Raw genomic sequence first — 57,671 nt, 5'->3', positions numbered from 1 at the left:
ACTATTGGCACGTACGGCAGAGGTGGCAGCGAAAGGAGGTTATGAACCTTTTAAAACAGATAATCTGTTTGATGCCACTGCTTCTAATCCAAAATGGTTGGGTTTACCTGCCGCCTAATTATATGAAATCTAACGATTCATTTAATCCATACGGTTTTGATATTGACAAATTCGTGAATACCTTGGCTACTCAACTCTCGACCAAAACCAGAGCGTTTGATACCGCCAAAAGGCAGACGAGGATCCGACTTAACTAAACCATTGATAAATACCGAACCAGCTTCTAAATCTTTAATTAGGCGATCGCGTTCTTCTGGTTGGTTAGTCCAGGCACTCGCTCCCAGTCCAAAGGGAATATGATTGGCAAGGGCGATCGCTTCATCGATGTTTTTAACCCGAAATAGCATTGCTACGGGACCAAAAAATTCTTCCTGAGCGACGGCTGAGTCTGGAGCGATATCGCTCAAGATGGTTGGTAAATAAAAGTTACCAGAACTATCTTTTAAAGCTTTACCGCCTATTAATACCTTCGCACCCCCATCGACCGCTCTTTGCACCTGATCTTCTAGATCGGACAAAATCGATTTAGTAGCTAGAGGACCGATATCGGTATCTTCCTGCATCGGATCGCCCACTTTAAGAGCTTTAAACCGTTCGATAAATAGCTTCTCAAATTTATCGGCGATCGCTTCTGCCACGATAAAACGTTTGGCAGCAATGCAAGATTGACCGTTGTTCAACATCCTTGCCCGAATGCCAGTGTTAACCGCAGCTTCAAGATCGGCAGATTCTAGGACTACAAAGGGATCGCTACCGCCCAACTCTAATACTACTTTCTTAATTTGTTTGCCTGCCACCGCTGCTAAAGCCGCTCCCGCAGGTTCGCTACCGGTAAGAGTCGCTGCCTTGACGCGAGCGTCTTGAATAATCCCTTCGACTTTGTCGGCACCGATTAGTAGAGTTTGAAATACTCCTTCCGGGAAACCTGCCTGCTGAAAAATCTCGGCGATCTCCAGGGCACACTGAGGCACGTTAGAGGCGTGTTTGAGAATGCCCACATTGCCTGCCATCAGGGAGGGAGCGGCAAAGCGGAATACCTGCCAAAAGGGGAAGTTCCAGGGCATCACCGCTAAAATTATACCCAATGGCTGATAGGAAATATAGCTCTCACTCGCATCAGTAGTAATTGGAACGTCGGCGAGAAACTCTGAGGCTTTCTCTGCATAGTAGCGACATACCTTAGCGCATTTTTCAGCCTCAGCGATCGCCGCTTGCAAGGGTTTGCCCATTTCCGTGGTCATAATACGGGCAAATTTCAGCTTGTCTTTTTCCAAAATATCTGCCGCGCGCTCCATCCACTGGCTTCTTTGCTCGAAGGTAGTTTGGCGATATTTTTCAAACGCTGCTGCAGCCAAATAGAGTTTGGTTTCAATTTCTTTTTCCGTTAAGGGGTCAAAAGTTTTTAAAGTTTCTCCTGTAGTTGGATTAATTGTTGCAATGCTCATGATGTCTGCCCCCCGATGATTGGCGATTGGCACTTAATATATATTTCTAGGCTAGTTGAAATAAACTGCAATTAATCTATTTTGTTGGGAAAGTATAAATCTCCCTAGATTTACTAGTGATTAGGGCGTGTTTTCACACTATAACCATAACAAAATAGAAGCAATCGTAATCATCGCGGCATAGTTGGCAGCCAAATTCTAATTACTTATTACCCATTACTCGAACAACGGAAAAAATAATTTTTCCACGGTAAATTTCGGGTCGTGCAGAGATTGCGGTCGCCAATCCACAACTCACCTGCTTTGACTGCCTCTAACACCTCTGGCAACAGGGAACGCTCTTGGGCGTGACCATCCTCACAAGGGAAAATATCAGTGGCTAGCCCCAGTGCCGGGTTAAGCACAACTAAGGATTTCCCAGGTAAAGAACCGGCTCGGATGTTGCGCAGCACTGACCAATGATGCTCTGTGGCTCCGAGACCATTACCCGATACGAATTTTGACTCGATATCCTGGCAATAGCTCTGGCTGTTCAACCCCTAACTGATGAATAATAGTAGCAAGCTCAATAGCCGTGGATTTAACTAAAGCTTTACTGACACTCGGTTCTAGACGATTGAGTTTGCCATAGACAGCCGATTTAGAAACGTCCAGGTCGTCGGCCATCGCTTTATAAACTGATCCAATACTCTGACGGACGCTACAAACTACCTAAATCATCATGTTGACCAAAGTAGAGAAAATCAACTGTCTAGTGTAGCCTGTTTGGGCGGTTTTTTCAAATAACTCATCCAGTTTTGATTCAGCCAGAACCACTTCCATGAGGGTTCTAACAATGACAGTGACTGGACTCTTTTCGACAAAGCGTGGTCATAATGGGACTGAGCCACATGGGGGGAAACTCCTGTTTGACTTGAGACCTTGATGAGAGCAGCTCTCAATAACCCTCTTAATAATCTGAGAAAAAGGGGCTCGGATTTTGGACTGTTTACCCGTGGTTGAAGCCGAAAAATGGCACTTTTTTCGTCTCGACTCTATCTTTTTGAGGTTTTGGTTAGAAACTCAGACAATTGTCCAACCCACTTTTTAATTCTTATTAGTCATTAAACCATACTGAGCATAACTTTCAGGTTTGATTAACTTAACCTTGACTGGGCTGGGGATTAATCCTCATACTTCGGCTCACTGGCTGCGTCATGCCCATGCCTGTCATAGTTTGAATAATGGTGCGGGAATCGATTTGTTGATGAAGTCTTTAGGGCATAGTTCCCTGGCGGTTACTTCGAGATACCTGCACGTGCAACCGAGTGAGTGTACCAGTAAGTTTATTGAGTTGGAATAGGGAGGGCGATCGCGACTTTTGAGGCACTCCCAGAAATTGACCGATGGTTAGAGTGATTCCGAATTGAGTAACTTGTCTGATTTTTCATAGTCTTAGTCTCCGTTTAATGTTGAGTAGTTAAATTAGTTTTAAATGTCGTTTCCTTGTTAGGGAGTGCCCCGCTAATCACGGGGTTTTATTCTTTAAAATAGCTAAAGATGAGCAATCTACTCGTAATCAAAAAAAATCAAAAATTGTGTCAAAGAAGCTACAGAAAAAAATTGGACTTTAACGAATAATCTTTAAAGAGAAGTCCGTGAGCCTTGAGTATTTAGTAACCAACCAATAGAATTAGTCGAATTACCTGCTTGACTCTACTTCAGGCAGGTTTCACTGTTTGAGAATTGACCAGTCAAAAGGAAGCTCCAGACAATTTAGAGCTTCCTCGATCTCTTTTACACTCGCTTGTAAAAATTATACTAACATCACAAAACGAGCCAAAAAGTTCAAAGATTAGAAATTCTCATCTTGTTTTACTGCCGATAATTTCTAAAAACTATCACTACCGCTATGACCTAAATTTATCAATGGTAGTGGCGGTTTTTTAGTCGCCTAAAGTTTTAATTATCTTATGGGTCTAGGCTAACTTCTTACTGCTTTTTTCATCACCAATTAGTTGCCTAAGCTCCCTCACTGCTTCATTCCTCTCAATCTCAACATCAACAATCAGCTCGGTCATGCGATCACCCTACTTCCCACCTCTAATATCCAGTGTCACCTCAGCAGTAATTGACCTTTCGTTCTGCCCCAATATCTTCACCCTTCTTAACTTTCCCGCGATATGGTGAATAAACACTGGTCAATTGCTCCAATTCCTCATCTACTTTATCTAACTGAGTTTGTAGTGAGTTAATCTGTTCCTGCTGCTTCTGCAATGAGGTTTGATAGTCGGATACTTTGAGCGAATGTTCGTACTGCTGCTTCTGGTAGTTAAGTTTAGCCTCATCCAGTGCTGCGATCGCTGATGATATCTCTGACATTAATTCTCTGTCCTTCCTCTACCTTCAAGTCTAACAGTGGGCTTAATACTAGGGTGATGGTGTGGCGATTGCGTTTATATGATGTTTGTTGTTCAGTGACTGTTGAGTTTGCCTGTAGGTCGGTATTTTGGCATTGAGGAAAGCATAAGCACCAATGCCTAGAAGTAACCTCAGTTCGGGTTAAGCAGATTGAGGTAAAAGCCAGTCTAGGTGAAGACTAGGTTTTTTAGGTTGATGGCAATAAGCAATCAATCCGCAGAGAAGATTTACGCAGAAGTTAACAGGCGCTCGATGGCCAGAGTGTTCAATCTGTGAGATATTTTTCAGTTGGTCATTAATAGTTTCAATAATCGATCGCTGACGAGATAACAGCTTGTCATGAAGCTTAGTACGGGACAAAAAATTGAAGGAGGGGTTGCAAAAAGAGATAGGAAAAGGGTTTTATAGAAAGTTACCACACTAACAATAAAACCCTATGAACGAGATTAGCTTACTTCGTAATACATTAAAACCCCTCTTGGGATGGCATGGAGCGCGACTAAGTTTTCTGGCTTTGTTTCTTATTGCTCTGCTGCGGGTAAAAACGATTAATTTAGCAGAAATAGCGACGGGATTTAGAAATCAAGCCAAAATAAACTCCAACTACAAGCGGTTGCAGAGATTCTTTAAAGATTACGACCTAGAATATGCGGTGATAGCAAGAGTGATTGTGACTTTGATGGACATCCCTGAGCCATGGATTCTCAGTTTAGACCGAACCGAGTGGTCGTTTGGACAAATTCGCTTTAACATCCTGATGCTAGCGGTGGTTCATCAAGGAGTGGCTTATCCTCTGATGTGGGAGTTCTTAGCCAAGAAAGGCAACTCAAACAGTGAAGAACGAATCGATTTATTGGGTAGATTCTCTCAAGAATTTCCCGATGTGGAAATTGCCAAAGTACTCCACCTTTCAGATTGCTGTGTAGTACTCAAACTAGGTAAAGTCCAATGTAATCGTTGTTTGGCAAATCTATACCAATGGTCAACACCAAAACGGCGAGCATATTGACGAAGTCAGAGGAGTTGCGGGAGCTTGCATCCCGCAAAGCTCTGACTCCAGATATCTTCTAACTCCAAAAATTGCTCTCCAACCCAAACTAACCACAAACAACGACGTTTTTTACCTGAAACTGATGCATTGAGCCTTTCTACTTTGATTAAGCTCAACTCGTCATCACTGGCAGTCCGAAAATGTAAACCATCCCACTGGCTAATTTTGAGCTTGCCTAATTTCGGGTCATCTATTTCTACTGTGGAATTTGCATCCCAGCAACTATTAGGGTCGTTAATCTTAAACTTTTTCTCGTGTTTTTTAGGTCTACCCATTCCTGAATAGAGGTGAAACAGAAAATTCTGCCAAACAACTGGCATTTCTCGTCGTCATTACACTATCGATTAATTCAAATGTTGCATCATGAGCTTTTCCTCGCATTGAATAGGTGTCTTGACGGAATGTTTTTAATCGGTCATATTTCATTTTAGGGAGAGTTTGAATTCTATTGCTCAAATTATTCTCTCCCTATTTGTCCTTCCTTTTTTCTCTGTTTTCTTCTCTCTTCTTTCAATTAGTCTAAACTACAGTTTAGAGAAACAAGCGTAAAATTTTAGTTAAGCTGAGTTTGACAGAGACTCAAAACCTTATTCTTTCGTAAGCTGAAACCTTATATTTACCTTGTAATTGTAAATTGCCAAATTCTTTACGTCTAATCTGCGCTCTATCCCCATGAATGACTCATTACCTTGGTCTTGTTTAACCAATTTGTTTGATACTCCTCTGACTAAAGAAATCGAGAATCTGATAATTGCTGAACCCGATCTAAATGAAGAGTTGAGTTGGCCAGAAGCTGAAGAAACCGAACCTATTCTTACTAACGGCAAGAATACTAGTTTTTCTGCTGAAGATTTATCCAGCACTCAGACAATGGTAACTTCTCCACTAAATGAGCGAAGAAATTTTCAGGAAAACCAGGAGATGCTACCGCCAGTCCAAACAGTTGACTTTGTCGATCTCGAGCGTTACGACGGCTTATGGTACGAGGTAGCCAAAACTAGAAATCTGTTTGCATTCGGCTGTAACTGTACGACAGCAACTTACGAATTGTTATCGGATACCAGTATTAGTGTCTTTAATGCCTGTAACAGATTTTTAGCTCGAGGACCACGAACGACCATAGAAGGAGTAGCTGAAGTAGTTGAGCCTGAAACCAATGCCAAGCTAGAAGTTAATTTCGAGGGGGTACCATTCCCTGGAGATTATTGGATTATCGATCTCGTCGAGGAAAACCCCCAAAGCGATTACAGTTATGCTGTAGTAAGCGATCCCAATCGGAGTAATGTTTTTATTCTCTCTAGAACACCCAACGCTGACCCAGACATCTTAGCAGAACTTTATGCTGGGTTGGAAGCTCAATTTTATGATACAGATGAGATTGTTAGAAGTCCACAGCCTCTTGGGTGCGAATGTCCCTGATTAGAAAGTAATGGTCATCTTTTGGCAATGTTTGTACTCTCTTTACTCAAACCTTAAAACTCTTGATTGAGAACAAAAGATTTCGAAGAATTAATAGTCGTGGGGTATTAGGTCAAAATTCACCTTCCCGACTCTTCTTTAAAACTGAATATCAAACTTGCCTAAGTACAGATACCGTCTTAAAGGTCAAGCAATCTGACAGTAATTAGGATCGAAAGGCTTGCCAGTTTGGCGTTGCATAATTAAAAGTCGAGTATGAATTAGCGAAAAATCATGCAATGTCGAGAATGTAAATCGGAACACATCAGAAAGAATGGAAAAAACAGACAAGGAAAACAAAATTATATTTGTGTCAATTGCGATCGCCAGTTCATTACTGATTACGAAACCAGTCGTGGCGATTCAGAAGAGACTAAGGGTGAATGCTTAAAAATGTATGTTAACGGCATGGGTTTTAGAGCCATAGAAAGAGTCAAAGGAGTCCACCATACCACCATCATTACTGGGGTCAGAGAAGTTGGAAGATTACTTGCAGATGCTTATGAGCCAGAAACAATTCCACAAGTAGGAGAATTAGATGAATTGGAAACCTTTGTTGGTCAGAAAAAAACCAGATTTGGCTCTGGACAGCAGTAGATCACTTCAGACCAGGAATTTTAGGGTGGGTTTTGGGCGATCGCAGTTCCGAAACTTTTGAACCACTCTGGGAGATTGTCCAAAAATGGCAGTGTTATTTCTATGTTACCGATGGCTGGAAAGTATATCCTGGTTTTATTCCCGACGGCGACCAAATAATTTGTAAAACTTATATGACCAGAGTTGAAGGAGAAAACACCAGGCTGAGACATTATTTAGCTCGATTACACCGCAAAACGCTTTGTTATTCAAACATCAGTTGAGATGCTCAAGCATTCAATCCGACAGCTAATTCACTATCTCAGATTTTTCGATGTTCTTGTTCCTTATTGATTCATGTCTTAATTCAGCAATGCCTTTTTGGCTTTTTCTAGAAGCTGGAATTTTCATCCTTCACTCCTCAATTCTAGATTCTTATGTACCCTTACCTGGCTTGATTTTGGCTTAGATTCTCTCGAGCCGGATCCGGACCAGCCTGTCACCAATGTCATAAACATCATTCCCAGAACCACGCTTTCAATCAGGCAAATAGCACCATTGAAGTTACGGTTTTAACTGTTAGGATACAGGAATAATATACAAAAATTCAGTAGAGCGTTTCCGATTCATGTCTCTATAAGCTCTTGCTTCAAGCCGATCGTTCATCTCCTAGTGTTTCTTCTCTCCATAACGGTTGCCCTCGCCCCCGTGGGTCGCTTTTAATGATTCGCTGCTCAGTGTAGACATTTTGCTTAAATGTCTTTATTTTCGCATTTTTTATCTCTCTGGTTTCATGCTATTAGGCGTTGAGCCGAGATACGTGTAAAATCGTGCCACATCTCCTTCTGACCCTTGCCAGTCAAAGCTTTCAAGCTTCACTGCCAAGCAATCTGCTCCACGTCTCTCTGTAAATCTTCACTCGTCCCGCGAACATAAACCATCGTCGTATCAAGAGAATCATGTCCCATGATTTGAGCCAAACGATGCAAAGGTACAGTTTCAGCCATTCGATAGCCAAAGCGATGGCGTAAATCGTGAGGACTAATATCTTCAAACCCAGCAATTCGAGCATATTTACTAACTAAATAGCCCAAGGCACGGGTAGTTATGGCAGATTTAGTTTTTCGAGAAACAAATAACCAACTACCTTTTACTGTGGGAAGATACTCTAGCAACATCTTTCTGACTGTGGCATTAAGAGGCACTTCTCGATACTTATTTCGTTTGCCATAAACCTGTAGATAGCCACTACGTTTTCTCAAATGAATATGCCCTTTCTTTAGCTGACAAACCTCTGCTGCTCTCAAGCCTGTATGAAGCATCAAAATGATTATCGTGCGATCGCGAGCAGAACCATAATTGGTAACAGCCGAAACTATCGCCGATTCCTCCCCATCGCTAATTTGACGTGGCGAAGATTTAATCAGAGGAATTAATTTAACTACTTTTGCGGGGTTACTAGTAATTTTCTGACCTTCCACAGCGAGCGCAAAATAGGATTTAAGAGTTACTAAATAGCGATTAATCGAAGCAGGAGCTAACTTTAGCTGAGATTGAAGATAGCTACGATAGCGAGTCAAAGTAGGAGTTGTAATTTTGGTTAAATTGAACCCGACTTTTGCCGAGTTAATACTTTTTGTTTCATACCAAGTAATAAAAGAACGTAAATCTGACAAATAATTACGAACCGTTACGGGACTAATATCTCTTTGTCCGCGCAGATAAAGTTCGTAGTCAGCTAATTCCTGACGACCTAATGGAGATAAAGATGTGGTAGCATCAGGCTTCATAACTACGAAATATGCAGGTGATTCATCGTCGGCGACGGGGGGTCACTCTTCAATGCTACCGAGGAAAAACCTTAGCAGACATTAAGAATTGAAGTTAATTACAGCATTAGCAGACATAAACGGTAAGATTATGGCAGTTTTATGTCTGCTAATATCAGTTATCAGACACGATGAAAACACTATCAGATGGAGGTGATGAGAAATTACATCAATCGAGCGTACTGCTTACCCTCGTTTTAAACCCAATCCCAGTAACAAAGAATTAATTGAGCTTTACACCCCAACATCCGCAGAAATTAAATTAGCTACATCTAAGACTCGAAGTTACGACGGACAGTTTAGCTTTCTAGTTATGCTCAAAACCTTTCAGCGTTTGGGCTATTTCTGTCAATTCGAGTTTATCCCCCTTCCCATTATCGACCATATCCGTAGCTGTTTGAATTTAGGTAAAAAGAAGAGCGCGATCGCTCCCGAACGTTCTTGCCGTCGCTACAGAGAAGCAATTCGGCAGTATTTGAAAATATCTACCTACAACAAACAAGGACAAAAAATCATAGCTAAAGCAGTGGGAGTTGCAGCTACAGTTCGCGACCATCCTGCGGATTTAGTTAATGTCGCTATCGAAGAACTGGTTAAAGAACGCTACGAATTACCAGCCTTCAGCACGCTAGACCGTCTGGTACTGCATATTAGAACAGTAATTAATAATCGCCTGTTTAGAAAAGTAGCTAGTTCCCTTTCGGTGACTGAGATTTCTTATCTCGATAGTTTATTAATCGATGACCCCGATTCGGATTCGGTAACTCTTAACGAAGTCAAACAACTCCCTAAAAAAGCTACATTAAATCAAATCAAGAAGCTATTAGCTAAATTCGAGCGTTTGATGTCTTTTGGCGATGCAAAGAGACTATTTTCGACTATTGCCACCACTAAAATCAAACATTTTGCTGCCTATGCTCGAACCTTAGATGCAGCCGAATTTCAAGATATTCTCCTACCCAAACGGAGAACTTTACTGCTGTCTCTAATATATCAATCCCAAGTCAAAGCCAGAGACAATTTAGTATCCATGTTTCTCAAACGGTTGGCTACCATTCACAATCGAGGTAAGGAAAGGCTAGAGCAAATTAGAGAAGAACAAAGAGCTATGACTGAGGCTCTTTTGGGGGTTTTTGGAGAGGTGCTTGATGCTAATGATGCTACTGACAACGAAATAATCTTAGGTCGGCAGGTAAAATCTCTCATTCAAACTCATGGTGGAAGCGAGAAGATACGCGCAAATTTGGAAGAAGTCACCGCTTACAACAACGATAATTACCTTCCCTTATTAAGAAAATACTACTCTAACTACCGTGCTTCTCTATTCAAGCTAATTCAGGGCTTAGAGCTACGTTCCACCACTCAAGATCGTTCGGTAATAGACGCAGTAACCTTCTTGCTCGATAATCAGCACCGAAGAGGAAAATGGCTACCCCCAACGGTGGAGTTAGATTTTGTCTCAGAAGCTTGGCGTAAATTGATCAAAACCCAGAAGAGAAACAATCCCATGTATCTACGTCGTTCCTTTGAAATCTGTATTTTTTCCTATCTGGCAAATGAGTTAAAGACGGGAAATATTTGCGTTGAGGGTTCGGAGAGTTTTGCTGACTATCGCGAACAGTTATTATCTTGGGAGCAATGCCAAAAGTCCCTTCAATCCTACTGTGAGGAATTAGATTTTCCGACTGAAGCCGAAGAGTTCGTCGCATCTTTAAAAACTCAATTAAGCGAATTGAGCCATTCGATAGACCAACTTTGCCAACAAGGAGATTTTATTAGTATCAATGAAGATGGTGAACACGTTCTAAAAAAGGTTCAGGCAAAAACACCATCAACCGACGCTGCTGCATTAGAGAAAGCGATTCTTCAACGAATGCCAGAACGCAGTATCTTAGATATTCTCTGTAATGTAGAGCATTGGCTCAATTGGACGAGACATTTTGGGATGCTTTCTGGTTCAGAGCCAAAGATAGATAAACCCCAGGAACGCTATATCCTAACTGCTTTTGCTTATGGCTGTAATCTGGGAGCGAATCAGATGGCACGTCATGCGAGAAGAAAGATAAGTTCCCATGCTCTGTCGTACACCAACCGCCGTCATATCAGTGCCAAGAAATTAGAAGCAGCAATTCGAGATATTATCAACAGCTACAATCGCTTTAACCTTCCTAAAATCTGGGGTACGGGGAAATGAGCAGCAGCCGATGGTACGAAGTTTAATATCTACGAGAATAATTTAGTAGCAGAATATCACATCAGGTATGGAGGCTATGGTGGTATTGCCTATCACCACGTAGCCGACAATTATATTGCTTTGTTTACTCACTTCATTACTTGTGGAGTCTGGGAGGCAGTCTATATTCTCGATGGACTGCTGAAAAACACCTCGGATATTCAGCCCGATACTCTCCATGCGGATACTCAAGGTCAGTCATCTCCTGTATTTGCTTTGGCTCACTTGCTGGGTATCAAGTTAATGCCGAGGATTCGCAACTGGAAAGACTGTAACTTTTATCGTGCCAGTACTGACGATAAATATCAATATCTTGAGCCTTTGTTTGGAGATGTCATTAATTGGGAGCTAATTAAAACCCATTGGCAGGATTTGATGCGAGTAGTACTGTCCATCAGAGCAGGAAAGCTGATGCCCTCAACTATCTTGAGAAAATTGGGAACCTATAGTCGCAAGAATAGACTATATCAGGCTTTTCGAGAATTAGGCAGGGTAGTGAGGACTATGTTTCTACTACAATATATTTCCGACATGGGTTTGAGGAGGCAAATTACTTCCTGTACCAATATCGTAGAAGCATATAACGGTTTTTCTAAATGGCTGTTCTTTGGTAAAGATGGACTGATTACTGACAATGACCCCTTAGAACAGGAAAAACGGCTTAAGTATCTCGATTTAGTTGCCAATTCGATTATTTTGCAGAATGCTTTTGATATTTCTTCGATTATCCGTTCTTTGAGTGCGGAGGGATATGTCATTAAGCCTCGAACTTTAGCTACTTTGAGTCCTTATCTGACAGGTCATCTCAAGCGTTATGGAGATTATATAGTTGATTTTGATAACTTGCCTCAACCTCTGGAGACAGTGATGGTGATTCCTATAGAACCTGAAATGTAATCAGGGTAGTGGTTAGAGGGAGATGTGGCACGATTTTACACGTATCTCGGCTCAACGCCTATTACCCTGTCTACAGATAAACCTCTTTCCATCATTATCTCTTCAAGATTTCTGTAACTCAAAGCATAGCGAAGATACCAACGAACACAAAGTAAAATAATCTCTCCTTGAAAGTGTTTCCATTTAAATGATGGTTGCTTTGAGTTCATCTATTAAGTAATGATCGGCACTCTTGTCATACTACTAATCCAGGCTCGTTTTTTGCAACAGAACCCTTAAACGCCATCAACCTGGGGAGTTACGTATTTTTTCTAAATTGGATTTAGTATAACGCCTTCTTCGAGCTTTTCTACTGGGGAGGGATCGAGCAACTGGCTGTAGATTTCGGCGTGTCGTGCCGCCCATAGTTTAGAGTCATATTCTTGTAAGGCGATCGCCCGACACTGTTGACTCAGACGTTGGCGTAACTCATCGTCTGCTAAAAGCTGCACGATGCCCTGACGCAGGTCGGCGACATTTTCGGGTTCGGCGAGATAGCCAGTAACCCCAGGACGAACGTGGTCGGGAACGCCGCCGACTCCAAAGGAGACTACGGGAGTGCCGCAAGCCTGACTTTCAATCGAGACTAAGCCAAAAACGTCGGCTCTGGTGGGAAAGAGAAACAGATCGGCAGCAGAGTAGGCTACAGCTTTACTACGGTCGTCGCTGAGGTAGCCGAGATGATATACAGGCAGGTCGAACAACTTGGCGATTGCTTCAGTTTCTTTCCCGAACACCACCAGCACGGTATCTTGTTTGAGAGATTCTGGTAAGTTTTGCAGGGCTTTTACTAGCAGGTCGCCACCCTTGCGATAGTGACTGATGTTAACAGCGGCGAACAGCAGCACTTTTTTGTCGTGAGGGATGCCAAGCTGTGAACGACACTCTAGAGAGTCTAGTGGTTGAAAAGACTCAGTGTCGATCCCGTGGGGAATATAATGAATGGGAAAACGATTGAGCAACGGGCTTTGCTTGGCTTGTTCTACCATCCACTTGCTGGGACAGATCAGGGTGAGCTGGAGTTGGCGGTAAGTCCAGTCTTTGAGTTGCCATTCGATGTGGGTGCTGTCTCTGCTGACTGCAGGGTGAATATCTAGGTGTGGACATCGACCGCAGCCGCTCTTCCAGCGCTCGCAATCGTAGGAATTATTGCAGTGTCCCGTAAGTGCCCACATATTGTGCAGAGTAAAAACACTAGGTTTATCTCTAGTCAATGCAGGAAGTGCCAGATAATTAATAAATCCCTGAAGACCATGAAAATGAATGATATTGGCATCAGAATATACTTGGTATTTCCTTAGATTAAAGGAACTAAGCCGATGAATGTCATTTAGTCCCAGTCTTGAAGTAATCTGTTGGAGAAGTCTCTCTAAAACTTTGAAAACGAGTGGGATTTGAAAGACATCAATCTGGAGAGATTGAATCGTTTTGTGCTGACACAAAATTTTTGAATCGATGCTGGCTTCGAGCAAACTGGAGTGAAGGCGATACATTGCTACTGCTCCGCCTCCACCATAATGACCCGAATCGCCTTGCCATAAATGGAGAAGTTTCACTGTCTTAATTGAGATTAATGTGAGATTAATGTTCTTATTGCGCTGGGATTCTCGAATTAGTTAATTAGTTAACTCCGCTCGGGAATATTTTTAAATTCATCAACTTTCGGTCGGGCGATCGAGTTGATTAGCAACATTAAAAAGCTAATCACCCTGTCGATCACTCCAGCCGTTTTATGGGCAATTTTTTCGGGAAAAATCGGATTGACTATAGGCTTGAGGGCGGTTCTGCGACGACCTGCTATCCATCTATACTGACCTTGAATGTAAGGATCGTCTTTGGGTAAATTCCATTTACTACGAAAGTATTCGAGGCTATCTCGGTTCCAAGCATAGCTCCAGCGAAGCAGAAAATAAGGTCGATCTGCTCCTGTCACTGGAGGTGGTGTAGGACCCCCACATCCTCTATAAGTGACAATGGAATTAGGCTCGAAGTAAATAGAACCACCAGCTTTTTGGACGGATAGACATAAATCTACGTTCTCTGGAGCACTGAGAATTTTGTCATCTAGAAGAGGCATCCTTTGGAAAACCTCGGTGCGCAGAAGAATGCAGTGAAATTCTACATGTTCAGTAGCTCCGCGCTGTAATTGAGAACGAACTGTCGATAGTTTTTGTTTGGCAAAAGCAAGTTGGGAAACTAGCTTGCGTTTACCGTTTTGCTCGCAGATATGAGCTTGTCCTCCTGCCATATGAATAATCTGGTCTTCTGGTTTCCTTTCTAGATAAAGAGGACCGACTACCCACGCCTCTGTATCTTCGGCACACTGCACGAGGTTTTCGAGCCACCCCACCTCAACCACTACATCGTTATCTATAAAAACAAAGTATTTCGTGTTTACGTAGGCTAAACCGAGATGATGAGCTTGACTCGGCGTTAAGAACTTGTTCGTACGGATTAGATAAAATCCCTTTTGTTTAGCTTGTTCTTCAAGGTAGCACTTAATGTGAGCAGGGGAGTTACCATCTATGTAAACTAACTTAAAAGGGATAGCGGTTCTCTGGTAGATAGTTTCTATGGAAAGTTGGGAAAAATCGAACCGCTCCCGTGGTACGACTACAATTGTTACTTTGGGTTCGGACATAGCATCTATTCCTCAAAAAATTTATTTAAGCCTTGATTTCAATTAGTTTTAAAAAATAGTTTATTGTCATACTCAATGTATACTAGAACTTTTGTTGCTCAAAACTAACTCGTTTAAATTAAATTTAGTAGTTATAAATTAGTTTATTAAAGATAAAAAATCAACATTTGTCTGTGGAAAAAAACAACAATGTTGATTTTTTTAGGCTTTTTTAGATTTGTTTGTCAAGCATATTTTTTGCAGGGTAATCGTATTTACCCCACTCATAAGAAACTCAACTTTTTAAGTTCATATAAACCAATAATCTGACGAGTTTCTTTGATTCATTATTGGCGATCGCCAATGAAACGCTTCTGTAACTCTCCGAAAATAAGAAATAGTTCTTCAGAAATTTAAGCCAACGGTGAATAATTAGAGGCTAACTTAGGCGTTTACGTAGCAAGCGAACCAAAAACAACGCTCTTGCGTCCAGCACTACGGATTTTTCCATCGAACGCGCCATTTTTCATCAATTTCTGCCGTTAAATCAAAATCTAGTCTCAAATAATAAGGGAAAGGAGCTAAATTATTTTTAATAGAGCTACTCTGTTTTTGTTTTTATCTTGTTTAATTAAGTTAAAGGTACTGCAGCTACACCCAAACCAAATAGAAGCCGTTCAAGATCGGTAAATACATTTCCCAAACCTCAAAGAGGTGAAAAGTTATGGCAACCGTTAACTACACGCCCGGCCCCAAGAAAACCGTTCGACTCACTGAAGAACAAGAAGCCAAGCTGGAAGCTCTCTCTAATGAAGAGCTCGACTACTCAGATCTCAATACTTCTCGTTTAGGGAAATAGGGATTTAGCGATTGTCTTGAATGTCAAGTCTAATTTTGTAGTTTCAGGCGATCGCTAAAAACTAAATCAATCCAGAGAAAACTATCATCACAGTGAAATTCACTTGATGTTTCTCTCTTAATCAAGATTGTGACATTTAGTTGGTAGTTTGAGGTTGCCAAGTTTGACTATCTCTGACCATTGCGTTAAGCAAAATAAGCAGCTTGTGCATACAGGCAGTCAAAGCAACCTTCTTGAGTTTGCCCTTGTCGAGTAAACAAAGCTTGCCTAATTCGGGTAAAGATGAAATTAAAGTCGTAGCTACTACTTCTCCAACTCCAGGGACACTGGTGAGTAACTTCTGTTTCTGCTTCCAATCTTCATCGCTAGCGATTGGCTTTGCCAGTGCGCGGAGCGCAATCGCGTCTTTGATTTGTGATTCGATTTCTTTGAGTTTTGCTTCTAGCCATTCAATGTGTTCGCTAATGCCCGATTGCACTACGTTACTTTTACCTCGAAGACGATTTTTCTCGGCGGTAATCATGTCGCTAATTTGACGACGACGCTGTACCAAGTCTTCTAATTGACGGGATGATTCGTCTTTAATTGCTCTGACTTGAGGGCGTATAGCATTTCTAGAAGTGCGCCAAAATTTTCGCATCAATAGCATCGGTTTTGGCTAACTGCCCTGTGGCTTTAGCAAAGTCTCTACGGACAGCTCACGGTGCTGAGGCAACCTCAGCACCCGTGTCCTTAGCTTGACGGGGATTGATAATTGCTACTGCTAACCCTACTTGAGTTAGTTCGATGGCTGCGGTTAGTTCCATGCCTCCTGTGGCTTCCAAGACGATTAACTCTGGTTTGATTTCTATAAGTATCTTGACTAACTCACTAATTCCAGAATCATCATTAGTTACTTGAAATAACTTTCCTATCGGGCAGATGTAGACATCGAGATATTTCTGACAGACATCGATTCCCACCCACTGTTGTTGTTCCATTGTTCTTATTAAAAATTTTTAGCTTTTTCCTCTGGGTTCTGACTCTTCCTTGCAGAATGCGGGGTCTAATTCCCCTAGTGATTGTTTGAGTTGATTAAACTGAGAGGAGAGTAGCGACCCTAGCTAAATCACGGTTTTAATTAACCAAGGGAAGGACGGTCTACTACTTTTTCTAAAGTATCAGGATTTGAGATCCTAAATTCAAGATACAAGGACAAAAATTGTAAGCACTCTAAAAATTCATAGTGTTTCAAGTCGATATCATTAACAATAGAACGTAAATGGTCAAGACCATAACGGACAAGACTTGTTTCTCGTCTTCGGTGTTTTTTAACTTTCAGAGGTTGGTGAGAATGCAGCCAAGTTCCAACTTTCATCGCCCAACACATAGCCAAAGCCATTAAAGCTAGAAGTTTACTTAACCGCTGCGAATCGATGAAATGAGTCGATTCAAGATTAAAGCCTCTGGTCTTAAACATGCCAAACAAAGTTTCAATACGCCAACGATGTCCGTAATTAGCAATAGCCGTTTTAGGAGAATCGGAAGAAATCACAACTAATAATTCGCCATCATCAAGACGTAAAGCTGAGACATAGACGAATCTACCCCAAACCCATCGAGGAGAATTCAAGATGGCTTGTTAACCAGGTTGAAGATGAGCAAACAGAATTTTAGCTGAGAGAGATTTTTGACCATCACTAATAAGGTCACTTTCTCGAAGGCGAAGACGAAAAGAAAACGTAGGCTCAATCAGAAGATAAGTTAACCATAATTTGCCAATAAACTCTCTATCGCCACAAATATAAGCAATTTCCACATCGGGAAATTCTTGAGAGAATCTACCCAATAAATCGATTCGTTCTTCACTGTTTGAGTTGCCTTTCTTGTCTAAGAACTCCCACATCAGAGGATAAGCCACTCCTTGATGAACCACAGCTAGCATTAGGATCAGGACTTACGCAGTTGAATGAAATTTCGTTGTTTGAGCAGCGAGTCAGTAACGGTAAATCAAGGTTTAGAGTGCTGAAGTGCGTAAGTCCTGAGGATGTTAAAGCGAATTTGTCCAAACGACCACTCGGTTCGGTCTAAACTGAGAATCCATGGCTCAGGGATGTCCATCAAAGTCACAATCACTCTTGCTATCACCGCATATTCTAGGTCGTAATCTTTAAAGAATCTCTGCAACCGCTTGTAGTTGGAGTCTGACGGGGTGACAACCCTGTGAGAAGTCAGACAGTGTAGGGAACAGAGACAACCTATGGTAAAAAAGATTCGGTCAGTTATTGAGAATCCGACCGAACCCTAAAAAATGTTAAACCAATTGTACCGCAATCATCTTTCACGTTATCTGAGTGATGACCAACTAATTACTTTGGAAGTGCTGGTATACCTTATCCAGACCTACAAACAAGTAAAGATAGAAAGACTAGCTGCATACTTCCCTTTACCAATTAAATATGAGAGCCGTCGTCGCCGAATCCAAAGGTTTTTGAAGTCCTCAGCTTTATCAGTTTCGTTAGTCTGGTTTCCCATAGTCAAAGAAGTAGTTCAAAAGAAATTCTTGCCAGACCAGACAATTTATCTAGTCTTAGATAGAACTCAATGGCAAGATAAAAATCTGTTCATGGTTGGAGTAGTGATGGCGAAAAGAGCTTTGCCTATATACTGGCAGTTTCTAGAGAAGAAAGGAGCCAGTAACTTCGCTCAACAAAAAGCCATATTACGTCCAGTATTGAAGCTGTTTAAACAACACCAAATCGTTATTTTAGGAGACAGAGAATTCCAGAGTGTTGAACTAGCTAAGTGGCTGACCCAGCAGCAGGTCTACTTTGTGCTTCGACAGAGAAAGAGTACGAAGATAATGGTAACTCAATTAGGTTTTACTCCCTTAAAAGACCTAGACGTTAATCCAGGAGACCAACGGTTTTATCAAGAAACTAAAGTCACTCAACTGCATCAAGTTTCGGGGATTTATTTAGGGGTCTATTGGCGACGTATTTACCGAGGCATGGGGGCAAAGGAACCCTGGTATCTGCTGACAAATTTACCCAATTTACCTGAAGCTGTCAAAGCCTATAAAAAGCGCGTAGGGATTGAGGCGATGTTTAAAGATTGCAAGTCAGGTGGCTACAATCTCGAGGGGTCGCAAGCTCAGATTGAACGCCTTACTCGTCTAGTTTTGCTCATCGCCATTGCTTACACTCACTCGGTGTTCAAAGGACATACTCTTAGCCTTCGAGGTCAGTCTAAATACATCGGTCGCCATCGAAAAATTAAACAATCTTTGACTCGCAACAGCTACTTTTGGCTTGGTTTATATGGTAGTAGCTGGCTGGTTTCATTTACCTTGATGAAGGAATGGATAAACAAATTGATGTGGCTCAATCTCAATAAGCTGCCTTTTTACCAGAGGGGTCTACGAGCTATGTTTATTATCCAGCAATCTTTCTAGCTCCCTTGTCACCCCTTCAGAGTTGGAGTTTATTTTGGCTTGATTTCTAAATCCCGTCGCTATTTCTGCTAAATTAATCGTTTTTACCCGCAGCAGAGCAATAAGAAACAAAGCCAGAAAACTTAGTCGCGCTCCATGCCATCCCAAGAGGGGTTTTAATGTATTACGAAGTAAGCTAATCTCGTTCATAGGGTTTTATTGTTAGTGTGGTAACTTTCTATAAAACCCTTTTCCTATCTCTTTTTGCAACCCCTCCTTCAATTTTTTGTCCCGTACTAAGCGATTTTTCATGTGTTTATTCGTGTGTTTGGTTTTTATTTGGCTTTCCATTTTCTTTAATAAGTAGAAACTTAGATATCCTTGTGGCAATACCCCTAATAAAATAAAGCCCAAGCCTAAAACCAAAGAGAGCATAGTTTTTACCTCCTTCTTTGCTAATTATTGTTTAACTGTTTGAATTTTTGTTCCAGCAATTTTGGAGCAATTTTATTTGACTCTTGAGATTTGCCTGTACATTGCTCAATCCTTCTACTAACGAGTGTGACCACATCGATATCTCTAATTTCAACCTAAGTATTAAGACTCCTAAATAACTTTGATGCTGTTTTGTTTATACCAGAAGTCCTTTTAAAATTTTTATTGTCAAACCGAATATAAATTGATTTAAATTTATTAAATCTATACTCAGATATTTATAACTATTGATGCAGAGGAGCTATAAAATTTCTAGAGTGGTGAGGGTATTAGTATTTCTAAGTAAGTTATCAGTATTTTAAGGTAAGGTCATTAGCTTTTGTGTACTCAAAATATTCGTTATTATTTTGGGTAAAAAATCACTGCAAAACTCTCTAGCTTAACTTACGGAAAAACTTAACTATCTTCAGTACTTTACTTTGTGCGCTCTCCTTCATTTTTTCGATCGCGATCTGCACGGCGCTCTAAACGTTTAAAAAACTGAAGCTATCTACATTGAAAGAACGAGAAAGGCTCTAGTTTCAGTAACATTAATTTTGCAAGTTGCCTGGCGATCGTGTCTCAGTCAAGCAAATTTGAGTTATGCTGATTTTAGCTCTGCCAACTTAAGTATGGCTCTTTCTACTTTTAACGATAATATGGCGATCGCTATCGAGAGCGATCCAGCCTTTTTGCTGAATCTCACCTAAAATTCTGGTAACCGTCACTCTGGTGGTACCAATAATATCTGCTAAATTCTTATGGGTAAAACGAATTTGCAGGCGAGTACCTTCAGTTATAGCTTGACCCATTTCTTGTTTGAGAATTAATAATAACTGCCATAAACGCTCTTCTGTTTTTCTTAACCCTGTAACCGCTAGTAATTGCTCCAACTTAATCAGGCGAATGCTCAACTGTGCTAGTAAGCGACGGGCTAGTACAGGGTTTTTTTCAATATCTTTAGGCGAATAACGTTTTACATATACATTAGACAGAGCCAAAACACGATAGCTGTAATGCTCATTATACCAATTGCCAAAAGAAGAATTAGCAGTTGCCCATCCCAAAATTACTTCTTGACCATCGTGACTGATTTTGCTCAATTGAACTACACCCCGAGCGACTTGCCAAATTCCAGAATCGAAGAGAGGTATTTCTTCGCCTTTTTTATATACTTGGAGGAGTAATTCCCGCTCGGATTTACTAACGTGGGTAGCATGGTATCGAGCGGGATGAAATTCTATAGTCCTTTTAGAAATTGATGATTCTAATGTGGTGTAGTCGTAAGAAACAGATGGTAATTTGTAAGCCATTGTTGTCGTTCTCTAGATATAAAAAGTTACTTTGACAAAATATGGGAAATATTACCGTCAACTATTGGATTTAGTTAGCAACACGTAACCACTCTCGAGCTAACTCGCAATTTCATTGGCGATAGTATTGGTTATAGTACCGTAGTTCTGCTAAATAAAAAATGCTTATCCCCGGGAAGGGGAAGATGATAACTTGAAAAATAAGAATAACTAGGTCTAACCCTGAGTAACTAGGTCTAACTCTGCTTTATGTTGAATTTAGTCAAATTGGTAGTTCTAAACAAGTAAGAATGAGTTGTAATGGTGTAGGAGATACCAAACAGCACCGACATGATTTTCAACTTTTTTGGAAAATCGAAGAGTTTTCTTGACTAACCGAGAGATTCTTTGACGTAAAGTACAGTTAAATCTCTCAATATAATTAGTTTTGCCTGTATTTTTACCTATGGCTAGTGGCATCTACTGGGAAGCACTTGTTGGTAAGATTCCCAGAAATCGGTGTAGCTAAGCGCACATTGTCGCTCTATGGCTGGTAGCGATCGCCATAAATGTGCTTTGACTAACAAGAAGGACAGAATATTATATTGATATTATTAACATCGAGCTGAATTAAAAGTATATATATTTTGACTAATCTCGAAGACTTTGATAGCGGTAGAAATTAAAGATATCGAGCAGAACTCCAACTACACCAACCGTTAGTCCTAGAGTAACTATCCCTTGAAAAGGTTTACCATTACCGAACACGGCTAAAAACTCCAAGACATGAATAGTTCCCTGGCGAAAAACAATTAGGCCTGGAAAATAGCTAGCGAGCGATAACACTCCCAAAATAATTCCAATTAAAACTACAGGAGCGGCAAAGCTCATTAAAGCGGCCAAAAGCAATGAAATTAGGAAATGGGATGCTATTTTCACAAAAATTCCTATCAGAATACAGTAGAGCAAGATCGTCTGATATCTTTCTTGCCTCTATCCACCATAAACGCAAAAGCTGAGATTAAGTTGGAATTTCAAAATTCTTAAATTTTTATAAAATATCTTGTTTAACATTGATTGCATTATTAGAGTATTGAAAACTCCCTGTAGCCAAGAAGCCAGACCAGAAAAGAAAATAGAACTATTAGAACTGAATAATATGCTAATTATCTGCAATACTTTGAAATGACAGTTATTGGAGAAATGTAAAGTATTGTGCCCTGGAAACGTCCGGATAACCGCTCTAGCGATCGCCTTCGCTCCCATAGTTTTGAGCTCGATTTTATCAGTAGTCCTACCGCTTCAGTTCTGACTAGCTGTGGCAATACCAAAATTCTTTGCACCGTTAGTGTTCAGTCAAAAGTTCCTCCCTTTCTTGTCGATAGCGGACAGGGATGGTTGACAGCAGAGTATAGAATGTTACCTGGGGCAACTGCCTCCCGTCAGGCGCGAGAACTACTCAAGCTATCGGGACGTACCCAAGAAATTCAAAGATTGATTGGACGCAGTTTGAGAGCGGCGGTAGACCTTAAGGCAATTGGCGAGAGAACCATTACTATTGATGCAGATGTCCTGCAGGCAGATGCGGGAACTCGCACCGCAGCAATTACCGGAGGTTATGTCGCGCTGGCACACGGCATTAATAAACTGATACAGCAGGGAGAATTAACCAGTTCTCCCCTATTAAAACCCGTAGCGGCAATTTCTGTGGGATTAATTGAAGGAGAAGTTTTTTTAGACTTGAATTATCCTGAAGACTTGGCAGCAGATGTCGATTTAAATGTGGTGATGAACGGAAAACTGGAGCTAATTGAAATTCAGGGGACTGCCGAATCTCAAAGCTTCAGGCGATCGCAACTAAACCAAATGTTAGATTTGGCAGAAACAGGCATTAAAGAGTTACTCGCTGCCCAACAACAAGTTTTGCAACCATGATTGGTAGAGAGATTTGTAACGATCTTCAAGCCGCTACGGAAAGAGAATGGTTGGTGACTAACGGCATTGGCGGTTATGCTTGCGGCACGATTTCGGGGATAATAACTAGATGCTATCATGGACTGGCGATCGCGGCTTTAGAGCCACCGGTAGGGCGGACTTTGCTGCTAACCAAGTTGGCAGAAACAGTCGAGTATAACCAGCAAGCCTATCCTCTCGATACTAACCTCTGGGCAGATGGAACTGTCGCACCTGAAGGTTATTTAAATCTAGAAAGTTTTACTTTAGAAGGAACGGTTCCCCTGTGGAGTTTTGCCTGTGCCGATACCTTATTAAACAAGCGGATTTGGCTGGAATGGGGCGAAAATACTACTTATGTCGATTATCATTTGATTCGTGCTAGTCAGGCTCTAACTCTCACGATCGAGTTCCTAATTAACTATCGCGATCATCACGGCAATACCAAGAGCGATCGCTGGCAGACTGAGATCGAAGCAAGAGAAAACGGCATCTGTATTACTGCGGTAGATGGAGCCGAACCACTATATTTATCTTTGGCTGGAGTCGAGCCAGATAATATAGAGTGGCAACTAGAGTCAGTTTGGTATCAAAACTTTTACTTGCCTGTAGAACGATATCGCGGTTTGGCTCATTTAGAAGATCATTTGCACGTAGCAACTATTAAGGTTACTCTTCAGCCAGATGATAAATTAACCGTAATTGCTAGCACTAAGGATAAATTCGATCTTACTTTCGATCGCCAAACAGCTTTTAAACGCCAGCGCGATCGCGATCTACAGTTAATCGAAACTTGGAATTGGCAACATAATCTCGATCGCCACGATAGCCCAAAATGGATCGAACAATTAGTTTTAGCGGCAGATCGCTTTGTGGTCGATCGCCTGCCGGGGAAAACGATTATTGCCGGTTATCCCTGGTTTACCGACTGGGGTAGAGATACCATGATTAGTCTACCAGGATTGGCGATCGCGACGGGTCGCTTTGAAATTGCCCGCGATATTCTAAGAACTTTTGGTCGATATACAGACAGGGGAATGTTACCCAACGTTTTTCCCGACCGAGGCGATCGCCCAGAATATAATACCGTCGATGCTACTCTCTGGTATTTTGAAGCGGTTCGCGATTATTACGAAACTACTAAAGATCGCAAGTTTCTCTCGGATTTATTTCCCCAACTATTAGAAATTATTGACTGGCATATTAAAGGTACTCGCTACAACATTCATTTAGACGATGACGGTTTGATTTATGCTGGGGAACCAGGAGTACAGCTTACCTGGATGGATGCCAAGGTAGATGATTGGGTAGTTACACCGCGCGTTGGTAAACCAGTAGAAGTAAACGCTCTCTGGTACAATGCCTTAGCCTGCATGAGCTATTTTTGCGGTGTTTTGGGCTATTACGATGACAAAATTCAAGAAATGATGGCAACCACCCGAACGGGATTTGAAAAATTTTGGTATGCTTCGGGAGGTTATTGTTTTGATGTCATCGATACTCCTAATGGCAACGATGATGCTTTACGTCCCAATCAAATTTTTGCCGTTTCTCTGCCCAATATCCTAACTAGCAAGCAAACCAGTTCTCCTCTATTCGATCGCAGCAGACAAAGACTTATTGTCGATAAAGTCGCCCAAACTTTACTAACTTCCTACGGACTGCGATCGCTTGCCCCCAGTCATCCAGATTATGTAGGCGTTTATGGCGGCGATCGCTACCAGCGCGACGGAGCATATCATCAGGGTACCACTTGGGGATGGTTAATCGGGCATTTCGTTCAGGCACATCTGACGGCATATCGAAATCCAGCAGTGGCGCGGAGTTTTCTCGAACCAATGGCGCAGCATCTGCAAGCTGGCTGTCTGGGCAACATCAGCGAAATTTTCGATGGAAATTTACCCTTTACCCCCAGAGGCTGTTTTGCTCAAGCCTGGAGTGTGGCGGAAGTTCTACGGAGTTGGCTATTAATTTTATCCTGCGATCGCGCTTCCCAATCTTCCGCTATTGTTAAGTATCAGCAACCAACGTCAAACACATTAGACTTGAGCTTTCTCGATTGAACTAGGTTTGCTCGACGAAAAAAGTAAAAAAGAAGAAGTAATTAGAAGTATTTAAAGACTTAGCTCGATCGATTCGGGCTTGTCACTTGCTATATACGTTTACGTACAGAACAAAAAATTAAAATTCGATAAATTTATTAGCTATTTGCTAATAAATTTATCGAGTGACATCGAATTTAAAATTTAGATTTAGACTTAATTTTTCTTTTGTGCCCTTGGTTAATTTTACCGCAGCACAATATAAAAAGATTAAGTCTTATGCCTCAAGATCTTTCGCGATCGGCTAATTGTCTCCTCTCATCTTTGCCAGAAACTGAATATCAACGTCTCGAGCCTCATTTAAAGTCTGTCGAACTTCCGCTTCATACAGTTTTATACGAAGCTTCAGACGAGATTGAAAACATCTATTTTCCTAATAAAGCCCTGATTTCCTTAGTTGTTATTTTAGAAAATGGTGCGACTATTGAAGATAGATTTCACCCATCCAAATCTCCCTCCATCACTGTAACTACTGCTTTTCTAGTACTTTCTTTAAATTCTCTAACGTCAACTCGATTGAGAACGGCGATCGCACCAAGCATCACCACTGCCTGAATGGCAAAAACCAAACTATAGGCGGGTAATGGATTGGTCAAAATAGCCTTACCCAGATCTAAAACTACTCCCCCAATAAAAGTAGCCGCACCTCTAGATATTGCCTGTGCTAGTCCCCACGCACCGATAAACGTTCCTGCCGTCGCTGCTGCGGTGAGATCGAGCATGAGACTAACACCGCCAACCGTTGCTATCCCTGTCGCCGCACCAAATAAAATCAAAGCATTTTTGAGAGCCATTTCTTTTTGGGTAAAGCCAGAAAAGATAATTAAAAGAAAACACAGCGCGACTAAACCACAGCCGATTTTGGTGCTCAATTTTTTACCCAAGCGCGGCACGATTAAAAAACCAGTCAGACTGTAACCGATCAGAATTCCGATCCCCCAGTAGGAATTGAGTAAAGTAGTTTCGGCGATAGACATACCAAATACTTCGCCGCCATAGGGTTCTAGAACTGCCTCCTGCATGAACAGACTAACAGTCAATAAACATAAAAAAGTAAAAAAGATTCCCGTTTGCCGACTAGCAGTTAAAATTCTTATCGCTCTACCCAAAGTAACTTTATCCTCGCGATCCTCTGAACTATAACGAGTAGTAAAGCGAGAATATTTTTTTTCTACTCCCCAAGTAGCAATTAACGCTAAAGCAAAAACCAAAAAAGGAACTAAGCTAAATACTAAATTAATTGGTGGCTGTAAAATTTCTAAGGGAATTTGACCGGCAACCATCCCTTCGGCTTCGATATTTTTAAACACCACACTACCGCTTACCCCACCGATGACGATACCTACCATCAACATCGACCAAACTACCGCGACTAATTTAGAACGGTTTTGCTCTTCGGAAATGTCTACCAGCAAAGCAGTAAAAGGAGTAGAACTCGCACTTACTGCCAGTCCGTACACTGCCATAATTAACGCCAGAACAGCCGTCCAACCAATGGTCTGATAATTCCACAACCAACCACCACTATTCCTGACAATCGCACCTAGTTGCCATACTGCTTGCACCGCTAAGAATACTGCTAAGCCAAAAACAGCAGTTCCTAATAGTACGTAACTAGTACGATGCTTATTAAATAGCGGTTTAGTATCTGATAGTTGTCCGAACCAAACTCTAGCAGGTGAAACAAACAACGACAAAGACAAAACCCCTGCCGTAACTGCTGCTGGAATACCCAATTCGCTAATCATTACTCGGTTGAGTACGGCGAGAGTTAACACCGCCATTAATCCCAATCCCAGGTTAAACAAACCCAGACGGAAGACAGTTAGCATTCCTACCTGATGATGAGAGTTAGTATGAGGTAAGGAAGATCGACCAAAATTTTTGCCATTCATTGTGAATTTTAACAATTAGCTATATATGATATATAGCAATCCTACTTGAGTTTTGAGAACATTAAAAGTAGTCAGCCGAGAAGTAACAGAGAACGATCGAGAAGCAAAGAAGAAAGTTTCGATAATTTACTTCTTCCCTTTTACTTCAAAATGCATTTTTACTACTCTAGAGGCTATTAACGAACAAAAAAAAGTGCGATCGCACTACGATCGCTAAATTATAAATTTAATTTGAAAATCCAAAAACCAGACTTATGTACGAGTATTGATTAGCATTAACCTTGTTTGCTAAAAAAAATGTGGCGATAGATGCACAATAAGTCTGCAACTCAGTTTTACCAATCGAATTTAGAATTAGGATGGTAGACTTCTCCTGAAAATGGCTGTACGCCAATAACCGGATATTCGTCGATATTGGGACTAAAGATACGAGCAAAACCTTCACCCACATATTCCAAGATATTTCTAATCATTTTAGAAATCATAGTTAAGCTCCTAATAAACTTACAAAAAACAATCTTTCTAATTAAATTATTAGCTAAAAACTGAGTATTTTCTCATTTATCGATACGATTATTTAAATTTATTTAGATTATTTAATTATCAATCGCTAAGAAGATCTCTGGAAAGTTATTTTGGATCAATTTCTATTGATTTTTGTCTATAACATAAATCAATTGAATTACTGTCATCTAAAGTATAGTTTTAACTCAAAGCTATTTCACTTCGATTTTACTCCATCGAAAAATGAACTTTTTGAAGTACGGCGGTTTTTAAATTCGTTAACTACACATTCAAACTCGATCGCATCTCTCAAATCACTATTACCTTTTGTCTCTTGCCTCTTGTTTACCAGGTATATTTAATTTATTCGATAATTACTGTAGCTCTAAGTCCGTCGGAGTGAATTTCGGGGATCGGATAAAGAATTTATGCTCTAGCTCTGGTCTAATTTTGCTTCAAATCCAGCCATTTTTTAGCAATCGAATACGCCAAGGTGGCTTCTCTGTAATTTGAGGATGAAGTAATCTGTGACCAAGCTAGATTTTTGTTATTTTATTTATAGTAAAATTTACCAAAAATAGATTGTTATTTTCTATTAAACAAGATGATATCAGAACGACAGCTAAACATTACTTCCCAAGACAATTCTTTACTAACCGATTTGTACGAGCTAACCATGATTGCTTGCTATGGGGGAGAAGGTATTGCCGATAAACGAGCTAGCTTTGAACTGTTCGTCCGCCATTTACCAGAAGGCTTTGGCTACCTGATCGCTATGGGTTTAGAGCAAGCCTTAGCATATCTCGAAGAACTATCATTTAGCGAAGCGCAAATAGCAGCCTTGAAAGAAACGGGTATCTTCGATGACGCACCTGCTGAATTTTGGAGCTTGCTAGAGTCGGGAACTTTTACCGGAGATGTTTGGGCAGTACCAGAAGGAACGGCAATTTTTGCCAATGAGCCGCTCTTAAGGATTGAAGCCCCACTGTGGCAAGCCCAATTGGTAGAAACTTATTTACTCAATACGATTAACTATCAAACTCTAATAGCTACTAAAGCCGCCAAAATGAGAGATTTAGCGGGAGAACGAGCCAATCTCTTAGAATTTGGTACCCGTAGAGCCTTTAGTCCTCAAGGAGCGATTTGGGCAGCAAGAGCGGCACTAGCAGCAGGTTTTGACAGCACCTCTAACGTTTTAGCCGCTTTAAAACTAGGAAAAAAACCTACAGGTACCATGGCTCATGCCTTGATTATGGCATTTGACGCGATCGCCGGAAGTGAAGACGAAGCTTTTAAAGCCTTTTTGAGTTATTTTCCCTCCGCACCCTTGTTAATCGATACCTACGACACTGTAGCAACCGCAAAACGCCTAAAAGAACAGGTAGCCAAAGGGGAAATAAACGTCACCGGTGTCAGAATCGATTCGGGAGATTTAGTCGAATTATCCCAAAAAGTGCGATCGCAACTACCTGAAGTCAATATTTTTGTCAGTGGCGACGTAGGAGAAGCAGAAATCGCTCGCTTGCGAAAAGAAGGTGCGGCTATCGACGGTTATGGCATCGGAACCAAATTGGTGACGGGTAAGCCAGTCAACGGAGTATATAAATTAGTAGAAATCGACGATATTCCCACGATGAAGGAGTCTAGCAGTAAAGCTACCTATCCAGGTCGCAAACAAATTTTCCGTACTTTCAATGGCAATTTCTTGCAAGGCGATCGCTTGGGTTTGGCTACTGAAACCCCCAACCAGAACGAACGATCTTTATTGCAATTAATGATGCAAGACGGTAAAAGAAAACTAAACTCGGAAACTTTAGATGCGATTCGCCAACGCACTGCTAACACAGTTGCCTCTCTACCTTCTACCGTGCGTCAACTCGACAATCCCATACCAATTACCGCAGAAATTAGTAATGCTTTAGAGTCACTGCGAGTCTCAGTCAAGAGTCAACTCGATCGCCAATAAACATTTAAATCTAAATCGACAGTCATCAACAGTCTATCGTCAACTATGAAAAGAATCGCCCTTTTTGGTACGAGTGCCGATCCGCCAACCGCAGGACATCAATCTATTTTACGCTGGTTAGCTCTACATTACGATTTAGTAGTAGTGTGGGCTTCAGATAATCCATTCAAACAGCATCAGACTCCTTTAGATTACCGCAGCGAAATGTTGCGCTTAGTCATCGAAGAGATCGACGTACCCCGAGATAATATCAGCCTGCACTCGGAATTAAGCGATCGCCGTACTTTAATTACCGTAAATAAAGCTAGAAAAATTTGGGAAGATAACGCAGAGTTTATCTTAACCATCGGTGCAGATGTTCTACCACAAATAACTAGCTGGTATCGAATTGAAGAATTGTTAACTAAAGTAAAAGTGTTAATTATTCCTCGTTCTGGATATGAAATCGATCGCGCCGATTTAAAATCTTTGGAAAATCTCGGTGGTGAGTATACGATCGCTAATCTGGATGCGCCTCAAGTATCTTCTAGTGCATATCGGGTGCAAGGAGACGAGCGAGTTTTAACTCCAGCGGTAGAAAACTATATTGCTCGACATCGTCTATATGCTTCAGAAGCTGAAACTAAAAAAGAGGAAAAAGTATGAAGATAGAACCAGCTACTTGGGGCAAAAATCTAGACCGTTCCCAGCCTGCGGCAGCAAAATTAGCCGACTTTAAAGTTGGAGTCGACAACGTTATTTTTTCTGTCGATACTCAGCACAATCGCTTGCTAGTTTTATTGCGCAAAAGAACCGAAGAACCTTTTGTTAATTGCTGGAGTTTACCAGGAACTCTAGTCCGACAAGGTGAATCCTTAGAAGCGGCGGCATATCGTACCCTAGCTGAAAAAATTCAGGTTAACAATCTGTACTTAGAACAGCTATATACTTTTGGCGAACCGGGAAGAGATCCCAGAGAAAAACCCGAAAGTTTTGGCGTGAGATATTTATCGGTCAGCTACTTTGCCCTAGTAAGATACGAAGAAGTAAAAATAATCGAGCGATCGTCTCTGGAAAATTACTGGTATCGAGTCAAAGAAGTGCCAACTTTAGCTTTCGATCACAATCGCATTTTAGAATACGGCTATAATCGTCTGCGCAACAAATTAGAATACAGCCCGATCGCCTTTGAAGTTTTACCCCGAGAATTTACCTTAAATGAAGTTTATCAGCTTTACTGTACGGTTTTGGGAGAAAACTTTTCCGACTACTCCAACTTTAGATCGCGCTTGCTCAAGCTAGGTATTCTCTCGGATACTGGGGTTAAAGTCTCTCGTGGTGCCGGTCGTCCTGCTAGCCTATATCGCTTTGATGCCGAAGCTTTCGCGCCCTTAAAAAACAAGCCGTTAGTATTTATTTAAGGAGAAAATTTTCCTGAAAACTCAAACAATTATCTTTATAGATCGTCTGGTATGAGCGAATGCCAGAGTAGTTTACTTTCTTTACCGATTTAATCTATTTAGTATAAACTGCGAGATAGCCAAAATTGATTTAATTATCCAAAAAATGCCATCTTTTATCGAAAATGCTTATGGTATTGAAGCGATCGCCCCAGCGCAGCTAGATTTATCAGTAGTCGTACCGATATACAACGAAGCCGAAAGCATTCCTGGTTTAATCGAAGCGATCGTCCTAGCGGTCAAAGAGACCAAACTCAATTACGAAATCATTTGTGTTGATGACGGTTCGCGAGACGGTTCGACCCAAATATTAAGCGATCTTGCCCGACAACGTAGCGATCTCAAAGCGGTAATTTTACGACGCAACTACGGTCAAACTCCCGCAATGGCGGCGGGCTTTGAATGTGCAGAAGGTAGAGTAATCGTTACTCTCGACGGCGACTTACAAAACGATCCTGCAGACATTCCCCTGCTACTTGCCAAACTAAATGAAGGATACGACTTAGTCAGCGGCTGGCGACAAAAAAGACAGGACAAAGCTTTAACCAGATTGCTTCCTTCAAAGATTGCTAATTGGCTGATCGCTAAAGTAACGGGAGTTAAGATTCATGACTACGGCTGTTCTCTCAAAGCCTATCGCGGCGAACTGATCGCAGATATGAATCTTTATGGCGAACTACATCGCTTCTTGCCCGCCCTAGCTTATATCGAAGGAGCGAGAATTACCGAAATCCCCGTCAGACATTATCCTCGTCGTTTTGGAAGCAGTAAATATGGTTTGGGCAGAACGATTCGAGTGGTGATGGACTTGCTGACGGTTTTTTTTATGAAGCGGTTTCTGACTCGACCGATGCACGTATTTGGCTTTTGGGGTCTAATTTCTTTGGTAACTGGGATCGCCATGGGTTTGTATTTAACTGTTGTTAAATTGGTCTTTCAACAAAATATCGGCGATCGTCCTTTGTTAATTCTGGCAGTTTTATTAGTAATAACGGGGATTCAATTGTTTTGTTTTGGGTTGGTAACTGAATTATTAATGCGTACCTATCATGAATCTCAACGAAGACCAATTTATCGAATCAGAGAAGTTATTCAAGGTGGAGAAAGTCCCTGAGTTTAACAACCTTTTATCTAAAATTTTTCTTTTAAAAAAGAGGGGTAAAAGACAACAAGTTTGTATATTCTTTTTCCCTTCTTCCTTTGGTTCACAGATTCTCTCGATCTTAAAATACCCTAATCTAAAATACAGTCTGTAAAACCGCCTTTAAATTACAGGATTAAGTTGAATAAAATCAAGTCGGGCGTGCTCAGAACTCTCCTCAAAGCCATTCACTATGATACTGTCACCGGGGGTTAACTCGATTCCAGAGGCAACTATTGGACTGATAGCAGTTTGGGCATTAGCCAGATTGCTACCGAGATTAGCATTTAACTCAAGATTGCCAATTTCAGTAATAGTGGCGGTTTCAATATCGTTAAGTTCGACTGTAAATTCAGCTAAACCATCATTTTCATCAAAAGTTCCCACGACAATGTCGTAAGTTCCTGAAGCTTCATCAAATTCAAAAGTGGCACTGCCAGTTTCATCAGTACTTCCTCCCAAGAAGGTGAGTACTTGATTTCCAGAAGCAACACTGATGTTTTCTGTACGGTAGTTAACAATGCTGTCAGCATTCTCAGCTTCTAGAAGAATCGGAGTATCTCCAGAAGTCTCATCCACATCAAAGACAGTAACATTAATTAGCTGCATATCGCTGAGGTTATTGGAGTCAGTAACGGTGAGTTCAACTTCATAGACGTTGTCGCCGTTATTATCTTGCGGATTTTCAAAGTCAGGAGCGGTAGCAAAGCTTAATACACCAGTATTTGGAGCGATCGCAAAAGCTCCTTGGTCTGCGCCATCTGTGAGACTGTAAGTTAGTCCGTTTCCTTCCATGTCACCATTGACATCCGTGGCATTCACATCCAAAACTGTCGTCTGATTTTCAGGGACAGAAATCGAACTAGCAGTAGTGATGACAGGAGGTTCTTCCGCTACATCCCCGACGGGTTCAAAACGGATAAAGTCAAAGCGGGCATGTTCGCTTTCTTCCTCAAAGCCAGTGAGAGTAAAAGTATCGCCGTTAGCTATCGTCACACCTGTAGCTATTGTCAGTTCCACTTGAGTATCAACACTAGCAGCATTACCGCCGGGGTTTTGGTCGAGAACGCTAGTACCAATGAGGTTATCGTTCTGTGTCAACTCAAGGGTAGCTTCACCATCATTTTCATCGAAAGTTCCGATAACCACGTTATACTGACCCGATGTCCCATTAAAATCGAAGGTAGCGGTACCGATTTCACCGCCTCCTTGTCCGACTAGACTCAGCATTTGTCCGTCTGAAGCTACACTGTTGTTTTCAATGCGATAGCCTGTGGTATTAGCTACGTCTTCAGCTTCAATGGTAGTGGTCGTTGGAAGTACGTCATCATCATCGACAATAGTGACAGTAGCCGTGTTACCTGCACCTACGACGATATTGCTATCTCCTGTAGTAATCTCCTCAAGAGTTACAATAACGCTTTCTTCTCCCTCTTGCTCCAGGTCGTCAAGGGTCGTAACCTCAATCGAGGCAAACAACTCCCCTTGTGGGATCGTTACTGTACCCGTTAGAGCGGTGTAGTCTCCGTCAGGGGTTGCCGTACCTGTAACGGTATAACTAACAACCGTATCAGTACTCGCTACCTCATTGAGACTGACGGTAAATTGTCCGTCTACATCGGGTTCGGCTGCGTTTTGGTCGGCAGCGATCGAGACTTCATTTTGTCCCGTTCCTGCAAATTCTAAATAAATCGGCTGGGTTACGGGACCGAGGGGCAAATCGTTGTTTGAAGGATCGATGATGCTTGCTGCAAAGCCCAAGGGAAGTTGCTCTTCTCCCTCAAAGGTGAAGTTGGGAACGCCTGTGAAATTGAACAGCTCTGAAATGTCCTGGTCTTCGCCAGTTAACAGAACGTCAACGGTCTGAAACTCTACTGCGTTATTGGCTGGGAAATCTGATGCCGCCAACTCGTCTAACTGAGACTGAAGAGTGGCAGCAAATTGCTGTTGCTCGGTTGTGCCGTTGAGAAAGGGATCGAGGCTAACAGGTTGGATAAAGCCCTTGGTCAAGACTACCCTTGCCGTCTGTCCGGCTGGACCATTGACAATTACGCTCGGTCCGTTTTCATCGTAGTTTCCTAGACCACCTGCACTTAGACCGTTTACTGTGAGAGATACTGAAAGCTCTGGGGAAGTCTGGGATGCCAACGCGTGAGAGCCAGCCTGATTGCCGACACTTTGCAGTTGACCGGTTGTAGTAGTCCCATCAGCAAAGGTAACGGTGAAGGTCGATCCGATCAGTTCTGCACCAGAGACACCACCAACATCCCAAGAGGGATTAGAGCCGGCATCAAGGGGAGTTTTCTCGGCACCTGCGACCGAGTTAGGATCCATATCGACTGAGAAACCGAGTGTCTCTTCAGGGTCGAATCCACCATCAACATTCTCATCAAAGACAAGCTGAATGGCTTCAAAACCTGCCATACCTCCAGCACCAATGTAGGAAGCATTACTGGGTGCAACGATACCAGTACCGCCATTGGTATCGATAGTCAGTGGTTTCGAAACAGTATCTCCTGCCAGTCCAAACGGATCGAAGACGGTATCCGGATAGAGCGCGTCGGTGACATCAATTTCTACCTGGGCGATTTGTTTGTCGCCTGTATTGACAATTTGAAAGGAATTGCTGCCAAAGTTCGATATCTGAACATTGTCGCTATCCTCCGTTATCGAGAGGACTGCTGCTCCATCAGTCGAATCATCGTCCTGGATGGTAACCGTGGTAGAATCGGTGCCAATTTGAGCATTGGCACTAACCTCAGTGATTTTAACCACAAAATCTTCGTCCGTCTCCGGCAGGGTATCCTGAAGCAGATCGATTAAGACAGTTACATCCGAGGAACCCCCAGCAATTGAAACCGTATCAGTATAAACTCCCGTCTGCTGGTCGAAGCTAGCAGTTGCCGACTGGTATTCGTAATCTTGCTGAGGAGTTGCCGTACCGGGAACGATTTCAAAAGTCACGTCAACTGTCTCGTCACTGGGTACAGTAATATCGCTCAGCAAGGAAATCTGCACTTGAGGATCGCTTTCGTTGGCGGTAATCGGTCCGCCAATAATAGAAACCGTTGGCGTCATCGCCGTTCCGTCCCCTAGTTGAATAATCTCAATCCCATTGACCAAGGGATTTTCCACGCCGTGCAAAAACTCGATGTTGAGGGTACCATCGGTCACATTAACCGTGTTGGTAATCATGCCGCCCACTTCATTGCCGAACTGTTGGGACAGGTCGATATCGTCGAGATTAGTCGGTACGCTGCCTTCGAGTGCTACATCAAATACTCGCTCACCGGGGTCGTTGGTACCGCTAAAGCCATTACCTAAGAACAGTCGCACTTCGTACACCCCAGCTACAGGAGTATCGAAAGCCCATTGCATTTCCGGTGCTGTGGGTTGGTCCCAACGCTCGGTATCGAAGATCGCACCGGGGGTAGTGCCAATCACTGTAGGACCGGGCTCGACGGCAGGGAATGAAGCCGTATTGTTACTGCCGGGCTCGACGAGGAAGGGGCTGATGTTGGTAGTGGTGTCTGCCGTCCAGGCGATGCCACCATCGATCGCCGCTATCTCTGGACCCCCCGCATTCACCCGATACAGTACGGTTGCCGAAGGATCTTCGCTTGCGGTAATCTCAATGTCATTAAAGATAGCCTGGAAAGTGCTTGCCTCTGGTTGTCCGGTGTTCGAAGAGAGAAGACCCACTGCCAGACCAGCGTCTTGTCCCTGAACGGTATAATTACCTAGAATTGCATCGAGGACGGCAGTACCGCTTAAATCGATAGACGTGCCCGATACGGTAGTGGTGTTACCGCCACCAGTTTGGTAAGTAATTGTGGGAGTCGCAGTTGCAGCGGTTGGGTCGATTTCTAACTCAAAGAAGATTTGTTGGTTATCTGGTACGTCAAATAGCCCATCGGCTTGGATAAACGACGAAGCCAGAACGACATCGTTATCTTCAAGTAAAATTTGAATTTCGCCTTCAGGAGACTGAATGGCAACGAGCTTGAGGTAATTACTCTGATCGCCAGTACCAATGTAGCCACCTATCTGCTGGAATGGTCCCGTTAAGGCGCTAGCTGGATTGAATATGCTCCAATTAATCGTGAAGGTATCGACCGTAGGCGAAATCGTTACGCCCGTGTGAAACAAATACTCGCCCGAATTATTCGTCTGAAAAGGATCGCCATTGGAAACGTTTTCAATTAGAGTTGTACCGCCACCAGCAGCAGTGGCAAACTTAACATTGTCGAGTTTAACTAGCTGACCGGGTAGAGTTGAAGGTTCTTGGAAAAATTGTTCAAAATCAGTCGAACTATCAATCATCACTCCTGTCAAACCAGTGGCATAGCCGTTAGGTCCGGGTAGATTATTATCCGAGTTATCATCGAAATCCCACAGCAATGTCTGACCGGGAAACAGTTGAACTGAGGTACCATTGGTGGCATCCCTAATAAACGGGTCATCGACATTAAGGATAGAGTCATCGTCGACATCAAGTTGGTTGATTGTTTCGTCTGACGGTGCAAAGACGTTGATATTATCGGGACCAAACTCAGCAACCCAAATCGTGTTATCGGGACCGATAGTTACATCCAGCGGCTGGGACTGACCGGTAATCAAAGAGAAAACACCGTCAGTATCGATAATTTCGTCATCTGCCGTACCCAGAATGCCATCCTCACCAGGATCGACTAAAGGCTCCAGGGAAGTGCCATCGTCACTGAGATTCAGCAGGGTCACATTACTATTAAATTGAGTCACTAGCAAGGAACCTTGCAAGGCACCGTCAAAAGCGTCGCCAGTAAATTCTACCAGACCATTACTAGATGAGCCGAGAGTAACCAGAGCGTTACTTTCGGGGCTATCACGTTCGATGCGAATGCCACTTTGGGCTAGGCGTGTGGCGTCGCCTGTAAACTTAGTTGGGTCGATAATAAAATTATCTGCGATCGCTACTCCACTGGGAACTAAGTCGGCTAAGTTGGGAACACTGTTAGGCGTTAATGAAGTGTCTGGCTCTCCGCTGTCGTTATAGACCGTCCAAGGAAGATCCTGGTTGGAACGTGCTGGAGCGGGATGACCGTAATAGCCACCATCTTCAAGCAAAAATAGCGGTTCGGGATCGCCAGGACCTCCATCATTAGGTAGGTTCGTAGCCTCGCCATCAATAAAAACCGGATCGCCGCCAAGACCGCCATTAGAACCATTATCAACGGTGTAGAAATTACCAGCTGCAGTTAATACCAGGTCGTAGTGATTGCGCAGACCATCAGCAAAAATTCGCAAGGGAGCATCGTCTGGCAAAATTGCCATGTTAAAGCCATCATTACCACCCCACGGACCATCAATATCTAGTCCATTAATGTCCTCCTCGCTTCCGCCGTTAAGTAGAGTCGGGTCGTCAAGGGTAGGTAGATCGTAGACATATTGACGCGATGTACCATTCTGACCACCAGCCGGATCGGTCAAGATCGGACGACTTTCGATGTCTTGGAGGTCGATTTCGAGAACCGTACCCGATAGGGCATATTCTCCCGTATAGGAGAAAAATTGGGAAGGTGCCCCATTATTCGTATTGCCACCGACCGCGAGGTATAGGTTTGTTCCATCGGGACTAAGCACCATACCATTGACCGAGTGATTCTCTTCCGAACGCGGTAGACCGCGGACGATATCTACTGCCTCCCACTCGGTACCAGTCCAGGTGAGCCGAGTGATAACACCCGAATTCGTATCGAGATTCACTTCACCGCCTTGGGCGATCCGCGGATCGCTTGAGGAGACGTACACTACGGGATTTTCTGCCGTTCCCGTAACGACGATTCCCGTAACCTGTCGATTGGTAATATTATTATTTGGAGAACCGTCATCGTCGTGATTCTGAATTGATTGCACGACACCGCTGCCATCTGGGAGTAGCAATTCCTCGTGTTCCGTGGCAACATACTCGCCATTTTCAATTGCTACTGTAAAGGCATTAATTGCCCCATTTTGCTCGGCGACATAAAGCCGTCCGTCGGGTCCAAACTGAATAGAAGTCGGGTTGGTGAGAACACTCGAACCACCTTGAATGCTGTTAAAAGAACCGATTTGACTGAAATTGATAGTAACCATTATGTATGATATATCTGTCTAAAACACTCTAGTTGAGAGCAACAGGAAAACTGTCCGGTTATAAATGATGGAAAATAAAGTTAGATTGACGAAATTGAAGTCTTATTGAAGCCTCAAATACATACACCTGCTCGAATTATTCTAGAATATCTAAATCGGCAATTATGTTAAGATTTCAGCAAATTTACTTGTCTGTTTTGTAAATTTTATTTTCGTATTGCGCAAAAGGCTTATTAGAGCGCAAAGTTTTGAGTATGCAGAAAATTAAACTTGAGAGTATCTTCCACGTCAGCACTGATAACAAAAGCTACGTGATAAGTTAACAGAGCTTTTTGTATATAAATAAATTTCCACTGAAGTTACATTGGCGATCGCAATTTTGTCTTAAAAGCGATCGCTCTCTAGAGGTAAGGATTCAGGTATCAGGGTTGACAAAAAGGAAAAAGAGATTAAAGTAGCCAATAATGAGCGAAGCTAATCACCCCTTCAAAGCCGAAGAACTGCGCCAGTTGTCCAATGAGAAACTGGCAGAAATCGTGACTACCCAACAAAAGCTGATTGAGAAGCTAGAAAAAAGAATAGAACAACTGGAACAGAGCCTCAACCTCGACAGCCAAACCTCATCGAAACCCCCTTCAACTGACTTGCTGAAAAAAAGCGAGAGAAAACCAGAAGTAGGGTTGGAAGAAGCCAAAAAAGAGACAAAAAGAAAACCAGGAGGACAACCAGGACATCAAGGGAAGACGAGAAAAGGATTTGGGCGTGTAGACCGCTACGAAGTATTGAAACCGACCATCTGCTCCAACTGTGGAAATCAACAATGGAAGACTAAGGGGGTACGAGTAGATACTCAACAGGTAGCCCAGTTGGTGGCAAAACCGATACAAGTCGTAGAGTACCAACGTCATCACTGTCAATGCGGCAAGTGTGGAGCAATAGAGGCAGCTCGACGGTCTCCCACAATGATTCCAGGTCAAGACTTGGGAGTCAGACTACAGGGGTTACTTTCCTGGCTGGGAAACTATGCTCATATGTCCTATGCTAAACAGCAAGAACTGTTGTGGGAACTGGGAGCAATAGAAATTAGTAGGGGAACTTTAGTTGCCACCAATGAACGAACGAGTACAACAAGCGAGTATCAACAGTGTTGAAGGGTTGAAAAAGTCGATTAATTCAGAGCATCCTCCTCTACATTGTGACGAAACCCCCTGCTCAGTTAAAGGAGTCAAAGAATGGCTCTGGGTTTTAGCTGGGTCAGAGTTCTGCCTGTTTCATGCCGGCGATACTAGAAAACGCAGAGAATTGGAAGCTGTATTAGGAGTATTCTATGATGGAGTTTTGATTAGCGACGATTTTAGTGTCTACAACGGCTATTCAGTAGCAGGACAACAAAAGTGTTTGGCTCATCTACGTCGTCATTTTCAAAAACTGTTAAAGACTAAAGGGGTAGATAACCAAGAAATTGCTACCACCTTTCTGTCTCTAATTGATGAGGCATTTAAGCAACATCGGGTTTGGCGACAGACCCATCAGGAAAGCCACTATCGAGATTGGGCAGAGGATTTCCGAAGGCGAGTGACTAGCGCAATTAAGACTTGGCTCAAGAATGCTGGTCATGAAGCTGGAAAACTGCTACGTTCGCTGCGTGATAAGGCGGAGCAATGGTGGTATTTTCTGACACATCCTCAGATACCCCCCGACAATAATCTAGCTGAACGATGTTTGAGAACTGCTGTAACCAAGCGGAAAGTTTGTGGTGGCTCTCGTTCCATCGAACGGTTTCAACATACAGCCAACCTGCTGAGTGCAATTCAATCTTGTCGTTTGCAAGGACGTTCGGTGATTACTTTTTTTCAACAGACTTTACAAGCTACAGTTGGACATTGTTCTTATCCTTCTCTTATTCCTCATGCTTGCACCTGAATCCTTACCTCTAGAGCGAATAAAGTGAGCGAGACTTAATTGAGAAATGTTTGACAGATTATCAGTTATCGAAACACATAAATAAATAATTAATAACGTTCGAATAATTATGAACTAAATCTTATTTTTATTCATTTAAAAAAACATGTATGCGATCGCGTTTGAGCAAAATTTCATTTAAAATTGCCACTTCATAAACTCGCTCTTGTGCCCGAACCATAAAACATTTTTCCGCTGTTTGCTTTGTTGAGTCTCGATTGATAACCAATAATATTTGTTTTAAAACCTTTCTCCAGCCAGAGGTATCAACACGTTTCAAACTATTAATTTGATGATGTTTGCCTACAAAATATGTTATTAACTCAATTTTAGATAAAATGCCCAGTATTAAATACATTGACATGACCGTTTCTGAAATGGAGCGATCGATCGCCTTTTATTCACAAGTTTTGTCCTTTCAAAAAATATCTGATGTCGAGCTTTGCGGTACGGAATGGGAAAGATTGTTCGGTCTATTTGGATTGAGGATACGTGTAGTACGAATGCAATTGGGTAATGAGGTTATTTCTCTGACTGAATATTTGACTCCTAGAGGAAGAGCAATCCCAGTAGATTTTCGTAGTAACGATCGCTCTTTTCAACATATTGCGATCGTAGTCAGCGATATGGATAGAGCCTATCAACATTTACGCAACTTTAGATTTCAGCACGTTTCTACTGCTCCCCAGAAGCTACCAGACTGGAACCCCGATGTGGGTGGAGTCAAAGCATTTTACTTTCAAGATACCGACGGACATAACTTAGAACTAATTCAGTTTCCGCCAGATAAAATTGAGGACAAATGGCAGCAGGCGGATCGGGGACAACTATTTTTGGGAATCGACCATACAGCAGTCGTCGTCGCCGATGCAGCCGCCAGTATAAAATTTTACTGCGATCGCTTGGGTTTAAAGTTGATGCAGCAGGCACAAAATTACGGTACGGAACACGAACATCTCAGTGGGGTTTTTGGAGTCAAAATTAGTATTAATAGTCTCAAAGCTAGTAACGGTCATGGATTTGAATTGTTAGAATATATCTCTCCAGCTAATGGTAGACCGATGCCCGATGACAGTCACGCTAACGATCTCTGGCACTATCACACTACTATGGAAGTCGAAGATTTAGAAAGAATGAGTGCAGAACTGAAAAACCAAAAAGTTCGCTTTATTTCTTCTGGTATAGTGGAACTTCCCAGCAATGAATTAGGTTTTACCCGAGGATTAGCGATCGCCGATTTAGACGGTCACATTTTACACTTGGTAGAGTGAAAGCTAGAAATTATTCTGCACCCAGTGCGAGAGCAACGGCAACCAATCTTTGGTAAACATACGATAACGATATATATGATAGATACATGTCATCTACTTCCGCTAAAAAAACTATTTACGCAGCAATAACTGCTAATTTTGGCATTGCCATTATCAAATTTATTGCTGCAGCTATTACCGGCAGTTCGGCAATGCTTTCTGAAGGTATCCATTCAATAGTGGATACTGGAAACGAGCTACTGCTGCTATTAGGTTTGCGTCTAAGTAAGCAACCCGCCGATGACACTCATCCTTTTGGCTACGGACAGGAACTATATTTCTGGACTCTAATCGTGGCTTTATTTATCTTTGCCATCGGTGGAGGAATGTCAATTTATGAAGGAGTCAATCATCTCCTCGAACCCGAGCCTCTGACAAATCCATTGTGGAACTATGTAGTTTTGGGTTTTGCAGTAATTTTCGAGGGGTATTCTTGGAACGTGGCTTTCCAGGCATTTTTAGCAAGTAAAGGAGACGAGGACTTGTGGACGGCAATTCGTGCTAGTAAAGACCCAACTATATTTACAGTTTTGTTTGAAGATTCCGCAGCTTTGATCGGTTTATTTGTAGCTTTTTTAGGAGTCTTATCGGGACACTTGTTAAATAATGTTTATCTAGATGGTGTTGCCTCGATCGCTATCGGAATCATTTTAGCGGGAATGGCAATTTTACTCGCCTATGAAAGTAAGGGATTATTAATCGGAGAGGGTGCTGATGCTAAAACCGTGGCGGATATTCGCAGTTTGACTCAAGCCGATCCTGCAGTGCGAAAAGTGCTCAAAGTGTTAACTCTGCATTTTGGACCTGAGGAGATTTTACTCAATCTAGACATTCAATTTTCTAAAAAACTTTCTACCGAACAGTTGGCAGTAGTCGTAGAAAGGCTGGAAAAGCAAATTACCACTAAGCATCCAGAAATCAAAAATATTTTTGTTGAGGCTAAATCTATTGCCGCAAGTCGTCTGGCTCAATCGGAGTTAGAGCCTGAAAATATCATTAATAAGCCTTAATTTATCGAAGACACTTAAAATAGAATAACAGCACAGCGATCGCTACAATTATTTAAACCAGATAAACTCGAGCGGATTCAAGTTGGAGCTTGCTATATAGAGTAGCAAAGTATTTGGTAAAACTTTAGCCACGGTTAAGAAATTTTTATCTCGAAAATCTTTAAAATAAGACTTTTTTTGTCTAAAAAATTCTCGAATTTCTTGTATATCTTTACTAAAAAAACTAGTAAATACCACTAAGTCATGTAAGTTTTTCGATCTTAGAATGGTTGGGAAGCAACTAACAATTTAAGGTTGTAACATATACTATCATAGTTAACCAGATTTCCTCGGTCATCTGAACGATTACTAACAAACCGAAATTACGAAAGAAAATAATCACGATCTGCACCAAAAAAGAAAAACTAATGGATATAAAACTAATACCTATTATTTTGGCAGGTGGCAAAGGAGAGCGTTTTTGGCCAGTCAGCCGTCGTCATAAACCCAAGCAGTTATTATGTCTCGATGGTAGCGCTCGCAGTTTGCTACAAGCCACAGCAGAGCGTTTGTTAAATTTAGCAGGAGATTGGTCTAATCTCTGGGTTATTACCTCAGCAATTATTGCAGATGGCGTGAGAGCACAACTACCCGACTTACCAGTATCTAATATTTTGGTAGAACCAGAAGGCAAAGATACAGCTCCTGCAGTAACTTGGGCGACTTTAGAAGTTGCCGAACAGCACGGAGAAGATGCTATCGTGGGTTTTTTTCCTGCCGATCATTGGATTGGAGACAAGCAGGCGTACAGAAAAACTTTAGAAGCAGCAGTAAAACAAGCTCAGAGCGAAGCGGCAATCGTTACTTTGGGAATTAAACCCGACCGACCCTCTACTGGATATGGTTATATCGAACAGGGAGAAGAAATCAGTAAGTTTAACAACTTACCCGTCTACAAAGTAAATCGCTTTACCGAAAAACCCGACCGAGAAACTGCGCAGGCTTTTATCGACACCGGGAAGTATAGCTGGAACAGTGGAATGTTTGTTTTTAGAGCGGGAGTAGTTCTAAATGAATTGAAAGTTTACACTCCAAAAACAGTCGAGCTATTAATGAAAAATGGTAAAGAGGCTTATTTTCAATTAGAAAAAGAAAGTATTGACTATGCTTTAATGGAAAAAACTCAGCTCGCTTACGTTTTACCTGCTAATTTTGGCTGGGACGATTTAGGTGACTGGAATGGAGTAGAACGTTTGCTAAAAGGCGATAAAGAAAATGTAGAATTAGCTACTCATATCAGTATAGATACCAAAGATGCAATTATTTATACTAGTAATCATAGAGAAGTAATCGTCACCATTGGATTAGAAAATATCACGATCGTACGAGATGGGGATGTTACTCTGGTGGTCAATAAAAACCGTACTCAAGAAATCAAACAAATAGTTAAATCATTACAAAAAGATCCCCAATTTCATCGTCTACTATGACTAGATTGTTGCGATCGCAACACTAGCTAGATCGAGATAACTGTGCGCTCGTTTTAGTCTAGATTATCCTTAGTAACTGCATTACCTAAAGTAACTAGAGGTAGAAGCTAATAACACCATTTGGCTCGATTATGAACGATGTCGCTCGAGATCCCACGTAACTTCACTTGCTTCCCAAGCGGCTAGTGAATTTGAGAACCGAATAATAAAAGGTAAACTAGCACCAGTTAATCCCTTTTTTATGCGATCGCTGGTCGTTTTCCAGGAGGCATCAGCCATTCATTAGTCGCGATCTAAATACACTTGAGTTTGTCGCCAACGCTCGATTAAGTCTGAAAAGTCTTCTTCCGGACGATGAATAAAAACTAGTATTTCTGTATCGAGCTTAATTTGCCATTCGGGATCGTATGTTAGCAATCCCAAATCGCAGGACAATCTGGTTGCTTCAGTTACAATTACAGGCTTTAAAGGGTCTTGCTGTAGATCGTGGCGACGCAGGCGAACTATAGGAAAAGGAATTGTAATTAAACTTTCCTCTGGTCGGCGGATAGTCGGTAAGATTTCCTGATAGGGGCGATACTGCTCTAGTAGAGCGCTCGCTCCTCGTGCACTACTATACTCAGCTAGTAAAGTTTCATAATCAGCTTTTTTGACAGTCATCGCAACAATATTACCAATTAACCTAACTGATCGAAGATCGAGAACATCGGCAGATACATTGACAGTAGAATTGTACCCACCATAAGTGCTATGCCTACCATCATTAAAGGCTCGATCATACTAGTTAGAGCTTTAACTGCCTGTTCCACCTCATCTTCATAGAAATCGGCGACTTTTTCCATCATTCCGTCTAGTTCTCCAGTTTCTTCGCCGATACTGATCATTTGAATTGCCAACGGCGGGAAAACATTTTCTTTTTGAATCGCTAGAGAAATCATTCCTCCCTGTTGAATATCTTTTTTCGCCGACTGTACGGCATTGACAATTATTTGATTGCCAATAGTATTACAAACAATGTCAAAACAGTTGAGTACAGGTACCCCAGAACGAGTGAGAGTACCGAAAACACGGCAAAAACGAGCTACGGCTATTTTTTGATTGAGATCGCCAAATAAAGGCATTTTTAAGGCTAGAGCGTCAATTTGTAACCGTCCCGTTGGAGTTTTATAATAACTGCGAAATAAAAATCCTCCTACTATAAAAACTGCTACGGGGATAATTGCTTTCCAACTGCGCAGCGTCGCACTAACAAGCAGCATAAATTTTGTCAAAGCCGGTAGTTCGGCACCTAACTGATCGAAGATACCTGCAAAAACGGGAATTAAAAAGATCGTCATGCCCAAGAAAGCTAAGACGGCAAAAATGCCTACCGTAACTGGATAAGCCATTGCCGATTTGATCTGGTTTTGTAATTTCGCCATGTCCTCTAGTAATTTAGACAGACGCATCAGCACTTCATCTAGTACCCCACCAGCTTCTCCTGCCTCCACCATGTAGACATAGAGATCGTCAAAACATTCGGGATGTTTGCTCATCGAGTCAGAAAGACTGGTACCTTGCTGCACTTCTGCACTGATCGCTAGTAAAGCTTTTTTTAGTTTGATATTGGGAGCTTGATCCGAGAGAATGCCCAAGGCTCGAATAATGGCAACTCCAGCATTCACCATCACGGAAAATTGACGAGAAAATACTGCTTTGTCTTTAACCGTAACTTTTGCCAGAGCCATCTCCAACTGAGATAGATCGAAATCGAAAGCAGATTTATTAATTTTGCCGATTGCCACATAGCGATTTTGTAAAATACTGCGAGCCTGTTCGGGAGATGCGGCTTCGACTTTTTCGGAGAGAATTTTTCCCGAATGGTCTTTAACTTTGGCTAAATAAATAGGCATAATTCAATAAGTTGTAAAATAGATTGCAAGCATAAAATAGGAAAAATCTTAATTAACGTCTTTTAGTTGAAGCATTAGTCTTATTACTAATCATTCCCATACTCCCTGCTACTAAACGCTGTAGTTCGTCGGGTTTACTACTCTTAGCTAGAGCTTCCTCTAGAGCGATCGTGCCCGATTTAACCAAATTAGCTAGAGCTTGCTCCATGGTTTGCATATCCATTTTGGCTCCAGTTTGAATTGCCGAATACACTTGAGAGGCTTTCCCTTCACGAATCAAATTAGCGATCGCCGGAGTTACCACCATAATCTCTTGTGCCATCGCTCTGCCAAATTCTCCTGGTTTGGGATTTTTCTTTTTCACCAAAGTTTGGCTGAATACGGCAATTAGAGAGTTAGATAGCATGGCTCTAATTTGTGCTTGTTGTCCTGAAGGAAACACGTCGATCATCCTATCTACCGTTCCCGCCGCAGAATTTGTGTGTAGCGTTCCAAAAACTAAGTGACCGGTTTCTGCCGCCGAAATTGCTAGGGAAATGGTTTCCATATCCCGCATTTCTCCTACAAGAATAATGTCGGGGTCTTCCCTCAAAGCTGCTTTGAGTGCATTGGCAAAACTTTTAGTATCTTCGTTTTTTTGTCGCTGATGAAATAGGCTTTTAATATTGGGAAAGACATATTCAATCGGATCTTCGACCGTGAGAATATGCTCGGCTCGCGTGCGATTGATTAAATCTAACATTGCCGCTAAGGTAGTAGTTTTACCCGAACCTGTAGGTCCCGTTACCAAAACTAAACCTCGCGGTCTATGGGTCATCTGACGTACTACATCCGGCAGTCCCAATTGGTCGAAATTAGGGATTTTAGAGGATAAAGCCCGCAAACAAGCTGCATAGCAACCCCGTTCTTTATAAACATTGACTCGAAACCGCGCTAATCCCTTAACTCCGTAAGAACAGTCTAACTCCCAGTTTTGCTCTAATTCTTTGCGCTGATTATTGTTGAGCATACTAAAAATTAGCTTTTGGCATTCTTGCGGACTTAGTTCGTCACTAATGGGCGTTAATTTACCACTAATACGAAAATAAACTGGCGCGCTGGCTTGAATATGCATATCCGAGCCACCCATTTCTACCAGTTGTTCCATAAAATCTTCGATCATTAAATCCATAATTTTTTCCTGATTGAGAAATTTGTTAGAAAAAAATAAACAAACAAATATATATTAGTTAGCTGAAAAAGGGTTTAATCGTTACTAAAACGCGGTGTCATACAATAAGGACAATCCAACCATTCAGACTGCAACTCTGCACTACAGGTACGACAAACCAAACCACTCTTACGCTTGGCTTTGAGTTCGGCCTCTAAACCTGAATCGGTAAAGGTAACTCGCTCTACTTCTTCCAAAGTCGTATAGCCTTCTTTAACCAAATCCAAACTATATGCCAAGATCGTAATCATGCCTTCTTCTACGGCAGTTTCTTTGATCCGATCGGTATTAGCTCCTTCATTAACCAAGGTTTGAATTCTTTCGGAATTACGCATTACTTCATAAACACCGACCCGTCCTTTGTAACCTACCCCCTTACATTTGCCGCAGACGCTGCCGTTTTCTTTGGCTGCCTGTAACTGTTCCCCTTCTAGAGTATTGGCTTTATAAAAAGTAATTTCTTTTTCCTTCGCCGCAGACAAACCAAAGCGAGACAACTCTTCATGGCTAGGATTATAGGCAATACGACATTCTCCACAAACCCGACGCATCAATCTTTGAGCTAACACCCCTACCAAAGCTCCCGAAATCATAAATGGCTCTACTCCCATTTCATCGAGACGGGCGATCGCTCCAGCTGCGTCATTAGTGTGCAGGGTTGTCAAAACCAAGTGACCTGTTAAAGCAGCTTCAATTGCAGTTTTAGCCGTTTCCGAGTCTCTAGTCTCACCCACCAGAATTACATCGGGATCTTGCCGCAAGAAAGCCCGTAGTATCGAGGCAAAGTTCATTCCCTTTTCCCGAATTACTTGTACCTGAGTAATTCCGTCTAGAGAATACTCAATTGGGTCTTCAGCAGTACTAATATTAATGCCGGGATTATTTCTTTCAGCCAGTACCGAATAGAGAGTAGTAGATTTACCAGAACCAGTAGGACCAGTAACCAAAATCAAGCCAAAAGGACGGCTTGCCATATCCCGCACTAATTCTAAGGTTGGTTGGTGAGTAATTAATTTGTCCAAGCCTAACTGCGTCGCCGAATTATCTAAAATCCGCAGTACTACTTTCTCTCCGTAACGACTGGGTAGGGTATTAACCCGAAAGTCAACTTTCCGTCCCTGAAACATCCGTCGAATCTTACCATCTTGGGGCAGTCGTTTTTCGGCAATATCTAAATCTGCCATAATTTTGAAACGAGCTACCACCGCAGGAACGATTTTCTTGGGCATGGGGTCGAATGGTTGATGCAAGACACCGTCTTTACGAAAGCGCACTCTGAGAAACTCTTCTTGAGGCTCGATATGAATATCAGAAATACCATCCTGTAGGGCTTTGGCGAGAATTTTATTAACTAGAGTAATAATCGGTGCTGCTCTGGCTTCATCAACCGCACCCAAGTCATCGGCTACTTCTTCGTCGGCTTCTTCAAGTTTAAAATCTAAATTATCTAGATCGAGAGAAACATCGACGTTAACTTCTTGTTTTCTGACAGTTTCTTTTTTTACCTGTTTGTCGAGAAAGCGATCGATTAGCTGTTGATAATCCGATAAAGCAATTACCCTGCGTTGAACTTCGATCCCTTTAGGACGCAAAATTCGATTGAGATCGTCCTGAGCTTCTAAATTTTCGGGAGCGACCATTGCCACGATTAATACTGGCGGCTCGCCTTCTCGTCGTTCGAGTGGAATCAGACGATAGCGACGGCACAAGTCTACAGGAATCAAAGACTCGATTAATTCTGCTATTTGAGGAGTATTAACGTTATCCGTCTCGATTTCTGGGTCTAAAGACTCTACACCATAGAGGACTTTGAGTTCGAATAAGTGATGTTTTTTATACTGAACTAATAAATCTGGGTGTAGCTGCTTGCCCGTAACGGATTCGACGATATCCACCAAAGGGCGATTCGACTTACGACTCTCTATCAGAGCCTTCTGCATCTGTTCGCGATCGATCAAGCCTCGTTCTACTAGCTTATTACCAAAAGGAGAACAAGAATTACGCAGTGCTAGTGCCCGCGTTCGTTTGGAATTGGTAGATTTAGAAGCAGAATAAGTCATAAATAATTACAGTATTTCCTGATATCGATCAGTATTCCCCAACCCTTACCTAAAATTTTCAATAGATTGAGATAAACATCTGTAGCGATCGACTGAGAGCGATATTCTGGAATAGAAATATAGTCCGACCAAAAGCTCGGTAAATTTTTTTTAAAGTGGGTTATGTTACAAGGCGTAAATCTGAATAAAAGTTCTAACGATTAAAACTTACTCGACAACTTCAAGTCACTTAAACCCATGAGATGTTACATTTGATAAGCAGTAAACTTAAGTTAAACAAAACGATCTAGTGGTACTAAGTTATTCAAGAACTCGACAAAACAAACTAGTTTGTTTAAGTACTAGTGCCATATTCCAACGTTATGTATCGAAAGATGAATATCCTATGATTGACGAGCAAAAACAACCAGAAACTAATAATATTTCCGATACTCCACTGACAGAGTTAGACAATAACTCACCTAATACCGATGAGTCCCCAGCACAGTCAACAAATACGGATGTAGTGTTAGAAGAACAAAACACCTCAGAGGAAGAAGAGCAATCTCAATCTGTAGCTCCCGAAGCAGAAAGCCAAAACGATAGTGAAGATTCGTCAGCAGAAAACGAACAGATAATTGCTGCATTTCAAGCCGAAAACGCTAATCTCAAACGGCTTTTAGATGAAAAAACCGAGCAATTTAACCAACAATTTCAACAACTTAATAACCTTAAAGCGCAATCTACTAGACTAGCTGCGGACTTTGAAAATTTTCGCCGTAGAACTAGCAATGAAAAAGAAAACTTCGAGCAACAAATTAAGAAAAATATTATTGTCGAACTGCTACCTGTAATCGACAATTTTGAGCGTGCCAGGACTCAGCTAAAACCCGCCAATGAAGGAGAAAATGCCATTCATGCTAGCTATCAGGGAGTATACAAAACCTTGGTAGATGCTCTCAAGCGTATGGGAGTCTCGGCAATGCGTCCTGAAGGTGAACAATTCGATCCTCAATATCATGAAGCAATGTTGCGCGAAGCCACCGACGAATATCCGGAAGGTACGGTACTAGAACAATTGATGCGAGGTTATGTTTTGGGAGATACAATTTTGCGTCATGCGATGGTTAAGGTTGCTGTTCCTAAAGAACCCGTGATAACCTCGGAGGAGAAAAACATAGAAGAATCAGAGCAGTCAGGTAATTCAGCGGCTTAAACTGTCTATCTTGTCATATTCAGTGGCAATTACAATCATTTGTTTTGTCGGTCGCCACTGTTCGTTCTTAAGTGGTCGACTGAAATTCTACCTCAATTTCTCTGTTTTAAGTCCAATTGAATTAACATTACTGCCTAAACATTATGGCAAAAGTTATCGGTATCGACCTTGGAACCACTAACAGCTGTGTCTCGGTATTGGAAGGGGGCAAGCCAGTTGTGATCGCCAACTCAGAAGGCAGTCGCACCACTCCCAGCATGGTTGCTTTTGGTAAAAACGACACTCGATTAGTCGGTCAATTGGCAAAACGGCAATCTGTAACTAATGCTGTCAAAACCGTTCACAGTATCAAACGTTTTATCGGTCGCCGCTGGGAAGACACTAAAGAAGAACGTTCTCGAATTCCTTATGAATGCGTTCCAGGTCGAGATAACACGGTAGATGTTCGCATTAAGGATCGCCAATATACCCCTCAAGAAATTTCGGCTTTAATTTTACAAAAGCTTAAGAGTGATGCAGAAAACTTTTTAGGCGAAGCAGTAACCCAAGCTGTCATTACCGTACCTGCTTATTTTACAGATGCTCAAAGACAGGCTACCAAAGATGCAGGAGTTATTGCGGGTTTGGAAGTTTTACGCATTATTAACGAACCTACTGCAGCAGCCTTAGCTTATGGTTTGGATAAACAACATCGAGAAGAGCATATTCTCGTATTCGATCTTGGTGGCGGAACCTTCGACGTTTCCATTCTTCAACTGGGAAATGGCGTATTTGAGGTTAAAGCCACTTCGGGAAACAATCACTTAGGTGGAGATGATTTTGATAATGCGATCGTTCGCTGGCTGATTAAAGCTTTTTACACTCAAGAAAAAATTGACCTGAGAACTGACAAAATGGCTTTGCAAAGATTGCGTGAAGCTGCTGAAAAAGCCAAAATAGAACTTTCTACAGCTCCTATTACCACAATTAATTTACCATTTATAACTGCAGACGAAACTGGACCGAAACACTTGGAAATGGAGTTAACTAGAGCAAAATTTGAAGAACTATCGAAGCCTCTAGTTCAAAACACTCTAGAACCGGTTAAATTGGCACTCAAAGATTCAGAGCTAACCCCCGATGATATCGATCGCATTATTTTAGTAGGCGGCTCTACTCGCATTCCTGCCGTTCAACAAGCAATTCAAACTATTTTTCAATCGATACAGATCGATCGCTCTGTCAATCCCGATGAGGCTGTCGCACTAGGAGCAGCGATTCAAGGAGGGGTATTAGCAGGTGAAGTTGAAGATGTTTTACTGCTTGATATTACGCCGTTGTCTTTGGGCATCGAGACATTAGGAGAAGTTTTTACCAAAATTATCGAACGCAACACCACAGTACCTACTACTAAGTCTCAAATTTTTTCTACGGCAACCGATAGTCAGACAACTGTAGAAATTCATGTCCTACAAGGGGAAAGGGCGATGGCAAAAGATAATAAAAGCTTGGGTAAGTTTTTGTTAACTGGTATTCCCGTCGCTCCTAAAGGTGTACCACAAATTGAGGTAGCCTTTGAAATTGATGTCAACGGTATTTTACAAGTTTCCGCTCAAGATAAAGGCACGGGCAAACAACAAAAAATTACTATCAGCAATACGGGGGGTTTGAATTCGATAGAAATCGAGAAAATGCGCCAAGAAGCAGAAATGTATGCCGAACAGGATCGTCGGCGTATAGAAATCATTCGATTACAAAATCAAGCGGATAATTTGATTTATGATTACGAATCTACCTTTAACGAACAACAAAATTTAATTCGCGACGATCTTAAAGCTAAAATGGCTAGGCTGAAGTCAGAATTTCAAATTGCCGTCAAAAAGTTTGATGTTAATATTGCCGAACTGGAAAAAATCTTAGAGCAGATCCGCCAAACTTTATTAGAAATAGGTACGGATCTCTATCAAAATACTAGCTCCGAGCCAGAGAATAATATTTTTAGTGCCAATGCCGAGATCGATATGTTAGAAAAAGACGATATCAAAGCACTAGTCAGCGTGCCTAAAGAGGGCGAACTAGATATAGACAGTAGCGGTACTGTAAGTGGCGAAACCGTATTCGAAGACTATGAAGCTCTCGATTAATCCTTCAATTCTTCGTAGTAACCGAACTAGGTTTTCTGGTTCTGATTTTGCTAAAGTACAAAGTACGATTAACAAACTATATAAAATATTAAGAGTTTATGGCAGGGGACTACTATCAAATCCTGGGCGTATCCCGCGATGCAGACAAGGAAGAGCTAAAACGCGCATATCGTCGTCTGGCTCGAAAATACCATCCAGATGTCAATAAAGAATCGGGAGCAGAAGAAAAATTTAAAGAAATTAATCGCGCCTATGAAGTCCTATCCGAACCCGAAACCCGTGCGCGATACGATCGCTTTGGTGAAGCTGGTGTCTCCTCTGGTGCCGGAGCTTCGGGCTTTGAGTATGGCGACATGGGTGGGTTCGCCGATATATTTGAAACTATTTTTAGCGGCTTTGGCGGCGGTGTGGGAACCGCAGGAACTCAGTCCCGCCGTCGTAGCGGTCCGACTAGAGGCGACGATCTCCGATTAGATTTAAAATTGGAATTTCGGGAGGCGGTATTTGGTGGCGAAAAGCAAATTCGCATTCCCCATTTAGAAACCTGTCAGGTGTGTGACGGTACGGGGGCTAAACCTGGAACTAAGGTCAATACCTGTAGTACTTGTAATGGCGCGGGACAGGTACGTCGAGCTACTCGCACTCCTTTTGGTAGCTTCGCTCAGGTTTCTGTTTGTCCTACCTGTAATGGTACGGGAGAAGTAATCGCAGAGAAATGCGATGCTTGTAATGGTGCTGGTCGCCAGCAGAAAACTAAAAAACTTAAAATTACCATTCCACCTGGAGTGGATAACGGTACGCGACTGAGAGTTTCTAGGGAAGGAGATGCAGGAACTCGTAGCGGTACTCCTGGCGATTTGTATGTATATTTATTTATCGAGCCCGACAGCGAATTTGTCAGGGATGGAATTAATATTCGCTCGGAAATTACTATAAGTTATTTGCAGGCAATTTTAGGCTGTCATATAGAAATAAATACTGTAGACGGAAAAGAGGAGCTTGCCATACCTTCAGGGACTCAGCCTGACACGGTATTAACTTTAGAAAACAAAGGAGTGCCAAAACTGGGCAATCCAGTCAGCAGAGGCGATCACTTGATTACGGTTAAGGTGAAAATTCCTACGCGAGTCAGTCACAAAGAACGAGAGTTACTGACAGAACTAGCTAAAATTAAAGGCGAAAAGCTGGATAAAAGCGGCAATGAGGGATTCTTGGGAGGATTGTTCCATAAATGAGCGACACAGACGGCAAATTTTTCAGTATGGTTAATGATTCATCCTCCAGTCAACCAGACGAGCGCCTCGATTTGCGGGGTACTCCCTGTCCGATTAATTTCGTTCGTACCAAATTGCGCTTAGAACAAATGTCCCCAGGCTCTTTATTAGAAGTCTGGCTCGATTCTGGAGAACCGATCGAACAAGTTCCCGACAGTTTGACGATGGAAGGCTATCAGTTAGAAAAAATCGAACAGCGTCAACAGTTCTTTTCTTTGTTAGTCCGTCGTCCTGAAGCTTTGTGAGTAGTGTCGAGTTAAAACCAGAGGACGCTTGCGATTTATGGGGAACTGTAGTAGCTGTACAGGCTAATTTTTATCGAGTGCAATTAGAGTCTCCCAGTAGCCAAATATCTCCTCGGCAATATTTACTTTGTACTCGTCGCAGTCGCCTGAAAAAAATCGGTCAGAAAGTAATGGTCGGCGATCACGTTATAGTAGAAGAACCAGATTGGCAAGACTATCGAGGCGCGATTTCTCGAGTGCTGCCTCGCAAAACTGAATTACAGCGTCCCCCCGTTGCCAATGCCGACTGTCTGTTATTGATGTTTGCACTCAAAGAGCCGACCCTCGATCCTTTGCAGTTGAGTCGTTTCTTAGTTAAGGCAGAATCGACTAACATCGAGTTAATTTTAGCTCTCAATAAGTGCGATCTTGTTGACGAGACAGAGCAAGTTTGGTGGCAGCAGCGTTTAAATGGTTGGGGCTATCGACCGCTATTTATTAGTGTTACTCAAAACTTAGGTACTGCCAATTTATTAGATCGCTTACAAGATCGAATTACCGTAGTAGCCGGACCGAGTGGAGTAGGAAAATCTAGCGCGATCGAGACTTTAATCCCATCAATTAACTTGAGAGTCGGTGAAGTATCGGGCAAGCTACAAAGAGGTCGCCACACTACACGCCACGTAGAGTTATTCGAGCTTCCCGAAGGGGGGTTGCTGGCAGACAGTCCGGGATTCAATCAGCCAGATTTAGACTGCGCTCCTGCCGATTTAGCCTGGTATTTTCCCGAAGCTAGAGCGAGGTTGAAAGAGGGAAACTGTCAGTTTAGCAACTGCCTACATCGCGATGAACCCAACTGTGTAGTTCGAGGAGATTGGGAAAGATACGAACATTACCTGAACTTTTTAGAAATTGCGATCGCCAAAGAAGAAGCTCGTCAGCAGATTTCCGATAGTGAATTGAATTTAAAATTGAAAGTCAAGCGAGGAGGCAAACAGCAGTACGAACCAAGATTGGAAACTAAAAAGTATCGTCGTCTTTCCCGCCGGGAAAAACACCAAAGTTTACAGGATATTTATAGCGATCGCTCTGTAGAAGAAATTTATGAAGAGTTGGAAGATTAAAAAGAGTATGTAAACGATTTATGAATTAGAGATAGTTGGCATTAGTTTGAACAAACAAGACAAATAAATTTAAATTAGTGAGTATCTTAACTATTAACTTAACCGTAGTGTGCATTTCACTCCTTATAGTACTTGGTACTAAATCCTACTGATAGTGGTGCTCCTTCATACTGGCAAGATACTCCGATCTTTAACTTTCGTTTATGATCGTAGTAAGTATGAAAGTGCGTTTGTTTGTGGGCTAGCTCTAATTCGGATGGATTAATACTGAGCACTCCTAAGATTGCTTCAGAATCGAATGGACGGCTTGGACTCCAAGGTGCAGTCTTATTTAATTCAATATCTACATAGGTAATAAAGTTTCCTTCTGCTTCTAATAACATGTGAGATTGCTCAGAGTCGATAGTAATGTTGCCCACGCTATTAGGTTTTTTGCCGACTGCTTTTGCGGCTTCTGCGATAGACATTCCAATATATTGAAAAGGACGATGGAAAGGTGCGCTCAGTATATTTAGTCCAGAATCATAGGCTTTGTTTATAGCACCTGAAAGCGTTAAAGTTTCAAGATAATTACCATTTTTAGGAGTAGCAGAAGCCTGTGAGTTAACTATTGAAACTAGTTTGGCAGGCAAAGTATTTATATTTCGTCCAAAATAATTTTAGATATAAACTTGAAGCGAAACTGTTTTTTGCTCTTGCCATTTTTTATTTAGCGAACCAAGAAAATCTTGCGGGAAAGACCAATAGAAAATACTGTTTTGGCGATCGACAACAATCAAGAAAGTTGGATTTGGCTGGAGTAACCAATAATTAAGAGTAGTTACTGCAATAGGAACAGTAATTGAATTATCTCTAACTATTGCTTTTTCTTTGCCTTTGCATTGAATATTAAATAACTTTCCAGTTGGGTGTTCTCCATCCATAATCTCACAGATAAAATCAATACCAAGATCTCTATCTTGAGGAACAGGAATAACATTACAAAATTCAGTAAAAACCGAACTGAGTAAGTCGGCAGCATTTGTGCCAAACCTTTGATAATTGGTGCGTTTAGGTAACTTGGTCATATCAATTCTCTATAAAAATAAACTAGATCGAGTTTAACTTTTTTGCATCTCTGCGCGAGATATTATGAAGTGCTATATAGTGACATTAAAATTTTGCTTATCAACCGAGCTGTTGGAATAATTCTTTTACTTCTGGATTGTAAATTAGCAAGTAGTTCCAATAATTTTCAAATACGGACTCAACATAACCTTTGGTTTCTGGGTAGGGAATGCGTTCGACAAATTTATCGGCATCCTCTAAACCGTAGCGCGATACCCATTTAGCTACTGTGTTTGGTCCCGCATTATAACTGGCGACGGCTAGCATCGAGTTATTCTGATATTTTTGATGGGTGAAGTCGAGATAGTAAGTACCGATGTTGATATTGTCTTCGGGATTGGTTAGAGAATAGTCAGACAAGCCGATGTTTTGAGCGACATTTTCACCCGTAGCGGGCATTACCTGCATCAAACCCGTAGCTCCAGCCCAGGAACGAATTTCGGGTTCGAAACGGGATTCTTGGCGAATTAAGGCGGTTACTAACAACGGATTGAGCTGGCGATACTGAGACCATCTCACAATAGGTTCTTTAAAGGGAAATGGATATAATCCCTGCCGGTATTCTGGTTTCTGACGCAATGCCTGCCACTGTTGCTTTTCTAAAGGTGAATCGCGTTCTTCCAAAAACCAGATTTGATTGATTCCCCGCAAGTTTTTGCCTTGGGAAAGTTTTAATAAACCGCTAGTAAATTCTTCAGCGATCGTTAATTCTTCTCTATCCCCTATTTCGATTTGAAATTGCGCCCAGGCTTCGGATGTTAATCCCAGTCGATCTAGTTCCCTGACAATTTCAGAACCTGCTGGTAGGGGAGCGCGATCGCTACTTTTAACGACTTCGGGTAACTTGTGGCGCACGGTAGTAAAATTTCCTACATCCCAGTTCAACGCTACAGCCGCTCTCCAGGCATAATAGGAACGAGGAAAGTTAGCTAAAACAGCTTTAAAAGCAGTAGTAGCTTCTTCGGTTTTTCCTAACTGCTGCGCCCATTTACCAATCCAAAAGGTAGCTTTAGGGGCGAGGGGACTTTCGGGATTGTTAACAGCTATCTGTTGTGCCCATTGCCAAGCCGCAGATAAATCTTCGGCTTCAACTTTTTTACTGGCAAGCTCCCAACGATATTCTGCAGCAGTTTCAGAGTTGCTATATCGACTGAAAAGAATTTCGCGAGTTTGAGTGGCGGAAACCGAGCTATTTAACGAGTCGAGAATTTCGGCTTTTTCCAGTAAAGCTTCAGGTGCTTGTTGAGGAAAATTAGCGATCGCCATTTCTAAATAAGCGATTGCCTGTTGTTTATCGACAATAGAAGCTAGGCGACGCAAACCCAAGCCAGTATCTTCGGCGTTAGGAAACTGTCGAATAAGTTGTAGATAGAGCTGTCGTGCTGTAGTTTCATCGTCACCGAGATGATGTCCTCTAGCAGCGCGATAGAGATTGCGGGCAGTAGGAGGCGATTGTGCATAAGCTCGTCCGGCTTTACCATAATCCCACTTCAACCAGTAACCATCAGCGATCGCTTGCCAATCTTGGGGAGAGAGTTGACTGGCATATTCACTCATCAGGCGATCGCGCATTTTATCTACTCCCTCATCATCGGGAGTATATTTGGCTAACAATAACATCAGCTGAGGTCGATCGGGATTTTGCTGCAGTAATTGGCGGGCTATTTGATGGGTGCGCGGATGGGCGGGAAATTGTTTTATTGCCTGTTGCCAATAGGTAGGATTGGACTTGCCCAGAAAATACAAAGCCTCAGCAGCAGCGGCAGAGTCTGGATATTTGTCTAACAGTTGTTGCCAGCTAGCTTCTGCTTGCTTATGGTTTTCAGCTAACTGATGAGCCTTCCCTTGTTTGAGTAAAACGTAAGGAGCTAGTAGGGGATATCTTTCTTCTAAACCCCCTAACTCTTCTAGTGCTGGTTCTCCCTGCTCTTGAGCAATTAAATTAGATGCTA

The 57,671-nt window shown here is 42.1% G+C and carries 40 protein-coding genes and 12 pseudogenes (2 of these 52 cut by a window edge); 24 read left to right on the top strand and 28 right to left on the bottom strand.

The genetic code is table 11. The features are described 5' to 3' along the window. Positions 1-118, top strand: a pseudogene (locus tag ACLFKQ_RS12695) (aldo/keto reductase); its annotated part reaches 576 nt to the left of the window's first position; the annotation flags it as partial. A 19-nt stretch (positions 119-137) separates the two neighbouring features. Here ACLFKQ_RS12695 and ACLFKQ_RS12690 read toward each other — a convergent pair. From ACLFKQ_RS12690 to ACLFKQ_RS12680, 3 genes are all read right to left on the bottom strand, one after another. Next, positions 138-1,505: an NAD-dependent succinate-semialdehyde dehydrogenase gene (locus ACLFKQ_RS12690; RefSeq protein WP_449000157.1), complete on the bottom strand. Its 1,368-nt coding sequence runs from the start codon at positions 1,503-1,505 to the stop codon at positions 138-140. 209 nt (positions 1,506-1,714) lie between these two features. After that, positions 1,715-1,957: a hypothetical protein gene (locus ACLFKQ_RS12685; protein ID WP_449000156.1), complete on the bottom strand. Its 243-nt coding sequence runs from the start codon at positions 1,955-1,957 to the stop codon at positions 1,715-1,717. 31 nt (positions 1,958-1,988) lie between these two features. Beyond that, complete coding sequence (locus tag ACLFKQ_RS12680; protein ID WP_449000155.1) at positions 1,989-2,171, bottom strand: hypothetical protein; 183 nt, start codon at positions 2,169-2,171, stop codon at positions 1,989-1,991. 466 nt (positions 2,172-2,637) lie between these two features. Here ACLFKQ_RS12680 and ACLFKQ_RS12675 point away from each other — a divergent pair, with 466 nt between their 5' ends. After that, entirely contained in the window at positions 2,638-2,847 is a 210-nt protein-coding gene (locus tag ACLFKQ_RS12675; RefSeq protein ID WP_449000154.1) for a tyrosine-type recombinase/integrase, read from the top strand. A 758-nt stretch (positions 2,848-3,605) separates the two neighbouring features. On the opposite strand, the gene ACLFKQ_RS12670 is transcribed toward ACLFKQ_RS12675, so the two are convergent. Further along, positions 3,606-3,866, bottom strand: coding sequence for a hypothetical protein (locus tag ACLFKQ_RS12670; RefSeq protein ID WP_449000153.1), 261 nt, complete (start codon positions 3,864-3,866; stop codon positions 3,606-3,608). Between the two features lie 180 nt (positions 3,867-4,046). Next, positions 4,047-4,247 (bottom strand): annotated as a pseudogene (locus ACLFKQ_RS12665) (transposase); the annotation flags it as partial. Between the two features lie 94 nt (positions 4,248-4,341). Here ACLFKQ_RS12665 and ACLFKQ_RS12660 point away from each other — a divergent pair. Beyond that, positions 4,342-4,800: pseudogene (locus ACLFKQ_RS12660) on the top strand (IS4 family transposase); the annotation flags it as partial. A 119-nt stretch (positions 4,801-4,919) separates the two neighbouring features. Here the strand turns inward: ACLFKQ_RS12660 and ACLFKQ_RS12655 are convergent. Next, entirely contained in the window at positions 4,920-5,276 is a 357-nt protein-coding gene (locus ACLFKQ_RS12655) for a hypothetical protein (RefSeq protein WP_449000152.1), read from the bottom strand. 352 nt (positions 5,277-5,628) lie between these two features. Between ACLFKQ_RS12655 and ACLFKQ_RS12650 the strand changes: the two genes are divergently transcribed. Together ACLFKQ_RS12650 and ACLFKQ_RS12645 are read left to right on the top strand one after the other, a co-directional pair. Next, positions 5,629-6,375, top strand: coding sequence for a lipocalin family protein (locus ACLFKQ_RS12650; protein WP_449000151.1), 747 nt, complete (start codon positions 5,629-5,631; stop codon positions 6,373-6,375). A gap of 273 nt (positions 6,376-6,648) precedes the next feature. Next, positions 6,649-7,344 (top strand): annotated as a pseudogene (locus ACLFKQ_RS12645) (IS1 family transposase). 521 nt (positions 7,345-7,865) lie between these two features. Here the strand turns inward: ACLFKQ_RS12645 and ACLFKQ_RS12640 are convergent. After that, positions 7,866-8,780, bottom strand: a complete 915-nt coding sequence (locus ACLFKQ_RS12640) for a tyrosine-type recombinase/integrase (protein ID WP_449000150.1) — start codon at positions 8,778-8,780, stop codon at positions 7,866-7,868. A 202-nt stretch (positions 8,781-8,982) separates the two neighbouring features. On the opposite strand from ACLFKQ_RS12640, the pseudogene ACLFKQ_RS12635 reads away from it, so the two are divergent. Then, positions 8,983-11,949: pseudogene (locus ACLFKQ_RS12635) on the top strand (Tn3 family transposase). Between the two features lie 68 nt (positions 11,950-12,017). On the opposite strand, the pseudogene ACLFKQ_RS12630 reads toward ACLFKQ_RS12635, so the two are convergent. From ACLFKQ_RS12630 to ACLFKQ_RS12620, 3 genes and pseudogenes are all read right to left on the bottom strand, one after another. Further along, positions 12,018-12,158 (bottom strand): annotated as a pseudogene (locus ACLFKQ_RS12630) (IS6 family transposase); the annotation flags it as partial. A gap of 102 nt (positions 12,159-12,260) precedes the next feature. Next, positions 12,261-13,544, bottom strand: coding sequence for a glycosyltransferase (locus tag ACLFKQ_RS12625; RefSeq protein ID WP_449000149.1), 1,284 nt, complete (start codon positions 13,542-13,544; stop codon positions 12,261-12,263). Positions 13,545-13,612: 68 nt separating this feature from the next. After that, positions 13,613-14,629, bottom strand: a complete 1,017-nt coding sequence (locus ACLFKQ_RS12620; protein WP_449000148.1) for a glycosyltransferase family 2 protein — start codon at positions 14,627-14,629, stop codon at positions 13,613-13,615. A gap of 703 nt (positions 14,630-15,332) precedes the next feature. Between ACLFKQ_RS12620 and ACLFKQ_RS12615 the strand changes: the two genes are divergently transcribed. Further along, positions 15,333-15,467 carry a hypothetical protein gene (locus ACLFKQ_RS12615; RefSeq protein WP_449000147.1) on the top strand — a complete coding sequence of 45 codons (135 nt, stop codon included), beginning with the start codon at positions 15,333-15,335 and terminating at the stop codon, positions 15,465-15,467. A 136-nt stretch (positions 15,468-15,603) separates the two neighbouring features. On the opposite strand, the pseudogene ACLFKQ_RS12610 reads toward ACLFKQ_RS12615, so the two are convergent. Continuing rightward, positions 15,604-16,447, bottom strand: a pseudogene (locus ACLFKQ_RS12610) (IS110 family transposase). 212 nt (positions 16,448-16,659) lie between these two features. After that, positions 16,660-17,678: pseudogene (locus ACLFKQ_RS12605) on the bottom strand (IS4 family transposase); the annotation flags it as partial. Positions 17,679-17,757: 79 nt separating this feature from the next. Here ACLFKQ_RS12605 and ACLFKQ_RS12600 point away from each other — a divergent pair. Further along, on the top strand, positions 17,758-18,900 hold the full coding sequence (locus ACLFKQ_RS12600) for an IS4 family transposase (RefSeq protein WP_448998311.1): 1,143 nt from the start codon (positions 17,758-17,760) through the stop codon (positions 18,898-18,900). Between the two features lie 3 nt (positions 18,901-18,903). Here the strand turns inward: ACLFKQ_RS12600 and ACLFKQ_RS12595 are convergent. The 5 genes and pseudogenes from ACLFKQ_RS12595 to ACLFKQ_RS12575 all read right to left on the bottom strand — a co-directional run. Then, positions 18,904-19,089: pseudogene (locus ACLFKQ_RS12595) on the bottom strand (IS4 family transposase); the annotation flags it as partial. Positions 19,090-19,101: 12 nt separating this feature from the next. Next, the gene (locus ACLFKQ_RS12590) at positions 19,102-19,314 is read right to left on the bottom strand and encodes a hypothetical protein (protein ID WP_449000146.1); all 213 of its coding nucleotides are present in this window, start codon (positions 19,312-19,314) and stop codon (positions 19,102-19,104) included. A gap of 665 nt (positions 19,315-19,979) precedes the next feature. Next, entirely contained in the window at positions 19,980-20,666 is a 687-nt protein-coding gene (locus ACLFKQ_RS12585) for a helix-turn-helix domain-containing protein (protein WP_449000145.1), read from the bottom strand. A gap of 276 nt (positions 20,667-20,942) precedes the next feature. Further along, positions 20,943-21,214 (bottom strand): annotated as a pseudogene (locus tag ACLFKQ_RS12580) (IS1 family transposase); the annotation flags it as partial. Between the two features lie 82 nt (positions 21,215-21,296). Beyond that, entirely contained in the window at positions 21,297-21,584 is a 288-nt protein-coding gene (locus tag ACLFKQ_RS12575) for a hypothetical protein (protein WP_449000144.1), read from the bottom strand. A gap of 276 nt (positions 21,585-21,860) precedes the next feature. Between ACLFKQ_RS12575 and rph the strand changes: the two genes are divergently transcribed. Continuing rightward, positions 21,861-22,580, top strand: coding sequence for a ribonuclease PH (gene rph, locus ACLFKQ_RS12570; RefSeq protein WP_449000143.1), 720 nt, complete (start codon positions 21,861-21,863; stop codon positions 22,578-22,580). After that, positions 22,577-24,661, top strand: coding sequence for an amylo-alpha-1,6-glucosidase (locus tag ACLFKQ_RS12565; protein WP_449000142.1), 2,085 nt, complete (start codon positions 22,577-22,579; stop codon positions 24,659-24,661). The genes rph and ACLFKQ_RS12565 overlap by 4 nt, the downstream gene beginning before the upstream one ends. Positions 24,662-25,137: 476 nt before the next feature. On the opposite strand, the gene ACLFKQ_RS12560 is transcribed toward ACLFKQ_RS12565, so the two are convergent. Continuing rightward, the gene (locus ACLFKQ_RS12560; protein WP_449000141.1) at positions 25,138-26,595 is read right to left on the bottom strand and encodes a BCD family MFS transporter; all 1,458 of its coding nucleotides are present in this window, start codon (positions 26,593-26,595) and stop codon (positions 25,138-25,140) included. A gap of 52 nt (positions 26,596-26,647) precedes the next feature. Here ACLFKQ_RS12560 and ACLFKQ_RS12555 point away from each other — a divergent pair, with 52 nt between their 5' ends. Continuing rightward, positions 26,648-26,812 carry a hypothetical protein gene (locus ACLFKQ_RS12555; RefSeq protein WP_449000140.1) on the top strand — a complete coding sequence of 55 codons (165 nt, stop codon included), beginning with the start codon at positions 26,648-26,650 and terminating at the stop codon, positions 26,810-26,812. 118 nt (positions 26,813-26,930) lie between these two features. Here the strand turns inward: ACLFKQ_RS12555 and ACLFKQ_RS12550 are convergent, their stop codons facing one another. Beyond that, the gene (locus tag ACLFKQ_RS12550; RefSeq protein WP_449000139.1) at positions 26,931-27,080 is read right to left on the bottom strand and encodes a hypothetical protein; all 150 of its coding nucleotides are present in this window, start codon (positions 27,078-27,080) and stop codon (positions 26,931-26,933) included. Between the two features lie 623 nt (positions 27,081-27,703). Between ACLFKQ_RS12550 and ACLFKQ_RS12545 the strand changes: the two genes are divergently transcribed. The 4 genes from ACLFKQ_RS12545 (at position 27,704) to ACLFKQ_RS12530 (ending at position 31,618) form a co-directional block, all read left to right on the top strand. Continuing rightward, on the top strand, positions 27,704-29,065 hold the full coding sequence (locus tag ACLFKQ_RS12545) for a nicotinate phosphoribosyltransferase (RefSeq protein ID WP_449000138.1): 1,362 nt from the start codon (positions 27,704-27,706) through the stop codon (positions 29,063-29,065). Positions 29,066-29,110: 45 nt separating this feature from the next. Next, a complete protein-coding gene (locus tag ACLFKQ_RS12540) occupies positions 29,111-29,710 on the top strand; it encodes a nicotinate-nucleotide adenylyltransferase (RefSeq protein ID WP_449000137.1) in 600 nt (199 codons plus the stop codon). After that, positions 29,707-30,465 carry an NUDIX hydrolase gene (locus ACLFKQ_RS12535; protein WP_449000136.1) on the top strand — a complete coding sequence of 253 codons (759 nt, stop codon included), beginning with the start codon at positions 29,707-29,709 and terminating at the stop codon, positions 30,463-30,465. Before ACLFKQ_RS12540 ends, ACLFKQ_RS12535 begins: the two co-directional genes overlap by 4 nt. Positions 30,466-30,610: 145 nt before the next feature. Further along, positions 30,611-31,618 carry a glycosyltransferase family 2 protein gene (locus ACLFKQ_RS12530; protein ID WP_449000135.1) on the top strand — a complete coding sequence of 336 codons (1,008 nt, stop codon included), beginning with the start codon at positions 30,611-30,613 and terminating at the stop codon, positions 31,616-31,618. Between the two features lie 150 nt (positions 31,619-31,768). Here ACLFKQ_RS12530 and ACLFKQ_RS12525 read toward each other — a convergent pair whose 3' ends face one another. Continuing rightward, positions 31,769-37,759 (bottom strand): Calx-beta domain-containing protein, encoded by a 5,991-nt coding sequence (locus ACLFKQ_RS12525; RefSeq protein ID WP_449000134.1) that lies wholly within the window; start codon positions 37,757-37,759, stop codon positions 31,769-31,771. 464 nt (positions 37,760-38,223) lie between these two features. Here ACLFKQ_RS12525 and tnpC point away from each other — a divergent pair. Further along, positions 38,224-39,682 (top strand): annotated as a pseudogene (gene tnpC / locus ACLFKQ_RS12520) (IS66 family transposase). A gap of 127 nt (positions 39,683-39,809) precedes the next feature. Here tnpC and ACLFKQ_RS12515 read toward each other — a convergent pair. Then, on the bottom strand, positions 39,810-40,085 hold the full coding sequence (locus tag ACLFKQ_RS12515; protein WP_449000133.1) for a hypothetical protein: 276 nt from the start codon (positions 40,083-40,085) through the stop codon (positions 39,810-39,812). Between ACLFKQ_RS12515 and ACLFKQ_RS12510 the strand changes: the two genes are divergently transcribed. The 3 genes from ACLFKQ_RS12510 to ACLFKQ_RS12500 all read left to right on the top strand — a co-directional run bounded on the left by ACLFKQ_RS12510 (position 40,084) and on the right by ACLFKQ_RS12500 (position 43,510). After that, positions 40,084-40,992 carry a VOC family protein gene (locus ACLFKQ_RS12510; protein WP_449000132.1) on the top strand — a complete coding sequence of 303 codons (909 nt, stop codon included), beginning with the start codon at positions 40,084-40,086 and terminating at the stop codon, positions 40,990-40,992. The two genes, ACLFKQ_RS12515 and ACLFKQ_RS12510, sit on opposite strands and share 2 nt — an antisense overlap. 86 nt (positions 40,993-41,078) lie before the next feature. Then, positions 41,079-42,041: a cation diffusion facilitator family transporter gene (locus ACLFKQ_RS12505; protein WP_449000131.1), complete on the top strand. Its 963-nt coding sequence runs from the start codon at positions 41,079-41,081 to the stop codon at positions 42,039-42,041. Between the two features lie 407 nt (positions 42,042-42,448). Next, positions 42,449-43,510 carry a mannose-1-phosphate guanylyltransferase gene (locus ACLFKQ_RS12500; RefSeq protein WP_449000130.1) on the top strand — a complete coding sequence of 354 codons (1,062 nt, stop codon included), beginning with the start codon at positions 42,449-42,451 and terminating at the stop codon, positions 43,508-43,510. Between the two features lie 129 nt (positions 43,511-43,639). On the opposite strand, the gene ACLFKQ_RS12495 is transcribed toward ACLFKQ_RS12500, so the two are convergent. From ACLFKQ_RS12495 to ACLFKQ_RS12475, 5 genes are all read right to left on the bottom strand, one after another. After that, positions 43,640-43,789 (bottom strand): hypothetical protein, encoded by a 150-nt coding sequence (locus ACLFKQ_RS12495; RefSeq protein WP_449000129.1) that lies wholly within the window; start codon positions 43,787-43,789, stop codon positions 43,640-43,642. A 3-nt stretch (positions 43,790-43,792) separates the two neighbouring features. Continuing rightward, positions 43,793-44,170 carry a hypothetical protein gene (locus ACLFKQ_RS12490; protein WP_449000128.1) on the bottom strand — a complete coding sequence of 126 codons (378 nt, stop codon included), beginning with the start codon at positions 44,168-44,170 and terminating at the stop codon, positions 43,793-43,795. 17 nt (positions 44,171-44,187) lie between these two features. Further along, the gene (locus tag ACLFKQ_RS12485; RefSeq protein ID WP_449000127.1) at positions 44,188-45,402 is read right to left on the bottom strand and encodes a type II secretion system F family protein; all 1,215 of its coding nucleotides are present in this window, start codon (positions 45,400-45,402) and stop codon (positions 44,188-44,190) included. Between the two features lie 52 nt (positions 45,403-45,454). Further along, positions 45,455-46,573, bottom strand: a complete 1,119-nt coding sequence (locus tag ACLFKQ_RS12480) for a type IV pilus twitching motility protein PilT (protein WP_449000126.1) — start codon at positions 46,571-46,573, stop codon at positions 45,455-45,457. 74 nt (positions 46,574-46,647) lie between these two features. Then, entirely contained in the window at positions 46,648-48,672 is a 2,025-nt protein-coding gene (locus ACLFKQ_RS12475; RefSeq protein WP_449000125.1) for a GspE/PulE family protein, read from the bottom strand. A 385-nt stretch (positions 48,673-49,057) separates the two neighbouring features. On the opposite strand from ACLFKQ_RS12475, the gene grpE reads away from it, so the two are divergent. The 5 genes from grpE to rsgA all read left to right on the top strand — a co-directional run bounded on the left by grpE (position 49,058) and on the right by rsgA (position 54,612). Further along, complete coding sequence (gene grpE / locus ACLFKQ_RS12470) at positions 49,058-49,867, top strand: nucleotide exchange factor GrpE (protein WP_449000124.1); 810 nt, start codon at positions 49,058-49,060, stop codon at positions 49,865-49,867. Between the two features lie 143 nt (positions 49,868-50,010). Continuing rightward, positions 50,011-51,990: a molecular chaperone DnaK gene (gene dnaK / locus ACLFKQ_RS12465; RefSeq protein WP_449000123.1), complete on the top strand. Its 1,980-nt coding sequence runs from the start codon at positions 50,011-50,013 to the stop codon at positions 51,988-51,990. Positions 51,991-52,088: 98 nt separating this feature from the next. Beyond that, positions 52,089-53,225, top strand: coding sequence for a molecular chaperone DnaJ (gene dnaJ, locus ACLFKQ_RS12460; protein WP_449000122.1), 1,137 nt, complete (start codon positions 52,089-52,091; stop codon positions 53,223-53,225). A 26-nt stretch (positions 53,226-53,251) separates the two neighbouring features. Beyond that, on the top strand, positions 53,252-53,509 hold the full coding sequence (locus ACLFKQ_RS12455) for a sulfurtransferase TusA family protein (RefSeq protein WP_449000350.1): 258 nt from the start codon (positions 53,252-53,254) through the stop codon (positions 53,507-53,509). Then, complete coding sequence (rsgA, locus tag ACLFKQ_RS12450) at positions 53,506-54,612, top strand: small ribosomal subunit biogenesis GTPase RsgA (RefSeq protein WP_449000121.1); 1,107 nt, start codon at positions 53,506-53,508, stop codon at positions 54,610-54,612. Before ACLFKQ_RS12455 ends, rsgA begins: the two co-directional genes overlap by 4 nt. A gap of 116 nt (positions 54,613-54,728) precedes the next feature. On the opposite strand, the pseudogene ACLFKQ_RS12445 reads toward rsgA, so the two are convergent. Further along, positions 54,729-55,679: pseudogene (locus ACLFKQ_RS12445) on the bottom strand (DUF4365 domain-containing protein). Between the two features lie 100 nt (positions 55,680-55,779). Further along, a protein-coding gene (locus ACLFKQ_RS12440) for a transglycosylase SLT domain-containing protein (protein ID WP_449000120.1) crosses the window boundary here: on the bottom strand, positions 55,780-57,671 show its 3' portion. It continues 208 nt past the right edge of the window; the window shows 1,892 of its 2,100 coding nt (coding positions 209-2,100); the start codon falls outside the window, past its right edge; the stop codon is at positions 55,780-55,782.

Source organism: Myxosarcina sp. GI1(2024), assembly GCF_053543375.1.
This window is presented reverse-complemented; position numbering and strand designations above follow the sequence as displayed.

What these genes read in the sequence shown, in the direction of transcription:
- ACLFKQ_RS12560 (WP_449000141.1), bottom strand. Translation starts at nt 26,595, where the DNA reads ATGAATGGCAAAAATTTTGGTCGATCTTCCTTACCTCATACTAACTCT.
- ACLFKQ_RS12505 (WP_449000131.1), top strand. Translation starts at nt 41,079, where the DNA reads ATGTCATCTACTTCCGCTAAAAAAACTATTTACGCAGCAATAACTGCT.
- ACLFKQ_RS12590 (WP_449000146.1), bottom strand. Translation starts at nt 19,314, where the DNA reads ATGCTCTCTTTGGTTTTAGGCTTGGGCTTTATTTTATTAGGGGTATTG.
- ACLFKQ_RS12620 (WP_449000148.1), bottom strand. Translation starts at nt 14,629, where the DNA reads ATGTCCGAACCCAAAGTAACAATTGTAGTCGTACCACGGGAGCGGTTC.
- ACLFKQ_RS12480 (WP_449000126.1), bottom strand. Translation starts at nt 46,573, where the DNA reads ATGGATTTAATGATCGAAGATTTTATGGAACAACTGGTAGAAATGGGT.
- ACLFKQ_RS12565 (WP_449000142.1), top strand. Translation starts at nt 22,577, where the DNA reads ATGATTGGTAGAGAGATTTGTAACGATCTTCAAGCCGCTACGGAAAGA.
- ACLFKQ_RS12600 (WP_448998311.1), top strand. Translation starts at nt 17,758, where the DNA reads ATGTTAAACCAATTGTACCGCAATCATCTTTCACGTTATCTGAGTGAT.
- ACLFKQ_RS12655 (WP_449000152.1), bottom strand. Translation starts at nt 5,276, where the DNA reads ATGCCAGTTGTTTGGCAGAATTTTCTGTTTCACCTCTATTCAGGAATG.
- ACLFKQ_RS12680 (WP_449000155.1), bottom strand. Translation starts at nt 2,171, where the DNA reads ATGGCCGACGACCTGGACGTTTCTAAATCGGCTGTCTATGGCAAACTC.
- ACLFKQ_RS12670 (WP_449000153.1), bottom strand. Translation starts at nt 3,866, where the DNA reads ATGTCAGAGATATCATCAGCGATCGCAGCACTGGATGAGGCTAAACTT.
- ACLFKQ_RS12690 (WP_449000157.1), bottom strand. Translation starts at nt 1,505, where the DNA reads ATGAGCATTGCAACAATTAATCCAACTACAGGAGAAACTTTAAAAACT.
- ACLFKQ_RS12640 (WP_449000150.1), bottom strand. Translation starts at nt 8,780, where the DNA reads ATGAAGCCTGATGCTACCACATCTTTATCTCCATTAGGTCGTCAGGAA.
- ACLFKQ_RS12545 (WP_449000138.1), top strand. Translation starts at nt 27,704, where the DNA reads ATGATATCAGAACGACAGCTAAACATTACTTCCCAAGACAATTCTTTA.
- grpE (WP_449000124.1), top strand. Translation starts at nt 49,058, where the DNA reads ATGATTGACGAGCAAAAACAACCAGAAACTAATAATATTTCCGATACT.
- ACLFKQ_RS12490 (WP_449000128.1), bottom strand. Translation starts at nt 44,170, where the DNA reads ATGACTGTCAAAAAAGCTGATTATGAAACTTTACTAGCTGAGTATAGT.
- ACLFKQ_RS12650 (WP_449000151.1), top strand. Translation starts at nt 5,629, where the DNA reads ATGAATGACTCATTACCTTGGTCTTGTTTAACCAATTTGTTTGATACT.
- ACLFKQ_RS12530 (WP_449000135.1), top strand. Translation starts at nt 30,611, where the DNA reads ATGCCATCTTTTATCGAAAATGCTTATGGTATTGAAGCGATCGCCCCA.
- ACLFKQ_RS12485 (WP_449000127.1), bottom strand. Translation starts at nt 45,402, where the DNA reads ATGCCTATTTATTTAGCCAAAGTTAAAGACCATTCGGGAAAAATTCTC.
- ACLFKQ_RS12525 (WP_449000134.1), bottom strand. Translation starts at nt 37,759, where the DNA reads ATGGTTACTATCAATTTCAGTCAAATCGGTTCTTTTAACAGCATTCAA.
- ACLFKQ_RS12475 (WP_449000125.1), bottom strand. Translation starts at nt 48,672, where the DNA reads ATGACTTATTCTGCTTCTAAATCTACCAATTCCAAACGAACGCGGGCA.
- ACLFKQ_RS12510 (WP_449000132.1), top strand. Translation starts at nt 40,084, where the DNA reads ATGACCGTTTCTGAAATGGAGCGATCGATCGCCTTTTATTCACAAGTT.
- ACLFKQ_RS12515 (WP_449000133.1), bottom strand. Translation starts at nt 40,085, where the DNA reads ATGTCAATGTATTTAATACTGGGCATTTTATCTAAAATTGAGTTAATA.
- ACLFKQ_RS12550 (WP_449000139.1), bottom strand. Translation starts at nt 27,080, where the DNA reads ATGATTTCTAAAATGATTAGAAATATCTTGGAATATGTGGGTGAAGGT.
- ACLFKQ_RS12500 (WP_449000130.1), top strand. Translation starts at nt 42,449, where the DNA reads ATGGATATAAAACTAATACCTATTATTTTGGCAGGTGGCAAAGGAGAG.
- ACLFKQ_RS12495 (WP_449000129.1), bottom strand. Translation starts at nt 43,789, where the DNA reads ATGGCTGATGCCTCCTGGAAAACGACCAGCGATCGCATAAAAAAGGGA.
- ACLFKQ_RS12615 (WP_449000147.1), top strand. Translation starts at nt 15,333, where the DNA reads ATGGCAACCGTTAACTACACGCCCGGCCCCAAGAAAACCGTTCGACTC.
- ACLFKQ_RS12540 (WP_449000137.1), top strand. Translation starts at nt 29,111, where the DNA reads ATGAAAAGAATCGCCCTTTTTGGTACGAGTGCCGATCCGCCAACCGCA.
- dnaK (WP_449000123.1), top strand. Translation starts at nt 50,011, where the DNA reads ATGGCAAAAGTTATCGGTATCGACCTTGGAACCACTAACAGCTGTGTC.
- ACLFKQ_RS12455 (WP_449000350.1), top strand. Translation starts at nt 53,252, where the DNA reads ATGGTTAATGATTCATCCTCCAGTCAACCAGACGAGCGCCTCGATTTG.
- dnaJ (WP_449000122.1), top strand. Translation starts at nt 52,089, where the DNA reads ATGGCAGGGGACTACTATCAAATCCTGGGCGTATCCCGCGATGCAGAC.
- ACLFKQ_RS12535 (WP_449000136.1), top strand. Translation starts at nt 29,707, where the DNA reads ATGAAGATAGAACCAGCTACTTGGGGCAAAAATCTAGACCGTTCCCAG.
- ACLFKQ_RS12585 (WP_449000145.1), bottom strand. Translation starts at nt 20,666, where the DNA reads ATGGCTTACAAATTACCATCTGTTTCTTACGACTACACCACATTAGAA.